We start from the raw sequence: 57671 nt of genomic DNA, 5'->3' as shown, positions 1-57671 counted from the left end.
GCTACTCCACAAATATACTGCATTTTTAGTAATATTGAAGACATTTTAAGTAAAATTAATTATGTTTTATTCAAACATCAAATTCTATTAAAGGAAATAAATTTAGTATTTTTCATCATGTGAAGTATGCCTCGTACAAGAGAATTTATGCAGCAAAAACAACCCCTCCAGCCAGAAGGCGAAGGGGTTCACTATGATTACATTTGGGTTCGTCGATATTCATTCGGGGCTACACCGACGATTGCTCGAAAATCTCGAATGAAGTGAGAGTGATCATAGTAACCAAGAGAGGTAGACAGGTCCAGCCAATCTTGGACCGTTCCCTGGTCAATCTGTTCTGCCGCCTCATGCAGTCTGTATCGTTGGATGACCGACTTCGGGCTGACACCTACATAACGGTCAAATAAGCGCTGCATTGTCCGTGTGTTCATTCCGGTCAATTGTACCGCATCCTCGACCTTGAGTACGGATCGATCGGCCTGGATCATCCTGACGATTTCACTGATGCGCGCTACATTCGGGTCTGGCTTGGGCAAATGTTCGAATAGAAAGGCTTCTACTCTTTTCACCATTTGCTCATCATCTGGCAGGCTTAACACTTCTTTCTCGAGCTGCTCAGTCTCAACACCAAATACAGCTTCCAGACTCGTAGAAGTGCCACTTAGCCTTGATACCGGGGCATTCAGATACGGATAAAAACCTCCCGGCACAAATTTCACTCCGAACACCTGACCTTGTCCCTCTAAAAGATGCGAGGAAGTCGTGCGGGCTACACCAAAAATGCCTGTTGCTCCTTTTTCAAACACCAGATTCACATTGGGATGAGCGAGTACGGTTTGTGAGTAAGGAAGTTCTGTACGCAAATCCCACCTGACGACCCAGTAGTGCTGCACAAAGTAGCTAATTTCAGCAGATGGCTCGTATCTGGCAAGCGAAAATTTCTTCCGTCCAATCATGGCATGCAGAACACCCTTTGGGAGCTTGGCAGTCTTATTTTCCAAGGTGCGCCTCCTGTCGTGTTTTTACAATACACCCTACCAAATTCTTCTTATAGTAAGAGTAGTAGTTGGGAGACCCGATTACAATTCCCAAATGAAAATATCAGGAGGTAAAACGATGGATCTTCGCTTTGATTTCTACATTGATGCTACGCCAGAGCACGTCTGGCATGTCCTTACTTCCGATAATGGCGTAAAGAGTACTTTCTTTGGCTGTACGATTCAGTCGACTTTTCAAGTAGGCGATGAGATGGCTTATGTTGGTCCGGGAAAAGACGGTGACGATACAGTGCATGTATACGGAAAGATTTTGCAGTTCGATCCTCATCACATTTTCAGTTTCACTGAACATCCTGGTCCTGCCTACTACGAGAATCATGCGGAATTACAGTCTCGCGTCACGATTACCTTAGAACCGATTGGCGGCTGCACCAAGCTGACGCTGATTCAGGATCAATGGACAGAAAACCACCCCTCCCACGCAAGCGCCAGCAACAATTGGCCGATGATGCTCTCGTCGATCAAGACGTATGCGGAGACAGGCAAGACACTTGATTTTGGATTCTAATAGAAAAGAATCCCGAGACCAGCAATTTCGTTGGCCTCGGGATTTTTGTTATTCTCATTACTCCGTCATTTCTGCCCACTTCAAGTCTATAAATCCGAGACCATCCACTTGTACGCCTTTTACCTTGTCGCTTTGCACCCATACATCCACATCCGTGAACATGGGGATCAAAGGCATGGCATCCATGAAGATTTGCTCAGCCTCTCCAAACAGCTGCTTGCGCTTCTCTTGGTCAGTTTCTACCGATGCCTGCTTGAGCAGCTCCTGATAGCGCGGATCTTCCCAGCCCGTGTCGTTGTTGCCTGTATTATCATCTCGGAACATTTCCAGGTAGTTCATTGGATCATTAAAGTCTGCATTCCAGCCGATACGGCCTATTTCGTAATTGAGTTGATGCATATCCTGTATGTGAACAGTGCCCTCCTTCACCATGAGCTTTACTTCAATGCCAAGTTTTTGTTTCCATTGGTCCTGAAGCGCCTCAGCAATTTTCTTATTTCTGTCGCTTGGATTGTAAGACAAAGTGATCGGAGGTAGCTTTGTTACGTTAAGCTCCTTCATGCCTTCTTCCAACAGCTTTTTGGCTGTTTCTACATCATTATCCTTGAAGTAGCCATCTTTATTGATAATCATGGATTGCGGCAACATCCCCATCGTCGGCACTTGGCCTACTTGTGTAATGTTATCCACGATGGTCTGACGGTCAACCGAGTATGCCAATGCTTTACGAATTTTTACATTGCTGAGCGGGCCTTTTGTCGTGTTCAACTTGTACCAGTACATCGTCGCTTTTGGATGCACCACGAGCTTGCCTGTTTCTTTCAATGTCGGAATCGCATCGGTGGGAAGCCCGCCGAGTGGCTGACCTGCCCAATCCAGCTCTCCGTTCTCGAACATGGACAGGGCTGTATTATCGTCCTCGATCATCGTAAACTCAATGCGATCGAGCTTCACTACGTCTTTTTCCCAGTAGTGCTCATTCTTTTCCAGTATGATCTTGCTCTTGTGCTCCCACGCTTTCATTTTAAATGGACCGTTGCTTACGTGCGTTGCCGCTTCGTTTGCCCATTTCGGATTGGCTTCCACTACTTTTTGGTTAACCGGGTAGTATGTGTAGAAAGACGTCAGCTCCAGGAAGTAAGGCGTAGGATTCTCCAGCGTGACTTCCAGTGTTTTGTCATCGATTGCCTTCGCACCGAGCTCGTCTGGCTTCGCCTTGCCTTCGTGAATCAGCTTCGCGTTTTTAACGTAGTACAGCTGATAGGCATACTCAGCACCGAGGGTCTTGCTAAGTGCACGCTTCCATGCATACACGAAGTCATGGGCAGTCACTGGATCACCATTGCTCCATTTAGAATCGCGGAGCGTGAACGTATACACCAGTTTGTCATCCGAGATTTTTATATCGGATGCTACTGAATTCACTGGCTTTGCGTTTGCATCGAAGCGAGTCAAGCCATCAAACGTAGCCCGAACAATTGCTCCAGCAGTGGCATCCTTTGCAAGACCGGGGTCCGCTGTCGCAGGCTCACTCATAATGTTCGCCCGAAATGCTTGCGGCTTTGCATTTGCAGGCTTTTCAGCGGGCGCTGCGGTTCCCTCGGCTGGTGGGGTTGTCGTTGATGGCTGCGTACTTGTGGAGCATCCAGCTAACACGCTTCCGGCGACCAGCATCGCGCCAAGAAACAACTTGAGATTTCGTTTCATCAGAAAATTCCCCCTTATCTATATTTTCTCACTTCAAACACAATATACTCGACCGGAATTGGGTTGAAAACAGGGTTGCTATAGATTTAATTTAATTTTACGAAAATTCACTACATTATAAATAAAAGTAAAACCCAACCAGCTTTGTAGGCCAGTTGGGTTTTGTTGATCGATCAATTATTTCTACTTTAGAACGCTGGAATAATCGCGCCTTTGTATTCATCTTCAAGGAACTTTTTCACTTCAGGTGAGTTCAGTTCTTTAACCAGCTTTTGAATTGCTTCAGAATCCTTGTTGTCAGGACGAGCTACCAAGAAGTTCGCATATGGAGAATCTTTGTCTTCAATAAACAGCGCATCTTTGGTTGGTACGAGCTTTGCTTCCAGTGCATAGTTGGTGTTGATCAGCGCCAAATCTACTTCTTCCAGAACGCGTGGCAACATTGCTGCTTCTACTTCTTTGAACTTCAGGTTTTTCTTGTTCTCTACTACGTCTTTCACTGTACCGCTGATGCCAGCGCCTTCTTTCAGCTTGATTACGCCGTTTTTCTCCAAGAGTGCGAGTGCACGACCACTGTTTGTCGGATCGTTTGGCAGCGCGATTGTTGCGCCATCAGCTAATTCGTCTACAGATTTCACTTTTTTGCTGTAAGCGCCGAATGGCTCAATGTGTACAGCCACTACTGGCTCCAGGTTCATGTTTTGTCCTTTATTGAACTCTTCCAGGTAAGGCTTGTGCTGGAAGAAGTTTGCGTCGAGTTGTTTCTCGTTCACTTGAACGTTAGGTTGTACGTAATCGGTGAACTCTTTAATTTCCAAGTTCACGCCTTGTTCTTTCAGTTTTGGTTGAACCAGCTTCAAGATTGCTGTGTGTGGAACGGGAGAAGCGCCTACCTTCAATGTTACTTCCTGTTGTCCGCCTTGTGCGCCGCCTTCAGCTGGAGCAGGTGCTGTTTCCGTTTTGCCTCCGCAAGCTGCCAAAGAAAATGCCAACACAGTAGAAAGTACAGATACGACTAGCTTTTTCATGAATGATTTCCCCCTTGCATGTATTTATCTTATTTTTTTGAAACCCTATATGGAATGATCCTACTTACGGCTGAACTTGAGAACCAGACGGTCCCCCAGCGATTGTAAGATCTGTACCATCACGAGCAAAATAACAACAGTCACAATCATGACATCGGTTTGGAAACGCTGATAACCGTATCGGATCGCTAAGTCACCCAAACCACCACCGCCAATTACCCCAGACATCGCAGTGTAGGAGACCAGCGTAACCGTCGTGATCGTAATACCCGCGATCAGGCCTGACCTAGACTCTGGCAAAAGGACGTTCCAGACGATCTGCCAGTTAGAAGCTCCCATGGATTGTGCAGCCTCAATCACGCCTTTATCAATCTCACGCAGAGAGGTTTCTACCAAACGTGCGAAAAACGGAGCGGCACCGAACACGAGCGGCGGAATGGCACCAAGTACGCCGAGTGAGGTTCCTACGATCATCTTCGTCACAGGAATCAGCAAAATCATCAAAATGATAAACGGTACCGAGCGCAATACATTGACCACGAATGATGCCATCGTATAAAAAGAGCGGTTTTGTAAAAGCTGTCCGCGTGAGGTCAAGAACAGAATGATTCCCAGCGGCAAACCAATCAAGACGGTAAACAGGGTGGAAAAGCCGAGCATCGTGAGCGTGTCCATCGTACCTACGCCGATTTCAGCCCAATCCACATTTTCGAATGTCCAGTCCATTTATATCACCTCTACTTCCAAGCCACGTTGGCGCAGCGTCTCGATGGTCTTTTGATTCTGTGCGACATCGCCTTCTAGCTCGATCACCAACTGACCATACGGCGTATCCTTCATGCGGGAGATCGTTCCCTGCAAAATGCTGAAGACCGTACCTGTCTCTTGCATCGTTTGGAATAGGATCGGCTGATACGTTTTTTCACCGAGGAAGGTGACACGAGCGATCGTGCGGTTCCCCGAGGCCTTTTCGTGCTCGACAGCTTCACGTAGTTCAGTAGAATCCGCTACTTGCTCCACGAATTCTTGTGTCGTTGGATGCTTCGGACGAAGGAATACATCCAGTACGTTACCCGACTCGACGATCTTTCCTCCATCAATCACGCCGACACGATCACAAATGGAGCGAATGACGTGCATCTCGTGGGTAATCAACACAATGGTCAAGCCCAGCTTGCGGTTGATGTCCAAGAGGAGTGCCAGAATGGAGTTCGTCGTCTGCGGATCGAGAGCCGATGTAGCTTCGTCACAGAGCAGCACTTTTGGATCATTCGCGAGCGCACGGGCAATCCCGACACGTTGCTTCTGTCCGCCAGACAGCTGGGACGGATATTTGTCCTTATGTGCCTCCAAGCCAACCAGCTTCAGCAGCTCGGTTACTTTCTTATCAATCTCTGCCTTTGGGCGCTTTGCCAGCTTGAGTGGAAACGCGACATTTTCGCCGACTGTCGAAGAAGACAGCAAGTTAAAGTGCTGAAAAATCATACCGATTGCCCGGCGCTTTTCTTGCAGCTTCCCTTCAGCCAGCTTTGTCAAATCGACGCCGTCTACAATAACTTCCCCCGAAGTTGGGCGCTCCAGCAAATTGATGCACCGGATCAACGTACTTTTTCCTGCACCAGAGTGTCCGATAATCCCGTATATTTCTCCTTGCTCTATGGAAAGGTCGATCCCCGTTAATGCTGGGATGGTTTTCCCTTGTACTTGATAGCTTTTATGCAAATGACGCAGTTGGATCAACGCATCCACCTCCCGACCACAATCTTGATAAAATAGAAAAACCCCTTTTTCATAAACGAAAAAGGGGCTGCAACGCAATGTATACGTTCGCATCCACCCTTCTCATCTATACAAGATCCAAACAACCTTGTAGGAATTGGCACCGCGACGTTCATTCGAAAATGAACCGGCTGCCGGGCTTCATAGGGCCTGTCCCTCCGCCTCTCTTGATAAGAAAGATATCTACGTATATTATGTTCGTTTTTTGGGTTTCATCATGATACAAAACGGATTATATCCTTTTCGGAAATATTACGTCAATAGTAATAGAAGGAAAAGTTTTACGAAGAGAAGAACAGCACGCTCAATTTGGCGTGCTGTCCGTACTTCCGTCCACAGATTGACCTGTCGTTTCGGTCGCCTTCGGAGGAGCTATTTTTTCTTGCATAAAAGACTGAACCTGATCGACATCTGGAATCAAAACAGAGCCTGCGCGGTTCGATTCACGGAACATCCCCATTGGCGGCAATTGATAATTACCGGGCTGTAGCGTGTCCAACTTTAATCCGAGTGCAGACAGCTTCAGCATGTCCACCGAACTAATATTGGTTTGAATATACGGGGTTACTTCCTTCAAAATCGTAGGAAGCTGAATCAACGTCGTGCCATTCTTCATCTGATTCACGACAGCCGACATCAATTTGCGTTGTCGCTCCGTCCGTGTATAATCTGAGGTCGCATCATGGCGGAAACGGACATATTGCAAGGCTTTGTCTCCATCCAGCTTTTGCAGACCCTTTTTCAGATTAATATCGTAGACACCTTTGTCTGTCGGGTCATGATAGTACATGTTTTTTTCTACATCGATCTCGACTCCGCCCACTGCATCAATCAAAGCCTTGAAGCCTTCAAAGTCAGTAATGACGTAACGATCTACCGGAAGTCCAGTGAACTGACTAACGGTTTCCATTGCCAGCTCAGGCCCACCATCTACAATCGCAGAGTTGATTCGCGAGCTGCCTTTACCGGGAATATCTACATACGTATCACGCAGAATTGAGAACATATCATAACGTTTCCCCGCAGGATCGATGCTGACCAGCATCATGGAGTCAGAACGAGGAAGCCCGTTATTTTTCATTCCTCTGCGGTCTACTCCCATCAGCAGGATGTTGACACGTTCCTTGCCATCCCACTCGGGTATTTCTGCTGCTTTGGTGGAATTCCCACCACTAGGCGGTGCAATGTTGGGCTCTTGAATATTTTGAGCAAATTGATAAAAAGAGTATCCGTAATATCCAGCTGTCGTAGCCATCACGACAAGCAGAAGGAGCAACACTCGTTTCCATATTCTCATAAAGTCCACCTTTATTCTCTTTATCCTCAGTTGATGTCATCTCTCCACTTTGTTTAGTATACTCGAATTCGACAAAAGTGGAGCAGCCTTTATTTGGGTACCTGTGACATTATATACATTTTAATTTACAAAGTTTAGAATGTTCGCTATACTATTCTTATCCTTAATGGTAAGGGGTGTATTCGCGTGATATCACCATCAGCTTTCCTCAATCGCTATCCACGTGAGGCCATTTTCTTCCTCATCGCCAGCTTTATTAACTCCTCCGGGAGCGCCTTTATGTGGCCACTTACTACCTTATACGTACATACCATTTTGCAACGCTCGATGACAGAAGCTGGATTCGTCTTGATGATCCAATCTCTCGCCGGAATCTTTGGCCAATTCATCGGCGGTTCGTTGTTTCATCGATTAGGTGCTAAGCGTCTCATTGTCGGCGCATTGATTATTCAAGGACTTATTCAATTTTCCATTCCTTTCGTTCAGAGCTGGCCTGTCTACCTGATTCTAATGATGGGGCTTGGCTTTACGTTCAACTTGTCGTTTCCTGCCATTCAGGCATTTATCGGCTTTCGCTGGAAAGAACAGCGCCGAGAATTGTTTAACATTGTCTATGTCGGAAACAACCTAGGGATGGCAATCGGAACCGCTTTGGCAGGTGTCATTGCCACTTTATCCTTCCAGCTAACATTTTGGTTCAACAGTACGAGCACCTTATTGTTTGCCCTGTTCTTCTTCCTTTTTATGAAGAATATTTCACATCAAGAGCTGGTCGGAGAGCAACAGGAGGAACAGCAAAAACAGCACGAGAAAAACAACTTTACCCTGTTATTGCGCTACCAATTGTACTTGTTTATGGCATTAGGCGCAGCATTCATTTTCTTTTCAAACACGGTATGGAACACAGGCGTAGCTCCTTATATTACCGAACAAGGTATGCCTCTTTCTTCATATAGCTGGCTGTGGACCATCAACGGTATCATCATTTTTGCTGGGCAACCCATCACGTCCTGGATCAAGCGGCTCGTGAATCAGAGCTTGTCTGCCCAACTCGTCGTCAGTACCATCGCGTATGCTGTCGGTTTTGGGTGTATGCTTGTCTACCACGGTAGTTATTACGCATTTGTTGTCGGAATGGTTATCACTACATTTGGAGAAATGCTTATCTCGCCGACTATTCCTACTTTTATATCGGAAAAAACTGGGGAGAATGCACCGTTTTATTTGGGGGTTGTTGGGGCGATTACTACGGGTGGAAGGCTACTGGGACCCTTGGCTATGGGATTCATGTATGACAATGGCGGCATTCATCCAACTCTACTCTTGGCAACATTTGTCTCTGCCGCCTCGGTCCTGCTCTGTCTGTTACATGCTTATTTTCATCGGGAACAACGAACTGAGGTTGCCAAATACTGATTTCAATTGCAAAGAAGCCGCCCGATCCTTTTACAGGAACGAGCGGCTCGTTCATTACCCTACTTCTTTTCTCCCTTAATTTGCACTTCCCAATCGACTTTGTTCTCTTTTATTACATGATCGAGGACAACTGTTATTTCCTTCACATCTTTTTTCTCAAAGAGCACTTCTAGCTTCCCTTCGAGTTTTATCGTACCATTTTGGTTTTCTTTTTTGTTGACCATTAACCTTACTACTCTGGCCTCATTCCCGTTTTCGTCCTTTACCGTCAATAGCTTTGGAAGTCCCACAATATCTTTGGCAAGAATGGCTTCCACTGGAATATCGATTAAGGTATCCCCCTCATCAACTTCCATTTCGATCGATTTAAACGTGATTTGGTTCCCAGCTACATCCACTTTTTTCGGATTTTTCTCCAGTTCAGCAAGAGATAGCTTGGTTTGAGAAGAGACTTTCTCTCCTGTATAGACAGTATCGAGCTTCATTGTCAAGTTTTTTGCTGGGTCCAGCGGCATGTACGTATGGACAAAACTCCTACTTGGCTGCCACTTCGTTGTGAAGTCAACCGACGAGCCATAGCTCATGCCTATGATATTGAGATTGTGATCCCTTTCATCGGAATTAATCATATCATCCCATTTGCCCACTACAGTCCCCTTTTCATCGACAAGCTCGTAACGAAAACCCGCCACTACTTTCTCATTCGGATTGCTGTTTGAGAACTCTAGCTGCGTAGCAGTGGGGGCAAAGCGCGCTTCTTTTAGCTCTACTGTTGCCCCTGTTGGAGTTTTTAATTCCTTGTTTAACGCTACTGTTTTCATGGCTGCTTTTGCTGGTCGCATATCAATCGGTATATCGAAATTCCACGTGCCTTTCGTATCTGTCAGGCGCTTCACGCGCATTTCCAAAATCAATTCGTCCGGCATCGGATTCGCTTCATTAAAGTATACACCCAGTTGTCCTCCGTAGGCGAAGTTTTCACCGTTCGGCAGCGGCAGCCATCTCAGCAATTCTGATTGATCATCTAAATACGTGATTACTTTGCCATTTTTGTCTTTCAGTCGAACTTCCCTGAATTCATGAACAGTGTCACCTGAAATAATTGAGAACTGATCCTTCCAGAACGAAGGAATCTTTTTGCCTGACGAGTCCTTCACCGAGCCCAGAACCATGATACGCAAGGGATCTGCTACAACCGCACTGATTTCCATGGTCAGACCTTGGTCTGTCACCTTCATGTCAAGCGGCTGTACAAAGCCGTTTTCTGCCGCTTTCTTCACGCCAATGTCTGTCTGCTTTTTATCAAACAGGTTGACTACTTGTTTCGCGTTGTAAGGCCCTTTTGTTACCGTTATTTCGCTCGGATTGATCGACGCATAAATCCCATTCATATAGCTCGCAAACGTAGGAGAAACTGCTGTTCCGAATGTGACAACCATAGCCAATCCGGCAACTGCAATCGTTGTTTTCTTCACAATATCCACACTCCGTTTTTTCCAATTCATTTGAACCGGTTGTTGTTGTATTGGTTTGAGTTTAAGTACGTTCATCGGGTAGGCGGGGAGCTTGTCCATGACATTTTGGATAGTGGCCTCCGTCTGCCATACATCGTCCGCAGCATCGTCGGATGTATCTTGCTCATCCAAAAATTGCTCAAACTTACTCTGGCACCAGCTGCATGTATCCAGATGCCGTTGTACTTCTTGTTTCATTCGCAAAGGAAGCGCGTCTTCCAAATACGCTTTCAGCATAAATGTATCCAAGCATGTCATAGGTGGAGGTCCCCTCCTTTACCCGAATTCGTAATGGCATTTTTGAGCTTGGCCCTACCTCTGGAGAGACGTGTTCGCACCGTACTGATGGGCACATCCAGCTCCTCGCTAATTTCCTCATAACTCAAAAATTGGAGGTAACGTAGTTCCAGGACGACACGGTATTTGGACTCCAGGGTCATCATTCGATTTTGTAAAAAGACTTTCTGCTCTTTCGCAAGGTACTCGAGTTCAGGTGTATGATTGGTAGCCAGTTCAATCTCTGCTTCTGCAACCGGAATCGATCGTTTCCGGTTACGCAGCTCATCAAAGCAATAATTGGTGGCAATCCTGTAGAGCCAGGCACCGAATTCGTAGCTTTTGCTGTAGTCACCCAAATGGTAATACACCTTGATAAAGATCTCCTGAGCCATGTCCTGCTCAAGATGCGGCTGTCCGATCATCTTGCGAATGAGCAACCTGACCCTTTTGTTGTATTTTTGTATGATCTGAGAATACGCCTCTTTGTTTCCTTGGAGGACCTCCTCAATGATCAGCCTGTCGTCCTGCATCTGTCTTCCTCCCCATATCCAAAACCTGTATCGAGGGCTACAGGTCCAAAAAGGTACGCTGCGCAGCTATCGCCTTTTTGCTTGTACACTTTAATACGACGGAAAATGGTGGAAAAAGATCGCAACTTTTTTTAATAAATTTTATGTAAGTTAAAAAGTCGAACGAGAAAGTGGAGGTTTGTATTACCTGAGAGTTATTTGCGGCAGTCGGGTAGCCTAAATAGCAATCCAGAAGAAATCACTACAAACAGTCATATGCTAATATAGGAATGTCTTTCGAGAACGAGAGAAAGAGAGGGCAAACATAAGTGATGGAAGCAAACGATCAAGTAGCGCCAAAACCACATTGGAAAAAGAACATTATTCTCTTTCTAAGCAGTCAGGCGATTTCACTTTTTGGATCATCTTTCGTTCAATATGCGATGATGTGGTATATAACGCTGAATACGCAATCGGGTATCATGATGACGTTATATATCATTTGCGGCTTCATCCCTACTTTTCTGTTATCCCCTGTTGCGGGAGTTTGGGCAGACCGCTACAATCGAAAATTGCTGATCATTTATGCGGATGCAATGATTGCCTTTGCCACGCTTATACTCGCGGTCGTCTTTTTAATGGGATACAATGCGACTTGGTTGCTCTTTCTCATGGCTGCTATTCGTGCAGTCGGAGCAGGCATTCAAACCCCTGCTGTCGGAGCTATTTTGCCGCAAATTGTACCAAGCGACCAACTGACGAGAGTGAATGGAATAAACGGAAGCTTGCATGCTGTGATTATGTTCGTATCTCCAATGGTGAGCGCTGCATTACTTACCATGTCTACCATTGAAATGATTTTCTTTATCGATGTCATAACTGCAATGCTTGCCATTGCTACATTGCTCATCTTCCTTAAGATTCCTCTACACGAGAAGGCTTCGGAAATACAAAAAACAAGCTATTTCAGCGATTTTAAAGAAGGATTAACTTACATTAACAACAATGATTTTCTGAAGAAATTCTTTTTATTCTTCGCCTTCTTCTTTATCTTGATGGCACCTGCTGCATTTTTGACGCCACTGCAGGTTACACGCAGCTTCGGTGACGAGGTTTGGCGATTAACAGCAATCGAAATTGCTTTTTCAGTCGGGATGATGGCTGGCGGAGGAATTATTGCCTCGTGGGGAGGCTTTACAAACAGAGTGCATACCATGACATTCGCGAGTTTTATCATGGGTGCCTGCACATTCGCCCTTGGTATCATTCCGAACTTTTGGATTTATCTGGTTTTCATGGCTCTATTTGGAGTCGCTATGCCCATTTTCAATACCCCCACAATGGTCTTGGTTCAAGAGAAAGTGGATGAAAACTATTTGGGAAGAATATTTGGTGTGTTTGGCATGATTTCCACTTCGATGATGCCAATGGGTATGCTTATTTTTGGACCGATCGCAGATGTTGTTAAAATTGAGTGGCTTCTTGTTGCAACGGGGCTATTCATTTTAATACTGGCTATGTTATTAGGGAAAAATAAGGTATTAATACAAGCTGGAAAGCCTACATTAAATGAGTCTCCATGAACAAGGTCTCCCTTATACGGGAGATTTTTTTCATACAAAAAAGCTGCCGGGATATCCCCGACAGCCTGTGAAAAGTGATTCAGTTGATCCTAACAGGTGGGCAGGTGAGCGACTTTCCGTTGTCTTGCCGACCAAGTCCGATAATGTACGGTACCGCCACATGGCTCCATTCTACCGGATTCGGTGCAGTGTCCACATCTTCTGGCGAGCATGATTGGAGCATGGAAGTATCGATACTGCCTCCTGGATCAAGCGCCACTGCTGCCATTCCCTCCGGTAATTCTGCTGCCAATGATTGCGTCAATCCTTCGATGGCGAACTTCGATGCGCAGTACGGCGATAAAAACGCTTCCCCATGTCTTCCCCAGTACGAGCTAATATTTACAACGACTCCGCCATTTGCGCGCTGAACCATAGACGGTAAAAAGGCACGAATCACATAGAAAACACCATTCACATTGATGTCCATTACTCTCGAAAACTCACTTGCATCAAGATTCATGACAGGACTGTTCCGGTTGATAATGGAGGCATTGTTAATTAGCAGATCGGGAACTCCTACCTCGGCTCTGACTTCCTCGGCCCACTTTTCCACCTGCTCCATCACCGAAACGTCGACGACAGAGAAATAATGCTGTTCCCCGAATTGCTGACGCAGCCCTTGCACCTCTTTCTCCGAACGACCGCATCCTGCAACCGTCCAGCCTGCTTCGTGAAAGCGCTCGACCATCGCCCTACCCAAACCACGTGTCACGCCTGTAATCACTACCAGCTTGCTCATTCTCTCTTCCTCCTCCGTTATTATACTTATTAAACATTTTAGTATAATAATAAAAGGAAATCAATCCCAATAAATCAGAAAAGGTAACCCTTTTTCACTACAGAGAAGAATATTTTCCGCGAATCACTTCGGAGCCACATAACTAGAAACCTTAAGTCGCTGCTGTAGTGCTGGGGAGGAAACAGGAGAAAACGCTCAGCTTCTAGGGCCACCCCCTAGAGGATTGACTGCACGACTCCATGCAAAAAGCGAAACCGCGTCCAAAGTGGTCGTTTCAGGATGCATTTCAGAGGTGGCCGCTTAAAGGCGTGTTTCGCTTTTTGCATTGCGTCTCTGTAGGTGTCCCTAAGATCTTCGCTGTTTTCTCCTGTTTCCTCTGCGAGCTTTTCGTGTTATCCGATTTTTTAATGCCTTAAAAGATGGAAGAATTTATTCAGTTACGACAAAGAAGAATATTTCCAGGCGTAGCGACTTGTGGAGTCCCACCTAGCGGAGAAGGGATTAGCGGGCAACAGAAACGCAACGTGCCCGTGCTACGAAGCGGCTACCCCTTTTGCGTTTCCCCGCGAATCCCTTCGGAGCGGGCAGTTTTAACCCCCAGTAGGACGGAGCCTGGAGCCTAGACTGGAAATATTCTTCTCCCCACCGTAGTCACATAACTAGAAAACTCAAGTCGTTGCTTTAGTGCTGGGGAGGAAACAGGAGAAAACGCTCAGCTTCTAGGGCCACCCCCTGAGGGATTGACTGCACGACTCCATGCAAAAAGCGAAACCGCGTCCAAAGTGGTCGTTTCAGGATGCATTTCAGAGGTGGCCGCTTAAAGGCGTGTTTCGCTTTTTGCATTGCGTCTCGGTCGGTGGCCCTAAGATCTTCGCTTATTTCTCCTGTTTCCTCTACGAGCTTTTAGTGTTAATCGTTTTTTTAAAGCCTTAAAAGAATGTAAGGATGTCATCAGTAACGCAAGAGAAGAATATTTCCAGACGTAGCGACTTGTGGAGTCCCACCTAGCGGAGAAGTGATTAGCGGGAAATAGAAACGCAACGTGCCCATACAACGAAGCGGCTACCACTTTTGCGTTTCCCCGCAAATCACTTCGGAGCGGACAGTCCGGGCTTCCTGAAGGACGGAGCCTGGAGCCTAGTCTGGAAATATTCTTCTCTCCCCTACAGCCACATTTCAAACGATTAGTAACACCAAGTCTGTAAAAAAAGACGCCCGTTACCGAGCGCCTTGTGAGGTTCGTGCTTTCTTATTTGTAAGTGTCGTAAGCGTTGGTCAACAGGCCTGCGATTGTTGCCAGTTCATTGTTCTCGATCTGATGACGCTCGACCATCGTCATGATTTTGCCGTCCTTCATGATCGCGAAGGATGGGGAAGACGGTGCATAGCCTTCGAAATACTCACGTGCTTTTGCAGTTGCTTCCTTGTCTTGACCTGCGAATACAGTGAAGATGTTATCAGGCTTTGTAGCGTGATTCAAGGAATGTACAACTGCTGGACGAGCGAGTCCTGCCGCGCAGCCACAAACGGAGTTTACTACGACAAGTGACAAGCCTTTTGCGTTTGGCAGTGCTTGTTCTACTTCTTCAGCAGTGCGGAGCTCTTGAAAACCGTTGCGAGTCAACTCATCGCGCATCGGTTGAATTACTTGGCTCATATATGCTTCATAAGACATCATTGGGCAACCTCTCCTTTATATCACGTGTTCATCTTACTTATTATTATAACCCGATTGCGCCTATCCGAGAAAGCAGAAGTGGTGACCAGCTACACTTCCATCAAAATGGTAAGGATCATTGGATTTCGGCCTGTTTTTTCGTAAATGAACGGCTTGATCACTTCATTGATCTGTGACTTCAGCTCAGACCATTCCTTGATTTTCTTATCCAATGCTTCCTGAAGACGCCCACGAACCAGCTGTGTCGCTTCCTGAATCAAGGATTCCGAACCGCGTACGTAAACGAAGCCCCGGCTCACAATATCTGGGCCCGTCAAAATTTTGAAGTTCTTCATATCGAGGCTGACAACCACGACCATCAAGCCATCCTCAGCTAAATGCTTACGATCGCGCAGGACGATATTGCCCACATCACCGATACCACTGCCATCAATGAGGACAATCCCTGCTTGTACTTTGCTGAGCCACGCTTTTTCGCGGTTGCAGTTCAGTACTTCGCCGTTGTCCATAATAAAGATATTGCTCTCCTCGATCCCAACCTGTTGCGCCAGCTTGGAGTGAGTCTTGAGCATCCGGTATTCCCCGTGAATCGGGATGAAATATTTCGGACGAATGAAGTTGAGCATGAGCTTCAATTCTTCACTGCTGCCATGTCCAGATGCGTGGATGTCAAACGCATGACTCAATACCACGTTGGCACCTGCACGGTACAGCTTGTCTATCGTGCGACTGACGTTGATCGTGTTCCCAGGAATCGGGGATGCGGAAATGATAACCGTATCTTCTGGATAAATGGAAACAGTACGGTGCGATCCGGAAGCAATCCGGGTCAACGCTGCCATCGGCTCACCTTGACTACCCGTGCAAATAATTAGCACTTGGTTGTCCGCGTAATTGTCAATGTGCTTAATATCAATCAACATGCCCTCTGGCATTTGGATGTAGCCCAGCTCTTGTCCAATCAAGAAAACCTTTTCCATACTGCGACCAATAACCGCCACTTTGCGATTGCATTGCTCGGCAGCGTCTACCACTTGTTGCAGGCGATGCACGTTGGAAGCAAAGGTAGCCAGGATGATACGTCCACGCGCTTTGCGTACCACATCGAGAATCCCTTCCCCTACCGTTCTCTCCGACATCGTAAATCCAGGACGCTCACTGTTCGTACTGTCGGACAAAAGCGCCAAGACGTCCCCGCTCGCACCAATGCGTGCAATTTTTCCGTACTCCGTTGTTTGTCCGACTGGTGTCATGTCAAACTTGAAGTCACCCGTGTGAATGACCATTCCCTCTGGTGTATAGAGCACAATTCCCAGGGAATCCGGAATACTGTGGTTCGTACGGAAGAATGTCGCCTTCAGCTTGGCAAAAGGAATTTCCGTATCTTCCGAAATTGGAATCAGCTTCACTTCATTTTGCAAACGGTGCTCTTCCAGCTTCGCCTTAACCAAGCCCAGGGTCAGACGACCACCGTAAATCGGCACCTTGATTTGCCGTAAAATATAAGGAATCGCTCCGATGTGATCCTCATGTCCGTGCGTCAACAAAAGTGCTTTTATCTTATGCTGGTTGTCCTTCAGATAAGAAATATCCGGGATAACCAGATCAATACCAAACATTTCATTCTCGGGGAACTTTACCCCACAGTCAATAATGATGATTTCGTCCTCATACTCGACGCAGTACATATTTTTTCCGATCTCGCCGAGGCCGCCCATCGCGAAAATCTTAACGTCGCTCAATCTCTTTCCTCCTAACATCGTCGTGCATGATTATGGGAACCCGAACCAAGCATGCCATTCTTATTATATCACAACGTATGACGTTCGTTTCACCCAGTCTTGTCTATTCCACACATTCATCTTCGGTCAATAATCGAATACTGATACTCCAAATCGGTAACTCGATCATTAGTAACGACACTTGCCCTTGCCCAAAAGTCGTGCTTCGCATAGGAGTCGTCCGTCCATACCTCCGTAATTTCTCCTGAAGAGAGCTTTAGTGGTACTGCCTCGATTTCCTTTAATACGGAGCCGCTTTTGTTTTGCAATCGCAGTTTCAAATCGATCTCCAACGGTTTATCTGATTGATTCCCTACCAGAATCAGACTTGTATACGGATACCCGGCACAATTTTTGGTACAGTCTTGCCTGCTGTATACAATGGCGATATCAATGGGCTTCTCATTGTCCATCTTCGCCAATTTCCACTGGTCTTTTGCTTTTTGTACGACTGTAATGTACTCCGCTTTCTTCAAAAAGGGCCCCATGCCTAAAAAGGCAGCAGCAAAAAAGCTAAACAACCCAACGGCTGTGCATAGAAAAACGAGGTTCATCTTCCAGAACTGTTTTCTCATCGTGATCAAAAAGCCAATATACATGAGGATACAAACAAACACCAGGAAGATACAAAAGTATAAAAATACCTCCAAGTCAGCCTCTGTGGGTAACACCGGAATGCCATACTTCATTTGCCAATGTACATTCGCGGCGAAGCAGCCTCCGTAAATCAATACAGCTGAAGCAATTGTTAGTCCCCATTTTTTCCAAAACGGAGGCTTTTGAAAAATCACCGCCAGAACGCCCAACAGAACGGGAACGCCAAATAAGGGGATAAGCAAGTAATGCATCGAATACCTCCCGGCACTTCATTGTCATTATTTTCTACGAATGATATTCCGAAAAGTCTTCAAAATACATGGCAAACCATTTCGAAAAGGAGAGGATAAGCAGGTGCAAACCGCTCACCGCCTATTTCGCTTTCGGAACATGATGCCCCTTCTCTCCACCGTACTTTTACTGCTCCTGTTTCAGCCGCTCTCTACCTATGCCCAGCCTCCCTATGCAAAATGGGGCAGGCTCGCGATGCAAGAAACGATGAAGCGATATCCAAACGCTCAAATTGTGGACTACCTGCACGTCGGACGAAAACAAAAAACGCCCACCACGTCGGAAGAGACGTTTAAGCTCTTGCTTCAAGAGGGCAATCGCAGGTGGGCGTTACTCGTTCATATTGAATTCGTAAATCAGACAGAAGAAGTCGTAAATATCTCCTATGAGGATACCCGTTAGTCAGCGAGCTGTTCCATCTCTTTCATCATGACTTCCATGTCCATGTCAGCTGCCATCCCGTACGCGCGGCGCATGTTTCCATCTCCATCAACAAGGAACATGCGAGCCGTATGGGCATAAGAACCATCTGGCTGCTTAATGACCATCATACCAAAATCCTTCGTCACTTTCTCTACAGCCTGAGCGTCCCCGCGCAGGAACTTCCAGCCACTCTGATCTGCCTTGAATTTGGCTGCGTACTCCTGCAAGACTTCCGGCGTATCGTTATCAGGGTCAAAGGTAATGGAAACAAACTCGACTTTATCTCCGAACAATCCCTTTTCCTTCAACTGATCCTGCAGCTTGGCCATGTTGTACGTGGTCGCCGGACAAATATCCGGACAGTTGGTAAACATAAACTCCACCAGTCGTACCTTGCCAGCACTTGCATTAAACGTATAGGTTGTTCCGTCACTGTTGTCTAAGGTGAAGTCCGCGATGGGCTTCAACACCTCGATTTTCTCTTCTGTCATGTACTTATAACCAAATACTCCGACGATAGCCAAAAGGATAATACCAGCTAACACTGGAAACCAATGTTTCTTCATCGCAGATTCCTGCTGCAATTGTGTTCCTTCACTCATAGGTTGCTTCCTCCCTACTTGTCCCATGCGAGATGCCTCCTGATTACACGCTGGAGGCATTCACACTGTTTCTATAAACTTCTTACTGTTCTACTTCACCTGGCCATGCGAGCATGCCGCCAACCATATTCGCCACGTCATACCCTTGTTCACTCAAATACGCTGTAGCATTATGGCTTCTGGCACCACTACGGCAAACCATCACAATCGGAATGTTCTTATCCAGCTCATCGATACGATGCGGCAAAAAGCCGAGTGGGATCAGCTTTGCCTCTTTGATATGACCTGCATTCCACTCATCGACCTCACGTACATCAATGACTTGCAGTTCCTCTTTGGCTTCCAGCTTTTCCAACAGCTCTTGTGGTGTCATTTCCTTTACTCCATGGCTCATCGCTATTTATCCTCCTATATGTACGATCAGATCAGTTGTAACCACCTCCATGATATCACACGCTTTTTTACTTTTCTAACGCGAAGAGCATCTGGCTTCATCCATGAGACCTTGCTCCCTATTTTCTACCATTATCGCCTATTTCGCTGTGGTAGTAGCCACACGGGATGTGAACAGCTTGAGACAAAACCGTTACAAATTAATGGCGTGAGTGAAGAGCTTTCATACATATATACACAAAAACCTCCCTGATAACTGTCTATTATACATTGACAGCGAGGGTATATTTTCATACAATTACGACAACAACTTTTTCTCATCGAGAGCGGTGGAGGGACAGGCCCTACGAAACCCGGCAACCAGCAGATTAGCTGCATGGTGCTAATTCCTGCAGAATCCAGTGATTCTGAGAGATGAACACAAGCCCGTGCATGATCGGAGCCTTCTTCTTCTCAGGAGAATGCTCCGTTTTTTATTTTCCGATTTCCCATAGAAAAAGGAGAGATGAACATGTCCGATCAACAACAATGGAAGCCAGAAACACTTGCTGTACACGGTGGACAGGAGGTTGACCCTGTAACAGGCTCACGTGCTGTTCCGATCTATCAGACGACCTCCTACGTTTTCCGAGATACAGAGCATGCAGCGAATCTGTTTGGTTTAAAAGAGTTTGGGAACATCTATACACGCATCATGAATCCGACGCAGGATGTGTTTGAAAAGCGTGTTGCTCTGCTCGAAGGTGGCGTTGGTGCACTCGCGACTGCATCCGGGCAAGCTGCCATTACGTTCGCCATCTTAAATATTGCGCATGCAGGAGACGAGATTGTCGCTTCCAGCAGCCTCTACGGCGGTACCTACAACCTGTTCGCCCACACTCTTCCCCGCCTCGGTATTAAAGTTCATTTTGCTGATCAATCCAATCCGGAAAATTTCCGCGCCTATATCAATGAAAAGACAAAAGCCGTGTTTTGCGAGACGATCGGCAATCCGCGTATTGATGTCGCGGATATCGAGGCCATCGCCAATATTGCCCACGAAAATGGCGTGCCTCTAATCGTGGACAACACCTTCGCAACTCCGATTTTGTGCCGTCCTTTTGAGCACGGGGCCGATATTATCGTGCACTCCACCACCAAATTCATCGGCGGTCACGGAACGGCAATTGGCGGTATCATCGTAGACTCTGGAAAATTCGACTGGAACAACGGAAAATTCCCAGGCCTGACTACACCAGACCCAAGCTACCATGGCGTCGTCTATACTGAAGCAGTCGGTCCGCTTGCCTATATTATCAAGGCGCGCGTCCAGCTCCAGCGCGATATCGGAGCGGCTGTCGCCCCGATCAACTCCTTCTTGTTCCTCCAAGGCCTGGAAACCTTGCATCTGCGTATCGAGCGGCATAGCCAGAACGCCTTGGCAGTAGCCCAGTTCCTCGCCAATCACTCTGCCGTAGAGTGGGTGAGTTATCCGGGACTAGAGTCAGACTCCCAGCAAGAATTGGCACAAAAATATTTGCCAAAAGGTGCTGGCGCAATCCTGACGTTTGGAATTCGCGGTGGCATTGAGGCAGGAAAAACATTGATCGAGTCAGTGAAGCTGTTCTCCCACCTCGCAAATGTCGGAGACTCTAAGTCACTCATCATTCATCCAGCTAGCACAACACATCAGCAGATGACGGAAGAAGAGCAGGCAGCAGCCGGAGTGACCCCGGGACTTATTCGCCTCTCAGTCGGCACAGAATCGATCGACGATATCATCTCTGATCTGGAGCAAGCACTGCAGCGTGCGTTGCAATTATCTACGGTCGGGTAATGGGGTATCTATGATAAAAACAGAAGCACGTAGCTCTCTTACAGAGTTACGTGCTTCTTTCTTTCTATTATAGTTACAGTTCGGTTCCCTTGCCTTGGAACGCTTCCAGATTCCAAGTCAGACTGAGGGTGTCCCCTTGGAATTTATTTTGATCTTGGCCATTCTCTTTAAAGATGACTTTCATTGCGATCGTATCTTCATCACCCACTGGGAGCTTTTTCAAGCTCGTGTACAGGGTCGAGATGTCAGGTGACTGGCCGTTGCTTGTTTTCCGTTGCAGCTCCCCCAAAGATTCGTTCAACAAAATCACTTGTCCATCGCTCGTTAAAAACTCCACGTACAGATGGTCGCCGAAGTCTTCTGTACCGTTGTCACCCTTTGCATCACTCACGGTGTATTTGGAATGCATCAGCACTTTTTCGATATCCAATGTTCCAGAGTTCTTTATGGTAAAGTATCGAACCATGTAATCTCCCGGCTTGATGTTTTTCACATCATACACCACTTGCTTGTTCACGGATAAATCGAGGGTTCCAGCAGCAAATGTATTGTTGACCACTTCTTGGTCGCTAAAGTAAGCAAAAGTCGCTCCTCCTACCAAGGCGCTACCTACGCCCACTGCTGCGAGGGCTAGCATGAACTGACTTTTCCACTTTTTCATAGGTCATCTCCTCATTTGTAAAACGAAGGTGGGTAGCTCCCACCTTCGTTTTGAATCGTTATTTCAGCTTGATTAGAGTTCTTTTCCTTTGGTTTGTGTAGCATCAAAGGTCCATTTCAATTTAACCCCATCGCCTTGGAACTGGTTTTGGTCTTTGTTGTTTTCTACAAACTCGATCTCCACACGGATATCATTGATATCTTTTGCATTCAGTGTGTGGCCAGCTAACAGGTCTGGACGAGCTACACCTTGTTTTGCTTTCATTTCAGACAATGTGTCCGAATAAACAATAACGTCCTTGTTATCTACGTTATAGATAAAATTCACACGCAAATGCTTGCCCAGATCTTCAGCGTTGTTTCCTTTTGCATCTGTAATGGTGTAATCACTGGTCAAGAACACGTTTTGGATCGCCAGAGTTCCGTTGTTCGTGAGCTTGTAAGATCTCTTTGCTTTGTCACCTGGCTTCATGTTTTTAAGGTCAAATACTACTTCTGGGTTCACTGCGAGATCCAGAGTGCCTGCTGCAAATGTGTTTTCTACTTTCTCTTGATCGCTGAAGTAAGCAAACGTTCCGCCTCCAATCAGTGCTGCACCCAAACCTACGGAAGCCAATGTTAATGCGAATTGCTTTTTCAAGTTCATGTATAATTCCTCCTATGAAATGATTGCTTTTCGTTTGTGGCACCCCGTATGTGGTGTGCCTTACACTTCCAATCTTACTGATTTCGCCGCGTTCCAACTTCCTGCATCAGGGTGAAAAAAGGAGGAGGAGACGGATGAACTCGCTCTACAACTGCTCCGCTACTTGCCCTCATACTTGAGTATGAGAGAGAAACATCCAGACAGAAAAAAACCGCCAAGGCAAAAACCATGGCGGTCGTTGAAACTAAAATCAGCTCGTCTGCGCTCCTGCTTCTTTCATCATCTTAAATAGCTTCATGACTTGACTCACAATTAAATAGATTCCCGGAACCCCTAAAAATACGAGCATCCCTACTTTGGAACGGATGAATTCTATCAAATAACCGAGAAGCGGCACATAAAACTCTACTTGCCCAATCAGTCGATCTTGTGTGACTGGCATGGTGTCATTCCCGTTGTTGGCATCCCCTCTCGTAATCAACCCTTGGCCGGTGACCTCGACGACTCGGTGAGTAATCGTTAAGTCGTCCTCATTTTTAAACGTGACGATGTCGCCTTGTTTGATGTCTCCAAAGTTGACTGGCTTCACTGCGACGATGCTTCCCGTATCAAAAGTAGGTGCCATCGATCCACTCAGTACGACCATGATCTCGCTGCCAAACAAGGTCGTCTTTCCACCGTTCATTTTGCTCGCAAACAAAAAACCAGAGAGAGCGATGATAAGCACAAGAAAAAGAGTCGTTGCATAGGACAAGCATTTTTTGAGAATGACCACGCATCCATTCCTCACTTTCCGTTTCCGTTCATTGATCTAATTGTACGGAATTTCCTTCCTGTGAACTTCCATCATCAGGTTGGAACCAGCTCATCCTGAAGTATGAGTTGACGCCTCCTACTAAAAAGACCCAGCGACTTAAAATCGCTGGGCAAGTATGGGGTATTTTGGCGGGTACCGTCACTTAGCCAAATCCACAAGCTGCGAATCGCCACCCGCTTCTTCCTCGTCATTGTCTGGCAAGGAAGGGTTGTCAGCAGACGGTTGATCCGGTGGAGGTGCGTCATCCCCCGGTTCCTCTGGAGTAGGCGGTGCCGGACCGCTTGGCTCCGTCGGTGGAGCGGTAGGGGTGCCGTTATCTGTTGGCGGTGGAGGAGACGGTTCCGATGAGCCTCCTCCAGGAGCAGGCGTATCAGGAGTTCCCGGCTGACTCGGTTGACCCGGCTCGGTCACTTCGCTCACATCCGATTTGCTCTTATACGCTGTGCGCAGCGTCAACGGGATTTTGTGCGTGTAGAAACCACCGAGGTCCGTTATTTGCAGCTCTCCTTTTTCCGTTTTCGATTCTCGTCCGACCATATGGCGGTTATGACCGATGCGAAACACGATTCCTTTTTCATCATCCATTGCCTCGACCACTTCTACTGTAACTTCTCCTTCTAAAAAACCGGTTACGGTTATATTTTCCACGCCCAATGTCAGATGCTCTCGCTTAGGTATAAACGAAATCCGTTGGACGCCTTCATGAATAATCAATCTGCTCTGCGAAGACTCCGAAGTAGTGCCATCCGCATTTTTCTTCCTGGTAACCTTCGTTTGCTTGATGACCTCTGTTTTCAGAACAATCTGCTCCGTGTCGGTCACGAAAACATCTTCATTGGTTCCAGTCGTGATCGGCGACTGCTGCTTTTTTTCGCTGGTCAAAAATGAGAAGGTTGTATCCAGGTGAGCGATGTTCAGCACAAAAGTGACTGTCACCAGCCCGATCGCCAGTTTTTTCAAGATCCCATCCCCTTATTCCGCAAAAATCGAATCAGCCGTCGCCTGCTTCGCTAAAAAACGTAGCTCCAGTTGCGCGCTCAAAGACTGAAAACTGTGGTCGACACCTTCTTCTGGCAGATAAATCGTAAGAAAGAAGGACTTATCCGCTTCATCTGCATGCATGAATTCTTCTGTGCTGTCGGAACGAATCATGCCGGGCGCGCCCTGATGCAAATCGCGCACCAAGCCTTCGTAAATGACATCCTTGTCTTGTTCGATCTTGATCCGCAATACCTCTTCCAGCTTTTGAGCAGAGCCTGGCACTCCGGCATCCTTTACTTTCGCAACGATCTTGTAAATGAAATCAAGATCACTGGCTCCATTGGAAAGGGTCGCCTTTATTTTCCGAGCGTCACCAGGAATCATCCGGGACAAATCAACTACCTGATTGCCACCACTCACTACCTGCCACTCATCGGCAAAGCGACTATCCGAGATATCGAGCAATCCGACGGCAAACTCATGTCCAGCGTCCTTGGCTTCTTCCCACATCCAGCTATAGGTCGTAGCAGGCGGGCCCCACAACGAAAAGGTCACTCCCATCAAAAAAACACAGCCGATCACCTGATCACGCAGAGCTTTCCTGTTCGTCCGCGTTTTCGTCCTACTCATACTTGTTGTTTTCGAGGTACATGTCCGCTTTCTGCAGATGGAGAGCCAGCTTCGGTGTTGTGTTGCCTTCTTGCGCGATCTCCTTAAATCCGTCAATGCCATCACCTACCCGGACTCCGTTGCTTTCAACCGCGTACTTGTTCACTTTCGTAAAATCGTTATTCACGATTTGGACTTGTGTTGCTTCTGTGTTTTCGATCACCACTGCATGGTCCCCGCCATTGAAGGTGTTGTTAGCCAAAAGTACCGCCCGGATTGCCTGATCGAGGACAATCGCCTGCGCTGGACCCTCAAAGACGCTGTCTTTTACCGTCAAGCCTTCCAAGTAGTTGCCTGTTTCTGTTTGAGAGTCGGTCTCTGTTTGAGCTTCCGCCTTCTCGCCACCTGATTGGGTCCGGATCGCTACATCCAATCCGCCGTCAAATGTACAATTGCGGAAGCTGACATTGGAACCGACCAGGATGCCTGTACCACTGCCATCAAAGCGGATTCCCTCAAAAGACGCATGGCTTACTTCCAGCTCGTTTGCGTTGATGACGACTTTCCCTTCTTGCCCAGGGGCTGCTTTCCACGTAATATTTTTCGGCAAATCCAAGCCGCTCAAATCATAAGAACCTTCCGCCAAAATAAAGGTCATTCGTTTTTGTCCCACACTGTCTGCGTCCTTCGCACTTTCTTCCTTTTCCACTCGTTTGGCTAGCTGCATCGTCGAAAGTAGTGCCGAGCCGCTCAAATCAGCAGGCGTAAATGTCATGACGGGCCCGCCTTGCGCGAAGTAATCCCCATTTTCTTGCTGGGTTGCGAGGAATCCGAAATTGACTTCTGCTGATTTTTCCTGAACTTCATTTCCTGTGCTCTCTGGGAGATACACCGTATAATTCAATTCATCCCGTCCGCCCTTTTCCAACTCAGGAATGACGACATTCGCTTGTGTCAGCGTGCTGATTCGGCCATGGTACAGCAATTCACCATCACTGCCTCTGCGAATCTCCGCCACGAGCTGATTGTAGACAACATCATCACCGGTTGCTTTTTCTGCCAACAGGGCGTACTTCACTGGCACATCGCTTTCATTCTCGACACGCAATGTCTTTTCCATTCGGACACCTGGTAAAAACGGTTGGTCATCCGCCGCTTGGAACTTCGCCATACTCTCTCCCAAGCTGATTTGCAGTTTGCCAGCAGCAAAAGTCGCATTGCTCTGTTCCTGACTCGTAAAGTAAGCATATGTACCAAAACTGGTGCTGGCAGCAATGGAGCTAATGAATGCTGTCCCCACCAAAATTCGTTTCCACGGCCAATTTTTCACTTGTTCCCACTTCATGCTTTTCATGCTTGTCTCCCCCTCCACGTTCGTTCAGGTTTGAATCGGTTCTTGGCTGTTGCCAGGCTGGTTCATCGCTCGTCTTTTGGAGGAAACGAGGTAAATGACAAAACCTGCGAGAATCAGTAGCATGACCAAAGGCTGTTTGATAACCTGCTGCAACGTAGCAGCAAACGGAATCGTGAAGATGACCTTGCCAATCAGTCTGTTCGGATCCGTCCAGCCGCCATCTGCCTCTTGATTGGCATCCCCTTTCGTTTGGAGATAGCCGTTTTCCAGTCGCTGTATCACACGGTGGGTAATTAAAGAACGAGATTGATCGTCCTTCCAGTACGTAACAATATCACCCGTTTGCGGGACGGTACTCTCATAGCGCTTCACGATGACCATGTCCCCGGTGTTAATCGCTGGCTCCATACTCCCTGTCAAAACAGAGAGCACCTTCCAATTGCCGATTCCCGGAATCCCATCAGCGTTCAGGCGGCTGCTCGTGAATAAAAAGAGATTGATGATCATAAAAAAGGCCAGTAACACGATGCCTGTACGCTTCACCCAGATTCTTCCCACACCGCTCACCTCTTTGTCTCATTGTACGTGGATTGTGCTGGCTTCATCTTCCACCACCGGAAGGACTGTGCACACTCAAAAGGTGGAACATTTTTAGCGTTCGGAATGACCGGATCTCATACTGAAGGAGGAGGGAAAACAAAAAAACTGCCGCGTGGGCAGTTTGCGCTAACAGTTGGTATCTAGTTTTCCATCACGCAAGAGGAAGTGATACGTGCCTTGTGAAGGAATGAAATCAACATCGTGCTGGGCAGGGATCGCCTTTTGCCTCGTAAGATCGGTTCCACAATACGGGCAAAACCATGAATACGAGTCCCCACTACTGTACGAGATTTTTTTACAGACCAGACATTCTTTCTGCACCATGGTCACGTTCCTCCCCTCTCTCCTATTTTCCCAAGAGGAGAGGCACATGCCCATCGGAAATCAGATTGGTTGTGAGTAGCCGTCAGTCTGAAAGATTACCCGACCATCGGCGGTACATTTGATACCCGGGTAGGGGAATGAATCTGTACAGCACGGGTAAACGCACGTACTACTTTTTCGTCATAGGCCGTACCTGCCATCCCGCAAATCTCTTCAAACGCCTCTTCCAGGCTCGCCGTTTCTCGATAGGCTCGCGGCGCTGTCATAGCCAGGAAGCTTTCCACAATTCCCAGTATTTGCGCCAGCAAGCGGATATCTTCGCCTTTTAGCTTGTTCGGATATCCTGACCCGTCGTATTTCTCATGATGATCCTGCAAGGCAAGCACCACGCGGGTAAAGGCCGGGTCATTCCGAAACATCTCAATCCCGAACATGCAATGCTCCTGAATGATTTGGAATTCAAACGTCGTCAGCTTCTCCCCTGTCTCGAATACATAGTCGGGAAACTTGATCCGACTGACGTAATGCAGAAGGGAGAGGAGCTTGATTTCCCAGTCTTGTACTTGTTCTTGCGGGAATTCGAGCAGCATCCGTTTCATCAAACGGCTCATTTGTTCAATTTCTTTGCTGCTCGTCTGTGTCTTCCTCTCAACGATCGGCACGAGCGTATTCAGCAGCGTAATAGCCGCCTCCCGATTGTACGCCTCTGCCGATAGCCTGGACTCCCCCGCCACCTTTTTCATGGTAAGGTGTCCCGCCCAGGCACATAGCGCACTTCCTCCTGCCAAGATGAGCGAAAAGAAAATGTTCAAGGTGATGGTCTCTTCGTTTTCATAGCCAAGGGAAAACGTAAAAATGAAGTAGCTGATCGCTCCCCAAACGACCAGAAGCAATCGATCAAGAAAGAAGCTAAGGAAAATCGGATAGAGCAAAAAAACAAACCATATGCCCATGAACTGATGCGGATTATACAAGCATAAGAATAGCAGCAAGGCCATTCCCAAAAAGGCGGAAATATGATTCGAGTAAAGATCCGCAATCACGTAACGTTTGTGCAGCACATATACGGTCCAACTTACCGCAGCGCAGGCCGCCAGTCCAACTTGTGCGTTCCACTCCGATGCCATCATTCCTAATACATGTAACAAGAATGCCATGAAAGAAGTCAGGCTGACGAGGATCGAGATCCAGTAGAACATCCCATTTGCCAAAGTTGTGGAGTAGTTTCGGTTCTTCATTCGGAGCCTCATAGACAACCCCCTCTTCACTGTTTTCTAGGAATGCGGGTAAGTCATCTGTTAACGCGGAACTTTGACAAGTCCCTTTTTCAACGCATACAACACGGCTTGGGAGCGGTTCGGCTGTCCCGTTTTTCGTAAAATGCTGCTGACATGCGTCTTCACTGTCGCTTCCGAAATGTAGAGCTGCCCGGCGATTTCTTGATTGCTCAGATTCTCTACGATCAATTGGAAGATTTCCTGCTCCCGCTCTGTGAAGGCGATCTCGTTTTCGTCCTTCTTTTTTCGCTGGAGCTTGGACTGAAAGCAAGAGTAGCCCATCATGACCATGTCCATGGTATGCAAGATTTGTTCAGGCACCGTATCCTTCATGATGTAGCCGTCTATATTCGATTCCAATGCACGGAAAACGTCCTCACTCTCGTCATATGCCGTCAAAATTAGCAGCTTGATATCGGGGAGCTGCTCCTTTAGCATTTTGCAGCTGTCAATAACGGACGCCCCAGGCATTTTCAGATCGGAAACGATCAAATCAGGCTTAAGCGCGAGTGCCTTCGTGACCAGCTCATCGCCATCGCTCGCCTCATCGATCACTGTATACCGGGGAGAGCTGTCCAAAATCATCTTGAGACCCTCGCGTACAATCCGATGATCATCCACCAATAACAATCTCGCTTTATCCAAACATCTCCACTCCTCTTCTCGGTATGATCGCCGTGACCTCGGTTCCTTCTTGGGGCTTGGAGCGAATGTGCAGCGTTCCCCCTACTTCATTGATTCGCTCCTTCATCCCGATGACTCCGTACGTATTCGTTCCTTCTTTCTCTTCCGGTAAAAATCCGATCCCGTCGTCTTTCACACGTACTTTTACTTGCACAGAGGAAGCCTCCACACTGACCGACAAATTCTGGGCGCGAGCATGCTTGATCGCATTTGCCGTAGCTTCTTCCACCATCCGATAGATCGCATCGAGAACTATTAGCTCCTCCTCGATCACATGCCCTTTGGCGGAAAAGCGAATTTGCAGATCTGTACCAGCCGTCATTCGTTTGAGTAGTTGCTCGATCGCTTCTGCAATTTGCTCCGACTCCCGGAATTGACGCAAATGGGTAATCGTATGTCTGACTTCTTGATGACACCACTTGATCCGTTCTTCGATCTGTCCCAATCGTTCTGCTAACGTTTCTCTGATTTCCTCCGGGATAGCACGCTTTAGCTGGAACAGCTGGGCAGATAGAAAAAACAACTGCTGCGCAAGGCCGTCATGCATGTCCTGCGCTAGCTTTCGGCGCATGTCGTTATGCAGAGATTGCGCCAGTTCATAGCGGGCCCGATTTTGTTTCCCATGCTGACAAATGACAGCAGATATAAAAAGCAACAAAATCCGATCTAACCGGTAAAAACCTCGCTTAGGGTTAATCGAGTAAATCAAGCAACCCCACGCTTCTCCATCCAGTTGAAGTGGAATACATGCATACGTGTCCTCTTTGCCCGTATAGTCATTGAGTGTCTGTACAGAAAAGCGTCTCCACTTGTCTGCTCCGGCATCGAGCAAGGTATGGAGAAAAAACTCGCGCTTCCAATTCCCCTCAGCATCATGCTCATGGTACAAGCATAGGTATGCTTGCTGTGCATGGAACACCTTGCGTATCATGTGCTCCGTCACGGAACATAGATGGCTGGCAGGTACAGATCCGACTTTTACGAGGAACAGATAGACTTGATAGGACTTGGCGTAGAGATATCTCATCAGCCGTAAAACGGCCCGAGCCCAAAATAAAACACTGATCCAAATGGTGATGTCTAGCAGCAAACGAAGTTGGTTGAGTCTGGTTTGAGAGAGGATCATGGTGAAGTCGATGAATTCTGGGAGAAGGGAGATGACGATAACGAACAATCCAACAATGAGAAGAAGCTGCTCTAACCGCAGGATAAGCATGAGCCAAAGCAGCGTCGTGTAGGCGAAGAGCATAAAAGGACTGTCCCATTTACCCGTCTGGACGATAAAAAATATGGCAATAGCCATGTCGATGAGTCCAAGCAAAAACCATAGCTTCTTCGGAATGGCATAGGCGAGAATGACCGCATAGACGGAAGTAACCATGAGAAACAAGGTAAACACACGGTAATCCCAATTCGGTGCCTTCATGTAAAAAAAGAAAAAAGCCAATAGCAAGACCCATTGGAAGAGGTAAATGACAAGGCGGAACTCATATAGTAGTCGATTCATTCGAGTTAGGCTCCAATCCTATTGTCCTAACAAATCTAAAAAAATACATATCTATCGTACCGTAAGTGAGCGAAATAATACAATATATGAAAAATGTCGAATAGAAAATTAACTTTTTAGCCAGATAGACCTACACCCTCGTAACACATCGAAACAATGGTAGGAAGATAGTCTTGAAGGTCCTTATCTGAAATTATATTCGAAAATAATTGAACTTTACATTCGAAATTTTTATAATACTATCATTCAAGAAAATTTTGGGAGAGTGCATAGACGTGAAAGTTTTGAACATTGGAAGTGAACGGACAACGTATCGGGTGGAGATCTCGTATTCTCCTTTATTCGAAGCGGCCTTGGGAATCGCCGCCGCTACCTACGATCAATTGCACCACACGATGGAACACCCCCCTGCCTATTGGCGTCAGCTGTTGGACGAGCTAGTGCCTTCTGTACGGCAAGAGGTCGACTATGCGAAGGAGCACAATACGTGGAAGACGCTTTTGCAACTTCTCGATCTTTGCCCTTTTACTGATCTAGATTCATTTCTCTCGTATGTCAGCGAGCTCTCAACAGAACAGCTGCGATACGAGGCTCTCCCTTATCTGGGTGAAAATATGCAAGAAGCACGGCGGAATGCTGCACGAGGAAGCAAGGATGATTGTGCCGTTTTGCAGGAAGCGTGCCGCGCGCACCTCTTTTTTGAATCGTACATCGGACATATTACTTCCGTTGATGCAGAAGAGCTGCGGAGTCATATTCTCAGATTGATGGAAGGCTGGTATACCTCTCACATCAAGCCGCAAGAGGACGTGATCGCTCGCATGCTAGAACGGGATTGGTCGCAAAAGCAAGCCAAGCTAGGAAAACTCAGCCCGGAAGCCTTGGTGGAGTATGCGACGGGATCGAGCTATCTCCCAGAGCCTGCCGTGACACGCGTACTGCTGATCCCACAAGCGATCTATCGCCCGTGGACCGTACAGGCTGATGCCGATGGGACGAAAATTTTTTATTACCCTGTTGCTGACGAAAATTTGCACGATGCTGTAGATCCTTATCAGCCACCCCCTTCACTGGTACAAGCCTTAAAAGCACTCGGAGATGAGCATAGGCTGCGCATGGTCAAAATGTTGGCGGAAAAGGATCTGAGCCTGCAAGAACTAACAGATCAACTCTCCATGGCGAAATCGACAGTACACCATCATCTGTCCATGCTGCGTTCTGCCCATCTCGTGGAAACAACAGGCTCCCGTTACAGACTCCGCCGTCATACGCTGGACAAGCTCCCCCTGGTGTGGGATGAATTTCTGGACAGGAGCACCTCATGAACCAGACGGTGGTACAAGCCTCTGTCTGGCAGCAGCGTTCCTATCGTTGGATTCTTTTCGGTCAGCTCATTTCAGAACTCGGCGCCTCACTCGGTACCCTCGCCAATAGCTGGTTAATCTATCAGGCAACAGGCTCACAAGCTGCCGTCGGACAAATGTGGCTGCTGTACTTCTTGCCGTCGCTCGCCATTCAGTTGGTAGCCGGACCGTACATCGACCGATTTGACAAGAAGCGTGTCATGATTTTTTCTCAATGGATGAGGGCTGCTGCGTTTTGTTTGTCCTTTGCAGTCATTACTTCCGGGACCGAATCACTCTGGCCACTGTATTTCACGGCCTTGATCAACGGTCTCGTTCAACCTCTGTATGTGCCAGCCAGTCAGTCGCTCCTCCCTGCTCTTGTCAAAAGAGAGCAGCTCCTCCAAGCCAACGCCTATTTGGATAGTGTCCTGCGAATTGCCTTGATTACAGGTCCTCCTTTGGGCGGGATTCTCGTGGCTGGTATCGGCGGTGAATCGGTACTCGCATTGGTCGCGATCAGCTATACGCTCAGCGGTTTCTTTCTGGTTCTTTGTCCATTCACCCCAGAGGATCCTGCCCACAAGAAGCAATCGTGGTTCGTCATGTTTAAGGCTGGCCTCTTGATTTTTTGGCAGAAGCCTCTTCTGCTCTGGCTTGGCTTGTACTCCGCTCTCGTCCAATTTGCTGTCGGAGTCACGCTCGTACTAAACCTGCCTTTTGTAGTCGGCGAGCTGCAAGGAACCTCGTTTCATGTAGGCTTGTTTTTAGCTGGCTATCCGCTGGGATATTTCTTCGGCTCCTTGCTCGTGCCACGCTTCGGAAAAAGCTTCGAGCAGCCCCTGATCATGTTGGGATCACTTGTACTAGGCGGCTTAAGCTTTGTTGCGATAGGCTTTACCCATGACTTATGGCTCGCGATTACCATCGAACTACTGGCTGGTCTGTTTGCTCCCTTTTTCCAGGTACACAGCACAAGTCTATATCAGCTTCACGTTCCTTCCGAGCTAATGGGGCGTGTACTTTCTGTCCGACTGCTCATCGTGCGTGCGACAATGCCCGTCGGTATTTGGCTCGGTGGACAACTGAGCGATCAGGTAGGAATTCGCCCTCTTTACATTTCCGTAGGTGCCTTCATCGTCGTCGCCGCGCTGCTGGGAATATTATTTCGAAAATTTGTAAATAACAGGATATTCCATATATAATGAGAACCGTATGACTCCTAAATTTTGAATGGGAAAAGGAGAATTTTCATGACTCATCCGACATTGGATAACCTTCAGCATGCTGTCAGCAGCGTCATTGTGGGAAAAGAAGGCCAGATTCGTCTATTGGTAACGGCCTTGCTCGCCCGTGGTCACGTATTGCTGGAGGACTTGCCCGGAATGGGAAAAACCGTGCTTGCCAAAACATTGGCGCAAGCGATTGGCGGCTCTTACAACCGCCTGCAATTTACCGCGGATTTACTGCCATCTGATGTCGTCGGTCTACACGTGTTCAATCAAAAAACAAATGAATTCGAACTGCGCAAGGGACCTGTTTTTGCGGATGTCTTACTCGCAGATGAAATAAACCGGGCCACTCCCCGAACGCAATCCGGCTTGCTGGAATGCATGGAGGAACGCCAGGTTACGATCGAAGGCGTCACCTTGCCGCTTCCTTCCACTATGCTGGTCATTGCTACCCAAAATCCGATTGAATCAGAAGGCACCTATCCGCTGCCGGAAGCTCAATTGGATCGCTTCCTTTTCAAATTATCTCTTGGCTACGGTACGAGAGAGGATGCCAAAGAAATTTTGCGGAGATTCCGCAGCGGCTCCCCATTAGAGGCCGTCGAGCCGGTCATCACTTTCGAGCAAATTGTGGCTCTGCAACGCGAGGTCACGACCGTTCATGTCAGCCAACCGGTAGAAGACTATGTCATCGACCTGACGGAAGCGACTCGCCAGCATCGCTCGATTGAGGTGGGTATTAGTCCGCGCGCGATGCTCGCCCTGTTGCGATCCGCTCAGGCTTATGCATTCGTTTCTGGTCGTACATATGTCTTGCCAGATGATGTAAAAGTGGTGTTCCCGAGTCTCGCCGCTCACCGCATTCGCCTCTCCATGGAAGCAGAGCTGCATGTGACAGAGCAGGAAGTCGTGGAGCAAATCTTGACTAGCGTCCCCGCTCCCGTCGAAGAAAGCGTGTAGCGCTATGATCACCAAGCAAACTTTTCATGTAATCGGTTTTGTATTGTTGCTCTTCGCCATTTTTTCCGGCCACTGGTTTTTCTTTCTGTTTGGGGGCTTTTTCTTTTTTCTCCCTGCTGCACAAGACTGGTGGGGCAAGTCCATGTCCAAATGGGTGTCACTCGAATGGTCCAGCGATCATACGCGCGTCCTATCAGGGACACCCGTGCACGTTACGGTTCGCTTGCACAATCGTTCGTGGCTGCCATTACCTGCTACCTGGCTCCGCTTCACACTGCCGGAACATGTCGTAGTGGAAGGAGCAGACGAGGTGCGAACCCTCAATCACCGGACCAGCGTTCGCCTTCGGTTTGATCTGCCGATGCGGCAAAGTGCTGTTCGCACATTGATTCTCATCCCGAACAAGCGAGGCACAGTCTGGCTGACGGATATTCAATCCGAGACATTGCCATTACTGGGCGAGGAGCCTACCGCCATGACATTGTCGATTTCCTTTTCCTTGCTGGTCTATCCGCTGCCTCTTGCTCTTTCTCCCGTCTTGCTCGCTAAAACGGAACCGGACGGGAATCGGCTTTCTCGTCAGCGCCAACAGGACGATGTCACTTTTCAGCGTGGCGTTCGGTCATACATGCCAGGCGACCGTTTCAAGCACATCCATTGGAAGGCAACCGCCAAAACAGGGTCACTGGAGACGCGCCTTTTCGAGTATACAGCCCATCCAAACTGGCGAATCGTCGGGCATATCCTGCCCTCCTATGAACCGATGATGCAAAAGTATAACGATACCACCAATGAACGGACAATCTCGTGTCTTGCGGCTTTGTCTGGCCTGTGCAGGAGAAAATCGGTCGGATACGAGCTGTACCTTACCGTAAAGCAACGAGGACGTGATCATTTCCATTTACCTACAGGAAATGGCAAGGCACACCACCTGCACGTTATGACTCAGCTGGCGCAAATGCATCATTTTGTGACGACGTCTCTGGCACCTGTTCTCCGCCGTCTAGAAGGGGTCCCTGGGAAGGAAGCCATTCTCATTGTGACACCACGAATGGACCAATCTGTACAAGCCTCGGCGGAGCGTCTTGTTCAATGCGGTCATCAGGTTGCTGTGCTGGATGTCTCATCTGATCCTGTCACTATCCAGCGTTTTGAGCATGCTCGCTTGAAAAAAAGGAGCGTGATGATGCGATGACACTCTCGTTGATGGGCCGGTGGACGCTCGCCTTTTGGATGGAGGCACTGCTTACTGGTGTTTTCCTGATATTGTTTGGGTATATGACGGCAGGCTTTGGTCAACTGCTCTCGTTTTGCCTGGTGGCTGCGATTCTGCTCATGGTTGGGAGCTGGTTGTATTATGGCGGTGGCGGACGATTTCTGCTCCATCTGTTGCTCTATCCCATTGTGTTTGTCATAGGAATAGGCAGCTTCTACTTTTACGATTCCTGGCTCGTCGCTCTGATTCTAGCTGCTGTTTATTTTTGGAGAGTACAAAGCGCTGCCCAGGAAGGTTATCGACATGACAGTCTGCAACGCAGATTTGTTCTCGCGCTAATGGCGGGCCTGATACAGCTCGTGATAACAGGACTTTACACCTCAATTGTCGACCCGGGTTCCTATTCGCCCGCAGCCTCTTTTTCCATGCTTGTCCTCATTACTCTCAGCTATATTTTGGTGGCGATCGGGGCGTTCGTGTTGCGGGAAGGATCACTTTCTACGAGTCTGCCTGCTCGCGTCAGTTTGATTCTCGGCAGTCAAGTACTCGGCACTCGTATTCTTTTGATCGCAGGTTATTTGGCTGTCGGGTCTATCGTACTTGGTCTCTTTTATTGGATATGGACTTGGATAAAAGGACCACTCACCGCTGGACTGTACACGCTATTTGAGCCTGTGCTTATTGCTATTGTGGAATTGTTCGAGCGTTTGTACGAGAGAGCGAACCAAAACCAGGCAGGCATGCAGTTACTCATGGAAAGTACGGGGCAAAAAGCTAATAATCCCATGGTACAAATGCAGCTCGAAGAACCGCTCTTTTCTGTTCTTCAGCCATACTTAATCGTTGCCTTCATCCTCGTCTGTGTGATCCTGCTCGGCCGATATATATGGAAAAAACGCTTCAAAGGAACAACTACTCCGAATCCAAAAGCGATGGCTGCACAAAATACGGTGTTGACCACTATTCCCCCCTCTGCCAGCGAAGAAAGTACAGGGGACGATACTGCTAAATGGTTCAAACAGTCCATTGGCTCAGAGGATGATCCCACCCGATACGCCTACTATCAATTTCTCGTCCTCATGGAGCAGCAAGGAATGCCAATCGAGCTGCATGAGACACCCCAAGAATTTCTCCATCGCCTGTGCGAGCAGTCCTCGCTAGATGCAGGTCAAATCGATGCAGCCGGCCGTATTACACGCTACTATCAGCAATATCGCTATCAGGAGCAGTCACTTCCCGAAGCGGATTTGACAGCGATGCAGCAAGCCGTGCAAACACTCGGCTCTCGTTTTTCCGAGACGTAATACCGTTCTCCAACCACGTGCTACCTTTTAGCCGTGGTTGTTTTCTTTTTCTCTTGACATCGAGGTGCCCCTCCGGCATAATTTCTTCAATTTTGCCCACCCCCAAATTGAATTTACCAAATGGTTAATTGAACAAGAAAGGAGAATGCTCGGTGCAAGATTTGCCTAACTGGCTGCGTAAGCATCTGCACGTCGCATACATACCCGGCTATGAGTTTTTCTTAAGTCTTCACGTACTTGCAAAGCCGGAGCATCACAGCGCCCGCTTGCATTGGGCGGAGGAGCTGCTCACTGCGCTACCTGCCCCACTCTTGGAAAAGCTTCACTATTTTAGTTCCATGTCCAATCAGTTTCTCGATGCCATGGATTTCCTGACGCCTTGGGAGGAGTGCTTTGAGCATTCTGTTGAGGCCGCACTGGAACGTGTACAGGCGATGGATGCTGGCGAATTTGCCCAACTCATGATCGGTCCTGTCTATCATCCCAGACAACTTCACGCTTGGATGCAAGGACGTACGGACGAGATTTTTGATGAACTGAAACCGGAGCATCGGGAGCTTTTGCGCCATCCACTCTCAACCAAGCGCAGTTTTCTAGAGTTTTGCTACGACTACCTGCCTTTTTTCCAGACAGAAGAGCGGCGGATTGAACCGTGGCTCGTCCGCGCTGTACATGAGGCACAAGAGCAGATCAGGCTTGATCCGATTCCGTTTTTGTCGCAGGTGCACCCTCGCTTGAAGGTGCACGAAGACTTCTTGCAATTTCACAAGGCAAAAACGTACACATTTGGCTATTCAAAGCTCGCTCGTATCCATTTGCGTGTCTCTACTTTTGTCTCGCCGCATTTGTTGCTTGGCATTTACGACGATCATATCTCTGTGTGCTTATCCATTGACGTTCCCGGCACCTCGGCTACCTCGGTTATTCCCGCTGACTTCATCAACAAGATGAAGGTGTTCAGTGATCCGACGCGGACGGCGATTCTCAAATCGTTATTGGCTCATCCTTACTGCACGCAGCAGTTGGCTGACCTGCACAACATCAGTGAGCCTGCCGTCAACAAGCACTTGAATCTTCTGGTAGACACAGGTTTTATCTGGAGTGAACGGCGAGGACGGTATGTGTTTTACCGCGCGATTGCATCACGTCTGGAACAACTCGCCGTCGATCTGCATGAGTTCATCGATATGCCTGTTCCCAGCCTTGCCTCTCCACCTGCTTCATCACATCCCCCAGAACGGAGGAAATAACGTGTTTCATGTCGCCAAAGCTACCTTTATCCGCAATACCCGCGTAATGATTCGTGCCTATCCGTGGTCGTTTGTCATCGGCCACATTTTTTCCGGGGTGTATACGGTGCTGTTCGCCTTCTTCGCCTATCACTATGTATTTGCCGGACAGCTGGACGGGAATTTCGTGCATCTCACTGGCTCGTCCGATTACTTGTCGTACGCCATCCTCGGCGGAGCTTTTTATGCATTTGCCGTCTCAACCTTGATGAATGTCAGCCGCTCACTCATTACGGAGCTACGGGAAGGGACCTTGGAGGCTGTTTTGCTCACCCCTTCCATGCGCAGGGGGTACTTTTTAGGGAATGTCGCCCAACAGCTCATGCGTACTTTGTTCGAATTTTCGGTGATTGTACTTGTAGGGGCGTTGTTCGGACTCACCCTTTCTCATACGAACGTATGGAGCGCCGTCCTTGTCTGGATATTGTCTACAGGGGCTTTCTTTTGCCAGGCACTCGTTTTGGGCAGTCTCATGCTTTACTTCCGCGATACGTACATCACACAAAACACACTGTTTGCCGTGATGGCCTTTGTCAGTGGGGTGACGTTTCCGATTCCGTATTTGCCTGAATGGCTGCAACCGCTCGGACTCATCATGCCGCTCGCGCCTGCACTGGATGCTTTCCGGCAATGTGTGATTCAAGGAGCGCCGCTGCATGCCGTTTTACCACAGCTATTTCATATGGCGGCCCTCTCCCTCATCTATCTCGTCATCGGGGTGTGGGGCATTCGTAGGATGGAAAAACGCGTCATGGAATCGATTTTTGGATAACGAGGAGGACAACAATCATGCTAATTGCAGAAAATGTACGGAAGGTATACCGGGTAAAGGAGAGAAAAGGCTGGTTTCGCCAGCAATGGACAGAGGTCGAGGCAGTTGCTGATCTGTCCTTTCGCATGGTACCCGGCAAAATCATTGGATTGTTAGGTATTAATGGGGCAGGAAAAACAACAACGATCAAGATGTGCTCCACACTGCTCACCCCGACCAGCGGCACCATCACGGTAGACGGATATGACGCGGTAAAGGACGACCGGTTCGTCAAGGCGAAGGTCAACATGATCGCAGGGGGCGAGCGCATGCTGTACTGGCGGCTGACAGGGCGGGAAAACCTGCAATACTTCGGCAGTCTGTACGGTTTGCAAGGGCAAGCCTTGCACAATCGGATCGATTCGTTGCTCTTGCAGGTTGGCCTGTATGAGGCCGCCAACACCCCTGTCGAGCGTTATTCCAAAGGCATGAAGCAACGACTGCAAATCGCCCGCGGACTGATCAATGATCCGCGCTACCTGTTTCTTGACGAACCGACTCTCGGCTTGGACGCCCCCATCGCCCGACAGCTTCGCAAGCATGTGAGTGAGCTCGCTGCTCAGCATGGAAAAGCCATTCTGTTGACCAGCCACTACATTCATGAGGTAGAAGAGCTTTGCGACGAGGTATACATCATCGACAAAGGAAGGCTCGTGGCGCATGATACACCGGAGCACCTGACCAAATCGCTTCATTTGGATACAGCCTTACAGGTAGTGATCCCTTCTCTTTCCGACTCGCTCGATTACGATTTGCGCCAGCTAGTTCTGGATTACGGCGGCTCGCGTGAAATCGCAGAAACAGACGAGCAGACCTGGGAAGTGACGTTACGGGGAAAAACGGATATGACGACTCCGCTGCTTTCCCTCTTGGCTGCTCACCAATCCCCTGTCTTGCGCCTCTCTACCCAACAGCCATCACTGGAGGACGTCATCCTGCACATGGCAGATCGGAGGGGGGCATGAAACAGCTAGGCAGTCTGCTTTTGGCCGAAATCATCAAGGAGCATCGCCATTCGTTTCATAGCAAAATGATCTACTTCTCGCTCTTGGTCTGGCCCGTCATCAATTTCGTAACTGCGTATTATTCGTTTGCCCCGTTCCGGATGGGAGCTGATTCCCCTCTAGCCCGGTTCATCAGTTACGAGCAGTTGCCGTTGTTCCTGTTGACTGGCTATTTAGGCTACATCTTTTATTGGTGCCTGGTGCAGTCGTCGTGGCAAATGAGCTTTGAGAGGCAAGCGGGAACCATGGAAATGATCTTCATCAGCCCGGTCAACCGACTCGCTTTTCTGTATGGACGTTCGCTTTCTTCGCTGATCGAGGGGGTCTGGCTGTTCTTTTGCTTTGTCCTGTTAGCCTTGTTTTTTGTCGATGGCATTCAGCTGAGCGGCTGGTGGGCACCTCCGCTCGCCTTCCTCATTTTGCTGGTATCGGCTATCGTCTGGGGTGGCTTTCTCTGTGTGCTCTTCCTGTTTTCACGCGATTCGAGCTTTCTGTACACCGTACTGGATGAGCCGATGCTGATCTTTTCCGGTGTCCGTCTACCCCCGATGGCCTTTCCGGTTTGGGCCAAGGTCATTTCCTTCTGCTTTCCCCTGACCTACGCGCTTCAATTGATTCGCGCTCTACTGATGGAGGGAGCGTCGTTGCAAACTATGCTGCCGAGCATGGGACTTCTAGCGGCTGTCTTGCTGGTGCTGGTGACGGCGACCGTCGTGTTGTTGAAGCTAGCGGAGAAGCATATGAAAAAGACAGGGAACATGGTGATGTATTAGTTGGGCAAAAAGGAGCTAAATATAGAACGCCCTTTCCTAATTGGAAAAGGCGTTTTCTTATTTCCCTCTTACTCCACCGTCAACAGCTTCTCCACAAATCCCCCAATTTCTCGTTTCCGATCAATAAAATGAACCTCCAAGATCCAGTCACGCGGCTGACCTTGCTGATCCGGTTCCCTCATCGGCTTGTGGTTGTCTGGGTGAATGTAGTTATCGATGTCATCCCCCTGAATTTTTTCATGCGGGAATTCACCGATGAGATGCCCTGCGTGCGGTCCACCGTACTCCCAGCCATATTGTTTTGCAAGCTCGCACATGTAGAAAAACAGCTCGCTGCTCGTAATATCCGGCTTGGACAAAAAGTAAGCCTTACCCTCGTCCCACGCTTTTTCAATATCGTCGCGCAGCTTGTGTTTTACCGGATCATTGCCGAGAACGTACGTCCGGCCGAGATCAGCCTCCCAGTCCTCAAAAATAGGCCCGAAATCAAGAAAGACAATATCTTCGGGGGAGACAGTCAAATTCGGTGGGTTTTCTCTGTACGGATACAGCGTGTTTCTTCCCGCTCGCACAATCCGCTTATGCCAATATTTTTTGATCCCGAACAATTGAAAGGCCAGCTCGTAAATCTCCTTGTTGATATCTTTTTCCGTCACACCGCTGCGAATGATGCCCTTCCCTTCGATTGTGGCAAATAAAAACTCAGCTTTGGTCTCTGCTTCGCGCAGGGCCTGATGTCTCTTCTCCAATAATGGATTCATCATTTGATGGCCGTTGCCAAAAGATTGTAAAAGTCTACACATCTTTTGTTTGCTTCCTGCTTCTCTGTGTCTGCTTTGGCCGAAGCTACTCGCATCTGATAGGACACTCCACAGGCGTAAATTCGGATACAACGAATCCTACAGATTAGCGGTAACTTATTGGGGTTAGCTCGCTAATTTTGCTAGGTTGATAGAAGCATTTACATCTCTATCTATCTCTAGCCCACAAACACATTTGAATATTCGATCTGAGAGCTTTAAGTCTTTCTTGACCTCACCGCAATCAGAGCAGGTTTTTGATGAAGGATACCACTTGTCGGCTTCCATGAAGCGAATACCATATTTCTCGCACTTGTACTGTAACTGTCGCTTGAACTCGTAAAGTTTTTGCTGTGCGATAGCTTTTGATAGGTGGCGGTTCCTCATCATGCCTTTGATATTCAATGTCTCCATCACTACTGTGCTAGGCTTGGTTTTCACGATAGCGCTAGTAGCTTGGTGACTGTGATTGGTACGGATATTCGTTAATCTCCGATGAAGCAAACGAATGTGTTTCTCGACCTTTACAATGTTGCAAGTTTTGACGAAACGGCTTCCCTCCTTATTCATTTCGTATTTTCGAGAAACCTTACGTTGCAACCTACGCAAGCGTTTCTCTGCTTTCTTCATTACCTTTGTCTTGTTAATGTTCTTGAAAGTCATTCCGTTAGAGCATACCGCAAGGTCTTTTACGCCTACGTCAATTCCAAGGCTCTCGCCTGACAGCTCCGGCTGAATGAATTCTTGTTCAACACCTATAGATAAGTACCAATACTTCCCGTCAAAAGAGATTCGAGGCATCGTATAATTCACATCTGTTGGCAATTGTTCAGATGTCGTTACCCATCCGACCTTTTCAATGAGAACGTGATTCTGCTTAACTTTCAGCTTCACGTTGTCGTTGTAGAAAGACGGCTTAGAGCGTCTTCTGCTCTTGAAGTTTGGCTTATCCGCTAACTTCTTGAAGAATTTCTTGTAAGCATCGCAGGCGTCTTTGACCGCCTGCTTTGTGATGTTATTGGATACGTCATACAGCCAATATTCTTCTGTTTGCTTTAGCTGCGTCAGCTCCTTACGTAGATCACCGTCTAGCAAGAACTTTCCACCGTTACGATAATTTTCTTCTTGCTTTGCAAGCGTCCAGTTATAAGCCCAACGAGCAGTACCAGCAGATTTCCAAAGTTGTCGTTCTTGTACAGGAGTTGGCTTGAGCCTAACTTTCTTCGCTAGAATCATTTTCTGCCAACTCCTTTATCATTTTCTTTGCTTTGTTTGCTCGCTTTCCTGGCAGTCTACAACTAAACACCGTTACGATCTGGATAAGGTCTTCAACTAATTCCTGTTCTTCTGTTTTCTCGGAGTTGTCTATTATTTCAACAACAACGCTGAATCTATTGCATAGATTCTCAAAGAGTTCGAAGCCAAAGCTTAGTAACCTATCCTTGTAAAGAACAACAACGCGATCAGCCTTACCTTGAATGATGAAATCCATGAGTTGAAGCAACCCACGTTTTTCATAGTTAATACCACTGCCGATGTCTGTAATCACATCAAAAGAGTACCCTCTCGCAATCATGTAGGATTTTACATTCTCCACTTGACGTTCTAAGTCATCTTTCTGCTTGTTACTTGATACTCGGCAGTAGCCAATTGTTATTCTTTCCTGCTGGACAGCAGGTCTTCGCAGATACTCATGCAACTGTTCATCCGAGTAATAACGATATCCATTTTCTTTTACTAAAATTGGGGTTAGCTTTCCTAACTTATCCCATTCCCTTAACGTTTTAGGCGTTACACCGATCAGCTTTGCAAACTTCCCTATGGAGTACATTTTTCATCACCTGATTACATTGTACTACAGGTTTATTTTTGTATAAAGTTGTTTAATGTTATATTTTCCGTTAATTACCTCCCACACAATGCAACCACTCGCTAATGAATGAATATGAACAAGTGATTTATCCATTTTTTGTAATTGGAGATGCATGTCTATTCAATCAAAATTTTTTGAGCATACCCTATCGTATATCATCTAAAGAAGTGATCATCCTTGAGAAGGAATAAATCCCGCAACAAAGGATACAAGAAAGTAAATGGTCGTTTGGTGCAATTTTCTACTCCTCCTAATCCTGATCGTGATCCTTATTCTAGACACAATCCTCCCAGAGAAAGAAGCATGAGATGCAGAGCCTGTTGCTGGGAAGATCCTGATCGGCTGCAAAGTGTATGCGGTTGGTGTTGTGCTGAGATGATCCAATAATAGTTGATAGAAACAAGCGTCCGGACCTCCACATTCGGACGTTTGTTCATCATTCAGTTGTCCGCGCCCAGTTCTCGCAATTTTGCGATAATGAATTGCTCCACCTGATCATTCATGGCGATTTTTTCCTTCGCTAATGCTAACAACGGTTCATACTCGCCAATCAATACGGAATGCTGCGCTTTTTCAAACAGCGGCAAATCATTCATGTCATTGCCAAAGCAGATGAACGGCTCCCCTGCAACATCGAACTGATTCAGGGCAGCCCATTTGTTCACTCCCCGATAAGTGAGGTCGAGAATGCCTTCCGCCGAATGATAATGCAGCGTAACATCGAGTTCCTTGATTCTCGCCACCAATTCTTCATAACGGTCACACGATAAAATCAAGATTTTCAGGACGGCATTCAATTGATCCACATCCACACGACTGGCTGACCGATTGGGATCGACTTGGCACAAAAAAGGGTGGGTCGACACACAATTATGTGCGTAATTCCACGAGTCATCGATGAAATACTGCGCGCGATAATCATCGAGAATGCTGATGATTTCATGTGCCAAACGATCCGGGATCGGCACGCAGGCCTGCAAGCTCCCCAGGTGATGTGTCATCGCCCCATTCGCGCCAATGAGGAGATGGTTGGCAAACCGCTCATCGAGAACAGGCAGCATATCACGATATGGTCTTGCGGAGGCGAAACCTACAGTATGTCCCGCTTGCTCGAGCGCAAGCAGGCTATCCAAAATATTTGTGGAGATCGGCTGACCCTTGAAACAGATCGTCCCGTCCAGATCAAATATGAACTTCATTTTGTCCCACCCTTTCTAATCGCTGTCCTGTCCATCGTAATGGATAGCCGTCCGAGACCAAAGGGACAGATCGTTCAAGATGAGTGGGACAGAAAGCTGATCTGTTAATCGAACCAGGCGCTAGCCAACAAGCGAATGCCCTCCCGAATATCATCGGGGGTCAATGCTCCGTACCCTAGCAATACCGTCGGATGCTCTCTTGTATCATGCAGCCAGTATCGGGCAGTTCCGTAGACCTTTACGCCTTTCTGATAGGCACGCTCCATGAGTTCCGCTTCTGTCCGTTGACTTTTTACGGTCAAAAATACATGTAGCCCCGTATCCTTCCCTTCTATTTCCACACGTCCTTCCATGTAACGAGCTACTGCCTGAAGAAACACCTCTCGCTTTTCCACGTAGTTTTTTCGCATGTGCTGCAAGTGTCTGTGCCAATAGCCATCGGACAAATACGCCGCTAGAGTCAGCTGGTCCAATCGGGAAACGGGCTGATCGTATTCAGGCATGCGCTGGTGAAAACGCGATAGCAACTCGTAAGGAAGGACGACATAGCTGACGTTTACGAGCGGCAGCAATGCTTTGGAGAGCCTCCCAATGTAGACAACCTTTTGAGGAGACAGACTCTGGATCGAAGGGATGTAGCTCTCCTGATATTTGAACTCCCATTCGTAGTCATCCTCCACCAGATAAGAATGCGATAAGGATTGCGCCCACAGGGTCAATTGGTTTCTTTTCTCCAAAGACATCGTCATTTTGTTGATGAATTGCTGGGAAGGGCTCACGTACATGACGCTTGCCCCGCTTTGCACAAGCTCTTCTATGGATACCCCGTCTGCCTCCAAGGGAATGCCGTGTACACGGTAGCCACCGTTTTGAAACGTATTTCTCGCACCATCATAGCCCGGATTTTCCACGCCAATCACATGCTTCTCTCTGTCCAGCAGCTGGACGACAATCGACACCAACTGTTGCGGTGTGGCACCAATAACGATCTGCTCCGGCGTGGCGAGGACTCTTCTCGTTTCATGCAGCAATTTCGAGAGTTCCTTTCGCAAGACGTACTCGCCTTGATCCAGCCCCTCCACCATATACGTGAGCTGATGGTAGGAAATAAGCTTGTTACGCAGCTTATTCCACGGATGAAAAGGGAATGCCCCCAGTTCGATGTTGCCGTAGCGAAAGTCATAGCGAATCGGCGGTATACGAGAGTCTTCCGGTTCCGCTGTTTGCTGCCCGGAAGGAGGTCCTGCTTTATACGTCACCTGATACCCTTTTTTCGGAATACTGCTGACGTACCCTTCCGATACCAGTAGCTGATAGGCAACTTCTACCGTGTTTTTGCTGACCGCAAGCGATTGGGCACCGCTTCTGATCGAGGGGAGAAATTCTTCATATGTGATTTGGTTACGCAATATTTCGTCTTTGATAAAGTGATAGATTTGGATAAACAGTGGCTCTCCCTCTGTGAAATGAATGGCAGAAAGCTCTCGCAACGTACAGGAACCCCCTTCCTTTTTTTGTTTTAGTCTACCACATATTAGATTAAGCCTGAATGAACAAAAGGTCAGCTATCCGCTAGAAGACTCTGTCTCTTCGTCTTACCGAACTGAAAGTAGTAGAAGACCATAAGACACACATGCATAAGGGCCATCATCAAATAAATATTGCTGTAAATGAAGCCGCTGGTATATGGATTCATCGGGTTCCAATTGGTTGTCGCCCCAAGATCGATAACCTTGCTGTATACCGCAGACGCGATCCCCATGGAAATGAAGCTCAGCATCGAAAAGATTCCCATGCCTACTCCCGCCTGCTCCTTCGTCAACGTCCTCGAGATCGAGTTCGCCATCGAAATTTGCATAAAAGACTGCCCCACATTGCCCAGGATCAAAAAGAGCGCAATGCCTACAACTGAGGTGCTCGTGAAAGTAGAAAGCAAGCCAAAGCAGCTAATCAGTAAGCTAGAGGCAACGAAATACAGTAAAGCATTCCCCCGCCTGTCTGCGAGCTTCCCCCCCACGCGTCCAAGCAATGCCGAAGCAATGGCTGCGGGAACCATCACGAAGCCGATCCAGCTCGTCGATAGCTGCTGCACCTGAGCCAAGAGCAACGGACTGAGATAATAAAGCGATATCCCCATTCCATTCAAGAGAAATGCCATAAGAATCCCGACTGTATACTGCTTGTTGGCAAAAACCTTCGGCTGTACAAATGGATCAGCTACCGAACGAATGCGTACGACAAACAGGAGCAAAGCAACCAAACTGCCCAATGCAGACCACCACGATCCATTCGTTACCCCCAAGAGCATTGACGTCACGCTGATCGCAAGCAAAGAGCCGCCCACCCAATCAAACTTCCCACCAGACGCTTTCTCCTCATCCTCCAAATATTTGCGGTAGAACGGCAGCGTAAGCAAGATCAGAAGCGGTATGGAAAACAGCCAGCGCCAATGGGCAAAGCTGACGATTAACGCCGCGACCACAGGACCGAGTGCACCGCCAAGAGCCAATCCTACTGCCGTTCTTCCTAAAACAGAACCCCTGCGCTCAGGCGGGAAGTATCGCAAAGGAATGAGCATCGCGGTAGCCGGAATGACAGCCGCCCCTGCTGCCTGCAAGCATCTTCCGAAGAGGGCCATCGCAAAGGAATCGGAGACCAAACCGAAAAACGAACCAGCCGTAAACACTACGAGCCCAAACGTCAACAAATTCTTGAGCTTGTATCGATCCGCCAGCTTGCCATACGTCACGGTTCCGATCGCGTATAACAATCCATATGCGGTCGATAGCCAGCTCACCTGCGCTATGCTCAAACCAAACTCCTTGCTAATTTCGGGGAGTGCAATGTTAAACACCAAAGCACTCATGGATGAAATGACCAATGTAAACATCAAGATCCGGATTAATATTTCCCTGTTTTGCTGCGTTTTCGCTTCCATGTCGCATCTTCCCCTTTACTTTTGTTAGTTATTCGCTGACTGTCAGTACTGACTGACATTCGAGTGGTAAAAAAACTAGGGAGTCAAGCCCCTAGCAAAAACCTCTACACTCTCTTCGATAAATACATCCAGAGATACCCCTGAAAAATTGCTAGTGCCATCCAGATCGTTCAAAAACGCCCCGAAATTCATTACCATGAATGCAGTCGCCTGAGCCTCAGGGTTCGTCTGGATCATCTTGCCTTTATTGCCCATCTCTTTGAAGTAATCCGTAAACAGTGCCATCAACTGACGCGGGTGCTTTTGGGTCCGCTCGCGAAATCCGGGCAAATGAGCCTCGTCTTTAATGCTAATCAAAATCATTTTCCGATTGCGGTTCATCATTTCGTGATACGTTCGGCTGATCAGTAGCAAATCCTCGCGCAAATCCCATGTGAGCTTCTCCGCGAAAAGCTTTGTCAATCCTTCCGTGTAATGAAAACGGTCAAAGGCGCACTCAAGCAAATTCCGCTTGCTGCCGAAGTGACGAAACAACGTCTTCTCGCTCAATCCTGCCGCAGTGGCAATTTCTTGCGTAGTTACGCCGTTGTAGCCTCTTTCCGCGATGAGATCGATTGCGGCTATCATCAGTTTTTCGCTGCTTGTAAGACTTTTGCTACTGTTCATTACTACCCTCATTCCCGAAAATGATTGTCAGTACTGACTGACATTTATCATAAATCGATTGCTAAAAAGTGTCAAGGGCTCACATTACAAAAGGGCTTTCCTCCGACCGATACAGTCGAAAGGAAAGCCCCCTCGCTCTCTTCCTTGATTAAAACGCTCTTGAATATTGCTTCGGTGGCTGGAGCTCATCCGCCGACAGCTCATGAATCGCATGCAGTGCCCAATAAGGATCACGCAGCATGCCTCGACCGACTGCTACCAGATCCGTATCGCCATTTCCAATCGCTGCTTCCGCTACCTTCGGATCATCGAGGTTGCCGACTGCAATGACTGGTACTTCCAGTGCCTGCTTAATCGCGCGTGCCAATGGAACCTGATAGCCAGGATGAATACCCGGACGGCCTCCTGAACCAATCGGTCCTTCCCCGCCGCTGGACAGATGGAAAATGTCTACGCCTGCTTCCTTGTAACGGCGGCACAGCTCCGTGCTGTAATCCAGCCCATATCCGCCATCCACGTACTCCACGGCAGATACGCGCATAATCAGTGGCATGTCGGCTGGAATCACCTGTTTAATCGCCTGAATAATTTCCACGCCAAACAGCGCTTTATCCCGCCCGTACTCATCGTCTCGCTGATTCGTCAAAGGGGAGTGGAACTGATGAATCAAGTATCCGTGCGCACCGTGAATTTCAATAGTATCCACGCCAGCTTCCACCGCACGTCTTGCTGCGTCCTGGAACTTGACGACCATTTGTTTAACCTCTTCCGTCGTCAACGCCCGTGGCGTTTTGTAGCGTGCCCCTGGGAAAGCAATCGCGGACGCAGATACAGGCACTTCGGCGTCTTCCGCTTTGCGGCCCGCATGAGCAATCTGTATGCCAATCTTGGCCCCGTACTTATGAACCTCGGAGACAATCCGTGCATACGCCGGAATTTGTTCGTCAGACCACAAGCCCAAATCGCCGTTGGAAATTCTACCATCAGGCTCGACATCGGTCATTTCTACGATGATCAGACCTGTTCCGCCTACTGCGCGAGAAACATAATGAACAAAATGCCAGTCCGTTGGTGTTCCATCGTGTGCATCTACAGAGTATTGGCACATCGGTGGCATGACAATCCGATTTTTCAAGGTAAGTCCTTTGAACTGAAACGGGGTAGACAACAACGCCATTTGCTCCACTCCTTACTTTTTTTTATTATCATGCCAAAAGTAAGCATCTTCTGCAATCCCAAGTTGCACTTTGTGAAAACGATAAAGGGCTTTGTCCGGCTGTTGTGGTGGGGAGGAAACAGGAGAAAACGCTCAGCTTCTTGTCCCACCCGCTGAGGGATTGACTGCCCGACTCCATGAAAAAAAGCGAAACCCGCGTCCAAAGTGGTCCATTCAGGAGGCGTCTCAGAGGTGGCCGCTAAAAGCTTGTTTCTCTTTTTTTCATTGCGTCTCGGTCGGTGTACCAAAGATCTTCGCTTATTTCTCCTGTTTCCTCTGCGAGCTGTCAGTGTTCATCGTGTTAAAAATCCTTAAAAGATTGAAGAAAGTAATCAGTTACGCCAGAGAAGAATATTTCCAGACGTAGCGACTTGTGGAGTCCTACCAAGCGGAGAAGGGATTTGCGGGTAAAAGAAACGCAACGTGCCCTTACTACGAAGCGGCTACCACTTTTGCGTTTCCCCGCTAATCCCTTCGGAGCGGACAGTGCAGCTTCCCCGCGGGACGGAGCCTGGAGCCTAGACTGGAAATATTCTTCTCCCCACCACAGCCACACAAAAAAGACCTCTGCTTTTAAACAAAGGTCTTCTCCATTGAAAACATTATTCACCTAAATCAACGTTATGGTACACCTGCTGCACATCATCCAAGTCTTCCAAAGCATCGATCAGCTTTTCGAATTGAGCCTGTACATCTTCTGTCAGCGTTACTTCGTTTTGTGCCAGCATGGTCAGTTCAGCTACTGTAAACTCTGTGACGCCACCCGTTTTAAGTGCTTCCTGTACAGCATGGAACTGTTCTGCATCCGCGTAGACGATGACAGCGCCGTCTTCATCCAAAATGTCACGTACATCTACGTCCGCTTCCATCAAGATTTCCAGCACTTCATCGGAGGTTTTACCTTCCAAGCCGAAAACAGCTGTTGGATCGAACATATACGCTACAGAACCGGATACTCCCATGTTACCGCCGTTTTTATTGAATGCAGCACGCACTTCAGGAGCTGTACGGTTTACGTTATTGGTCAATGCATCCACAATGATCATCGATCCGTTTGGTCCGAAGCCTTCATAGCGCAGCTCGCTAAAGGTTTCATCAGAGCCGCCCTTTGCTTTATCAATCGCGCGGTCGATAATCGCTTTCGGTACGCTGTAGGTTTTGGCACGCTCCAGGACGACCTTCAGAGCACGGTTGGACTCTGGATCCGGCTCGCCTTGCTTTGCCGCTACGTAAATTTCCTTCCCGAACTTCGCGTAAATACGACTGGTGCTTGCGTCTTTAGAAGCTTTCTTCTCTTTAATATTGTTCCACTTACGACCCATAATCCCACTCTCTTTCAATATGACAGATTAAATATGAATACTCCGGATTCCTTTTACACACTAGCCTATTATACCTCAATCTTATGAAATATGTTAAGCAGTGGAAGAATTTAAAAGCACAGCCTCTAGATGAGAGAGCTGTGCTTTGCTTTTACGAATCTTACTTTTTGGTCAAACCCTCGTAAATCGTCTTAATATTCCATTCCATCATTTTGATATACGTATCGCCATCTTCTCCCGGCTTTCCGAGAGAGTCTGTAAATACTTTCCCGACAATCGGTACACCGGTTTCATTCGATACCATCTCCATGCTGCGTGGATCGATACTCGTCTCTACGAACAGAGCCGAGATTTTTTTCGCACGGATCGTATCGACCACCTGCGTGACTTGCTCTGGTGTTCCTTGGTTCTCCGAGTTGATTTCCCAGATGTACGCCGCGTCAAAATCGTACGCTTCGCTGAAATATTTGAACGCACCCTCGCTCGTTACAAGCACACGCTGCTCTTTCGGAATCTGGTTGTATTGCTTAACCGCTTCCTCGTGCAGAGCATTCAGCTGTTCGATGTATTTCTTGGCGTTTTGCTCATACGTTTCCTTGTGGGCTGGGTCCACCTTGATCAGGGCATTTTTTGCATTCTCCGCATACTTGATTCCATTGCGTACATCCAACCAAGCGTGGGGATCTTCTTCGCTCTCTTTGCCTTTGGTCGTCAAGTGTTTGGCCGCTACACCCTCACTGAGTCGGAACACGGGTGCATCCGGACCTGATTTGCCCGCTGTGTTCATGAGATTATTGAACCAGGAGTTACCCGCCTCTAGATTCAAGCCGTTGTAGAAAACAGCGTCTGCATCCGTCGTTTTTTGCACGTCAGCAGGCAGTGGATCATATTCATGAGGATTGGAGCCAACCGGAGCGAGACTATGTATCTCTACCCGATCTCCCCCAATGTTTTTCACGATGTCATACAGGATGGAATACGTGGTCACGACCTGCAGCTTGTCACTGTCTGATTTCGTAGGCTCGTTCCCACTTTGCGGAGCACCACACGCTGCCATCAATACGGTTGATACAAGAAAAACGAAAAACAGATTCCACTTCTTCATAACGATAATCTCCTTTACTTTGAGAGCTCGACTCTTTTTTGCCGGGCTCGGATTGATTTCCATACCACCCCGTGTTTGCGGGAGAAGAGAAAGGCCAGGAAGAATAGCACAGTTGCAACCACGACAATCGTGGCACCAGAGGCCAAATTATAAGTAAAGCTGAAATAAAGGCCGATAACCGAAGACAGCATACCCAATCCGCCAGCCAAAAAGATCATGATCGACAAGCGGTCCGTCAAAAGATAAGCGGTAGCAGCCGGTGTAATCAGCATGGCGACAACTAGCACGATTCCTACAGTCTGCAAGGAAGCGACAGTTACCATCGTCAACAAGGTCATCAGCAAGTAATGAATGAGGTTGTTACGCAAGCCGTAAGCAGCAGCAATGGTCGGATCGAATGAAGTCAGTAACAGTTCTTTGAAAAAAGCGTAGACTGTCACGATGACGACGACCCCGATGCCAACCGTCACCCACATGTCTGACGAACGAACAGCCAGTACATTCCCGAACAAAATGTGATACAGATCCGTACTGCTTTTCAGCATCGTAACCATAATGATTCCAATCGCAAAGGCGGACGTGAACAAAATCCCAATCGCCGTGTCGTTCTTGATGCGGCTATTTTGACTCACGTAGCCAATTCCAACAGCGGTGAGCACACCCGTTAAAACAGCGCCCACAAAGAAATTGATTCCAAATGCATAGGAGAGGGCCACTCCAGGCAAAACAGCATGTGAGATGGCATCCCCCATCAAGGACATTCCTCGCAAGATGATAAAGCTACCAATGACGCCGCAGATTAATCCAACCACTACAGACGTAAACAATGCTTTTTGCAAAAACTCATACTGTCCAATTGCCATCAAGAAATCCATTATGCAAGCACCTCGGTCTTTTCGAGAAATTGCAGCTGATAGGCGTATGCTCTCGACATTACTTCTCGATTCAGCACTTCATCGACCGTACCGAACTTGATCAATTCTTTGTTCATCAGTAGAAGCTGATCAAAATACGCATTCGCTTTTGACAAATCATGATGGACGACGACGATCGTTTTGTCCTGAAATTGCAGCTCTTTCAAAATCCGAATGATGGTGTCCTCGCTCGCCACATCAATCCCCACAAACGGCTCGTCCAGAAGCAGCAGTTCCGGTTTTTGCGCAAGTGCCCTTGCCAGGAAGACACGCTGTTGCTGCCCGCCGGAGAGCTCCCCAATCTGCCTGTCGCGGAAATCCTCCAGCCCTACTCTTCTCAGGCATTCCAGCGCCCACTCTTTTTCCTTTTTCTTCGGAAATTTGAACAGTCCAACACTTGGATATGTCCCGATCAACACGGTATCCATCACGGTGATCGGAAACGTCCAATCAATCATGCTCCGCTGTGGTACATAGGCAATTTTCTTCCGGAATTCATTTGTCTCTTTACCAAAAATCCGTACATACCCCTTATCTCTCGGAATGAGTTCTAAGAGGGCTTTGATGAGAGTTGACTTCCCTGCCCCGTTTGGACCGATGATTCCAACCATGCTCCCTAGCTCAACGTCAAACGAAACATCCCGAACAACTTCGTTCCCAAAGTAAGAGACATGCAAATCCCTTACTGCGATAGCAGATTCCATGATTTTTCCCTCCATAATAGCCCGTTATATGATCCCGCCCAAAAACCGATGATGAAACGGGTAATTCCTATATGCACTCATGCCTACACACAAAAATGTAGTCTTGTACCAATAATATTCGCCCAAGCAAACTAATATGCTTTCGTATAAAAAAGTTGCCCTAATGCAAAATTAAATGATTTCCATTCCCGTGTCAATATATTCTTTTATCTGAGATGCAAAAAAGAAGCCCAACCCTTGTTCAAAAGAGCCAAACTTCCAAAATATTACTATTTCGTTCATATTTAAAAGCTTTTTTTCTATAAAAATAAATAAACATATGTTAAGGAACTATAGTTATGTTAATATGAACATTATCTGTTTGATAAAAATCTAAAAATTGAAAACTAACTAAAAATAGAGAGAGGTGGATCGTATGCAGGATCAAAAATTGGAGAGAGGTCTAAAAAACAGACACGTACAACTCATCGCGATCGGCGGTGCAATCGGAACAGGATTATTTTTGGGCGCAGGAAAATCGATTCATTTGGCCGGCCCATCCATCTTATTTGCTTACTTGATTACGGGCATCATCTGCTTTTTAATCATGCGCTCACTCGGGGAGCTCCTCTTGAGCAATCTGAACTACCATTCTTTTGTGGATTTCGTCAAAGAATATTTGGGGAACATGGCCGCATTTGTCACAGGCTGGACTTACTGGTTTTGCTGGATTTCCATCGCCATGGCCGACCTGACAGCTGTTGGTCTGTATACGCAATACTGGTTTCCAGATATACCGCAGTGGATGCCAGGCTTAATCGCCCTCGTGGTTTTGTTAATTATGAATCTGGCTACGGTAAAGCTTTTTGGAGAAATGGAATTTTGGTTCGCGCTCGTTAAGGTCATCGCAATTCTCGCCCTGATTTTTGTCGGCATATTCATGATCATCAAGGGCTTTTCTACGAATGCAGGTGCGTCCAGCTTCACGAATCTCTGGAGTCATGGCGGTATGTTCCCGAACGGCTTCAATGGGTTCCTGCTCTCCTTCCAGATGGTCGTGTTCGCTTTTGTTGGGATCGAGCTGGTCGGGCTGACAGCAGGTGAAACAGAGGACCCAAAACGAGTCATTCCAAAAGCGATTAACCAAATCCCGATTCGGATATTGATTTTCTACGTGGGTGCACTCATCGTCATCATGAGCATTTATCCTTGGAACGCGATCAACCCGTTGGAGAGTCCATTCGTGCAGGTCTTCGCCGCGATTGGAATTGCAGCCGCTGCCGGTATCGTCAACTTCGTCGTACTGACATCCGCAGCTTCCGCATGTAATAGTGCCATTTTTAGTACAAGCCGGATGGTTTACTCCCTTGCCAAAGAAAAGAATGCACCTGTGCCACTTACCAAACTGACTACCAACAAGGTCCCGGCAAATGCACTACTCTTTTCGACGGTTGTTATCCTTATCGCAGTTGTATTGAATTACGTTATGCCAGAAGGCGTATTTACACTGATCACAAGCGTTTCAACCGTTTGTTTTATCTTTATTTGGGGAATCACCGTCATCTGTCATTTGAAATATCGCAAAACGAGACCAGAATTAGCAAAAGCGAATCCATTTAAAATGCCGCTCTATCCTTTTGCCAATTACCTGATCCTGGCATTCCTTGCCTTCATCCTGGTCGTCCTTGCACTCGCCGAAGATACACGAGTCGCCTTGTTCATCACACCTGTGTGGTTTATTTTACTCGTCGCGATTTACAAACTGCGGAAAACGAAGACAAATGAAATAGAGGTAGCAGAACACTAAGCAGCACCTCCTGTTTTCACTTTTAACATCGGTGAAAATGGGAGGTGTTTTTCAAAATTTTTTCTAAAAGAAAACTAGCTTCCTTACGCTGCGATGTGTACTATATGTAAAAAACCAAATCCAGCATGAGGTGATAGTAAAAATGACACAGCAGCATTCGTCCTATGCAAGACCTCCACTCGCAGATTGCATTCCTGATCTCGTTGCCTTTTCCAGAGGGGAGAAAAAAGCGACCCTCTTCATCCATAACGGCACCCTCGTCAATGTTCTCTCCGGTGAAATCTTGCCGAATATGTCCGTCGCTGTCGTTGGCACCCGTATCGCCTATGTCGGTCCTTTTGTGGAAGGGATGACAGATGAATCCACCAAAGTAATCGATGCAAAAGGAAAGTATATGGCACCAGGACTGTTGGACGGGCACTGTCATATCGAAAGCAGCATGCTGTCCGTGACGCAGTTCGCCAATGCGGTACTGCCGCTCGGAACGACAGGCGGCTTTTTCGATGCCCATGAGATCTCGAATGTTCTCGGTCTACCTGGTTTGCGCATCATGCTGGATGAGGCGAGACAAACTCCGATGGCTGCTTACATGCAGGTCGCTTCCTGCGTACCTTCAACGGATGCTTCTTTTGAAACGGCTGGGGCAGAATTCGGACCAGCAGAGGTCGCGGAAGCATTGAGCTGGGGACCGGATATGATCGCACTCGGGGAAGTCATGAATTTCCCTGGCGTCGTGTACGGAGACCCGAAAATGATAGGAGAGATTCAAGCGACATTGCGGGCAGGGAAAGTGGTGGATGGTCACTATACATGGCCTTCAAGTGATCCCCGTCTGGCTGCTTATGCCGCTGCGGGTGTGTCTGGTTGCCATGAGTGTGTGACCAGCGAAGATGTCGCACAGCGCGTACGCCTCGGAATGTACGCCAAAATGCGCCGCGGTTCTGCCTGGCACGATGTTGCAGCAACGATCAAAGCACACACCGAACAGGGCATTGACTCCCGCCGGATGATGCTCGTGTCCGATGACCGTATCTGTGATTCGTTAAAAGTAGAAGGACATATGAACTTCATTGTCAGACACGCGATCTCGCAAGGGGTAAAGCCAGTTACTGCCTTCCAGATGGCGACCATCAATACAGCAGAACGATTCGGTGTCGCAAGAGATGTAGGCTCGATCGCACCCGGTATCATCTCCGATATCATTTTGCTCGACGGGAATCTGGCTGATGTGAATGTTGTGATGACGATCGCGCGTGGTGAAGTAGTGGCGGAAAATGGTGAAATGACGCTCGAACTTCCTCCGTTCCCTTACCCTGAGTTTGCTGTGAACTCTGTGAAAATCAAGGCCGAGCTCACTCCATCTGACTTCATCATCAAGACCCCTGTTCCTTCTGGGACGATCAAGACGCGCGTGGCAGTTGTCCGCGAAAATCACGTAGAGACGGACGAAGTGTTTGTGGATGTGGCTGTCTCAAATGGTGAGCTTCAGATTACGCCAGAGAGCACCTTGTGCAAAATGGCTATTTTCGAGCGCCATGGGAAAACAGGCGGCTCTGGCATCGGGCTTGTCGGCAATGTCGGATTTAACCAGCCAGCAGCGATTGCCATGACTGTCGCCCATGATTGCCATAACGTGCTTGTCATCGGAAACGACGATGAACGGATGGCACAAGCAGCCAATGCTGTGATCGGCATGCAAGGCGGTATCGCTGTCGTGACTGGAGACGGTAAAATCGTGGAGCTTCCGCTGCGTTTAGCTGGGCTGATGTCGACCGAGCCTTATGAAACCGTTGTGAAGCAATCGATGGAGATTAGCCAAGCATTGGTGAAGGCGGGCTGCACGATGAACTACGCCTTTATGACATTGTCTTTGCTTGCTCTGGTCGTCATTCCAACCTTGCACATTTCGGATACAGGCTTGATTCGCATTTCAGATGCGGGATTTGAGCGTGTATCGCTGTTTGTAGAATAACTACCACATCCCCTCTTTTGCGAATGGGCAGGAGGGGGTTTTCTCTTTTCGCTACCTTACTCTTCGACCAACTGAACCACTTTGCATAATTGATAGAAATAAAAAACGCCACGCATTTGCTCGAGATTCATCTGATCTAGATAGCGCAACGTTTCCAAAGCGATGTTTCTCGCCCCCCTCACATCCTCTTCATTCATGCTCGCGATGGCTTCCTTTAGCTCCACAACCGATGAAGAATAGACAGCAGGTCGCAACGTACGAAGCAGCATGATCTTGCGGATTTGCGAGCGATTGAAGAGACGGTAGCCATTTTTCTCGTCACGGGAAGTCGTAATGAGTCCAACCTTTTCCCAGTGGCGGATGGTTGAGCTTGGCAGCGAAGTCATCGCTGCGACCTCCCCAATCTTCATCCATTCACTGTTTTCGGCTTCCTCATCCTTTCCTGCTCGGCCGTCTTCGAGCATCGCCAAGTTTCGTTCCGCTAATTGCTTGTCCCTCTGCAGATTAGCCTGTACCTCATTTATACGCCACAGAGCAGCCTGCAACTGTCTATCCTGGATCAGTCGTATGACCTGCGCTGTCACTTCCATCCCAAAGCCGGGAGACATGCCTTGAATACATGTAAAATAAGCGACGTGCTCCGCCGTATACTTCCGGTAGCCACTCGCCGACCGCCCTACAGGCGGCACTAGCCCGTGCGCTTCATAATTGCGCAAGGCACTTGTGCTCAGCTTCAACTCGCGTG

The 57671-nt window shown here is 47.9% G+C and carries 54 protein-coding genes and 2 riboswitches (1 of these 56 only partly in view); of the genes, 16 read left to right on the top strand and 38 right to left on the bottom strand.

Annotated features, from left to right (window positions below; all coding sequences use genetic code 11):
• Positions 1–197 precede the first annotated feature (197 nt).
• The gene (locus C7R93_RS16610; protein WP_208637830.1) at positions 198–1001 is read right to left on the bottom strand and encodes a helix-turn-helix domain-containing protein; all 804 of its coding nucleotides are present in this window, start codon (positions 999–1001) and stop codon (positions 198–200) included.
• Positions 1002–1116: 115 nt separating this feature from the next.
• On the opposite strand from C7R93_RS16610, the gene C7R93_RS16605 reads away from it, so the two are divergent.
• Entirely contained in the window at positions 1117–1566 is a 450-nt protein-coding gene (locus C7R93_RS16605) for an SRPBCC family protein (RefSeq protein WP_106839852.1), read from the top strand.
• 57 nt (positions 1567–1623) lie between these two features.
• Here the strand turns inward: C7R93_RS16605 and C7R93_RS16600 are convergent, their stop codons facing one another.
• From C7R93_RS16600 to C7R93_RS16580, 5 genes are all read right to left on the bottom strand, one after another.
• Entirely contained in the window at positions 1624–3273 is a 1650-nt protein-coding gene (locus C7R93_RS16600; RefSeq protein ID WP_106839851.1) for a peptide ABC transporter substrate-binding protein, read from the bottom strand.
• A 188-nt stretch (positions 3274–3461) separates the two neighbouring features.
• Complete coding sequence (locus tag C7R93_RS16595) at positions 3462–4301, bottom strand: MetQ/NlpA family ABC transporter substrate-binding protein (protein WP_106839850.1); 840 nt, start codon at positions 4299–4301, stop codon at positions 3462–3464.
• 60 nt (positions 4302–4361) lie between these two features.
• The gene (locus C7R93_RS16590) at positions 4362–5027 is read right to left on the bottom strand and encodes a methionine ABC transporter permease (RefSeq protein ID WP_106839849.1); all 666 of its coding nucleotides are present in this window, start codon (positions 5025–5027) and stop codon (positions 4362–4364) included.
• The gene (locus C7R93_RS16585; RefSeq protein WP_106839864.1) at positions 5028–6041 is read right to left on the bottom strand and encodes a methionine ABC transporter ATP-binding protein; all 1014 of its coding nucleotides are present in this window, start codon (positions 6039–6041) and stop codon (positions 5028–5030) included. It lies immediately after the preceding gene.
• Positions 6042–6140: 99 nt separating this feature from the next.
• Positions 6141–6257, bottom strand: a riboswitch (SAM riboswitch).
• Positions 6258–6384: 127 nt separating this feature from the next.
• Entirely contained in the window at positions 6385–7377 is a 993-nt protein-coding gene (locus C7R93_RS16580; RefSeq protein WP_106839848.1) for an LCP family protein, read from the bottom strand.
• A 186-nt stretch (positions 7378–7563) separates the two neighbouring features.
• Between C7R93_RS16580 and C7R93_RS16575 the strand changes: the two genes are divergently transcribed.
• Entirely contained in the window at positions 7564–8793 is a 1230-nt protein-coding gene (locus tag C7R93_RS16575; RefSeq protein ID WP_106839847.1) for an MFS transporter, read from the top strand.
• 59 nt (positions 8794–8852) lie between these two features.
• Here C7R93_RS16575 and C7R93_RS16570 read toward each other — a convergent pair whose 3' ends face one another.
• The gene (locus C7R93_RS16570) at positions 8853–10565 is read right to left on the bottom strand and encodes a DUF4179 domain-containing protein (RefSeq protein ID WP_106839846.1); all 1713 of its coding nucleotides are present in this window, start codon (positions 10563–10565) and stop codon (positions 8853–8855) included.
• A complete protein-coding gene (locus tag C7R93_RS16565; protein ID WP_106839845.1) occupies positions 10562–11116 on the bottom strand; it encodes an RNA polymerase sigma factor in 555 nt (184 codons plus the stop codon). Before C7R93_RS16565 ends, C7R93_RS16570 begins: the two co-directional genes overlap by 4 nt.
• A 311-nt stretch (positions 11117–11427) precedes the next feature.
• Here C7R93_RS16565 and C7R93_RS16560 point away from each other — a divergent pair, with 311 nt between their 5' ends.
• Positions 11428–12678, top strand: a complete 1251-nt coding sequence (locus tag C7R93_RS16560) for an MFS transporter (RefSeq protein WP_167402476.1) — start codon at positions 11428–11430, stop codon at positions 12676–12678.
• 79 nt (positions 12679–12757) lie between these two features.
• Here the strand turns inward: C7R93_RS16560 and C7R93_RS16555 are convergent, their stop codons facing one another.
• The 4 genes from C7R93_RS16555 to C7R93_RS16540 all read right to left on the bottom strand — a co-directional run bounded on the left by C7R93_RS16555 (position 12758) and on the right by C7R93_RS16540 (position 17766).
• The gene (locus tag C7R93_RS16555) at positions 12758–13459 is read right to left on the bottom strand and encodes an SDR family oxidoreductase (RefSeq protein ID WP_106839843.1); all 702 of its coding nucleotides are present in this window, start codon (positions 13457–13459) and stop codon (positions 12758–12760) included.
• A 1249-nt stretch (positions 13460–14708) separates the two neighbouring features.
• Positions 14709–15137 carry a BrxA/BrxB family bacilliredoxin gene (locus C7R93_RS16550; RefSeq protein ID WP_106839842.1) on the bottom strand — a complete coding sequence of 143 codons (429 nt, stop codon included), beginning with the start codon at positions 15135–15137 and terminating at the stop codon, positions 14709–14711.
• An 89-nt stretch (positions 15138–15226) separates the two neighbouring features.
• Entirely contained in the window at positions 15227–16897 is a 1671-nt protein-coding gene (gene rnjA, locus C7R93_RS16545) for a ribonuclease J1 (RefSeq protein WP_106839841.1), read from the bottom strand.
• Positions 16898–16995: 98 nt separating this feature from the next.
• Entirely contained in the window at positions 16996–17766 is a 771-nt protein-coding gene (locus tag C7R93_RS16540; protein ID WP_106839840.1) for a hypothetical protein, read from the bottom strand.
• A 103-nt stretch (positions 17767–17869) separates the two neighbouring features.
• Here C7R93_RS16540 and C7R93_RS16535 point away from each other — a divergent pair, with 103 nt between their 5' ends.
• Complete coding sequence (locus C7R93_RS16535) at positions 17870–18208, top strand: YqzG/YhdC family protein (RefSeq protein ID WP_106839839.1); 339 nt, start codon at positions 17870–17872, stop codon at positions 18206–18208.
• Here C7R93_RS16535 and C7R93_RS16530 read toward each other — a convergent pair.
• Positions 18205–18831: an SCO family protein gene (locus C7R93_RS16530; protein WP_244191567.1), complete on the bottom strand. Its 627-nt coding sequence runs from the start codon at positions 18829–18831 to the stop codon at positions 18205–18207. The two genes, C7R93_RS16535 and C7R93_RS16530, sit on opposite strands and share 4 nt — an antisense overlap.
• Before the next feature lie 82 nt (positions 18832–18913).
• Positions 18914–19225: a rhodanese-like domain-containing protein gene (locus C7R93_RS16525; protein WP_017247247.1), complete on the bottom strand. Its 312-nt coding sequence runs from the start codon at positions 19223–19225 to the stop codon at positions 18914–18916.
• 313 nt (positions 19226–19538) lie between these two features.
• A riboswitch (SAM riboswitch) is annotated at positions 19539–19645 on the top strand.
• Positions 19646–19735: 90 nt separating this feature from the next.
• On the opposite strand from C7R93_RS16525, the gene C7R93_RS16520 reads away from it, so the two are divergent.
• A complete protein-coding gene (locus tag C7R93_RS16520; RefSeq protein WP_106839837.1) occupies positions 19736–21040 on the top strand; it encodes a homocysteine synthase in 1305 nt (434 codons plus the stop codon).
• Positions 21041–21113: 73 nt separating this feature from the next.
• Here the strand turns inward: C7R93_RS16520 and C7R93_RS16515 are convergent, their stop codons facing one another.
• From C7R93_RS16515 to C7R93_RS16465, 11 genes are all read right to left on the bottom strand, one after another.
• Positions 21114–21701, bottom strand: a complete 588-nt coding sequence (locus C7R93_RS16515) for a TasA family protein (protein WP_244191566.1) — start codon at positions 21699–21701, stop codon at positions 21114–21116.
• 72 nt (positions 21702–21773) lie between these two features.
• Complete coding sequence (locus tag C7R93_RS16510; protein ID WP_106839836.1) at positions 21774–22346, bottom strand: TasA family protein; 573 nt, start codon at positions 22344–22346, stop codon at positions 21774–21776.
• 250 nt (positions 22347–22596) lie between these two features.
• Positions 22597–23121 carry a signal peptidase I gene (locus C7R93_RS16505; RefSeq protein WP_158264029.1) on the bottom strand — a complete coding sequence of 175 codons (525 nt, stop codon included), beginning with the start codon at positions 23119–23121 and terminating at the stop codon, positions 22597–22599.
• Positions 23122–23301: 180 nt separating this feature from the next.
• Positions 23302–24123 (bottom strand): hypothetical protein, encoded by an 822-nt coding sequence (locus C7R93_RS16500; protein ID WP_106839834.1) that lies wholly within the window; start codon positions 24121–24123, stop codon positions 23302–23304.
• A 12-nt stretch (positions 24124–24135) separates the two neighbouring features.
• A complete protein-coding gene (locus C7R93_RS16495; RefSeq protein WP_146142430.1) occupies positions 24136–24774 on the bottom strand; it encodes a hypothetical protein in 639 nt (212 codons plus the stop codon).
• A complete protein-coding gene (locus C7R93_RS16490) occupies positions 24767–26107 on the bottom strand; it encodes a TasA family protein (RefSeq protein WP_106839832.1) in 1341 nt (446 codons plus the stop codon). Before C7R93_RS16490 ends, C7R93_RS16495 begins: the two co-directional genes overlap by 8 nt.
• A 24-nt stretch (positions 26108–26131) precedes the next feature.
• Positions 26132–26665 carry a signal peptidase I gene (locus C7R93_RS16485; protein ID WP_106839831.1) on the bottom strand — a complete coding sequence of 178 codons (534 nt, stop codon included), beginning with the start codon at positions 26663–26665 and terminating at the stop codon, positions 26132–26134.
• Positions 26666–26833: 168 nt separating this feature from the next.
• Positions 26834–27031, bottom strand: a complete 198-nt coding sequence (locus tag C7R93_RS16480) for a hypothetical protein (RefSeq protein WP_106839830.1) — start codon at positions 27029–27031, stop codon at positions 26834–26836.
• 95 nt (positions 27032–27126) lie between these two features.
• Positions 27127–28269 carry an HD-GYP domain-containing protein gene (locus tag C7R93_RS16475; RefSeq protein WP_158264028.1) on the bottom strand — a complete coding sequence of 381 codons (1143 nt, stop codon included), beginning with the start codon at positions 28267–28269 and terminating at the stop codon, positions 27127–27129.
• 60 nt (positions 28270–28329) lie between these two features.
• Positions 28330–28953 carry a response regulator gene (locus tag C7R93_RS16470; RefSeq protein ID WP_106839828.1) on the bottom strand — a complete coding sequence of 208 codons (624 nt, stop codon included), beginning with the start codon at positions 28951–28953 and terminating at the stop codon, positions 28330–28332.
• Positions 28946–30499, bottom strand: coding sequence for a sensor histidine kinase (locus C7R93_RS16465; protein WP_106839827.1), 1554 nt, complete (start codon positions 30497–30499; stop codon positions 28946–28948). Before C7R93_RS16465 ends, C7R93_RS16470 begins: the two co-directional genes overlap by 8 nt.
• 275 nt (positions 30500–30774) lie before the next feature.
• Here C7R93_RS16465 and C7R93_RS16460 point away from each other — a divergent pair, with 275 nt between their 5' ends.
• From C7R93_RS16460 to C7R93_RS16420, 9 genes are all read left to right on the top strand, one after another.
• Positions 30775–31824: an ArsR/SmtB family transcription factor gene (locus C7R93_RS16460; RefSeq protein WP_106839826.1), complete on the top strand. Its 1050-nt coding sequence runs from the start codon at positions 30775–30777 to the stop codon at positions 31822–31824.
• Positions 31821–33047, top strand: coding sequence for an MFS transporter (locus C7R93_RS16455; protein ID WP_106839825.1), 1227 nt, complete (start codon positions 31821–31823; stop codon positions 33045–33047). The genes C7R93_RS16460 and C7R93_RS16455 overlap by 4 nt, the downstream gene beginning before the upstream one ends.
• 48 nt (positions 33048–33095) lie before the next feature.
• The gene (locus C7R93_RS16450) at positions 33096–34034 is read left to right on the top strand and encodes an AAA family ATPase (protein ID WP_106839824.1); all 939 of its coding nucleotides are present in this window, start codon (positions 33096–33098) and stop codon (positions 34032–34034) included.
• Positions 34035–34038: 4 nt separating this feature from the next.
• The gene (locus C7R93_RS16445) at positions 34039–35229 is read left to right on the top strand and encodes a DUF58 domain-containing protein (protein ID WP_106839823.1); all 1191 of its coding nucleotides are present in this window, start codon (positions 34039–34041) and stop codon (positions 35227–35229) included.
• The gene (locus C7R93_RS16440) at positions 35226–36554 is read left to right on the top strand and encodes a DUF4129 domain-containing protein (RefSeq protein WP_106839822.1); all 1329 of its coding nucleotides are present in this window, start codon (positions 35226–35228) and stop codon (positions 36552–36554) included. The genes C7R93_RS16445 and C7R93_RS16440 overlap by 4 nt, the downstream gene beginning before the upstream one ends.
• Positions 36555–36706: 152 nt before the next feature.
• Positions 36707–37804, top strand: a complete 1098-nt coding sequence (locus C7R93_RS16435; protein WP_106839821.1) for an ArsR/SmtB family transcription factor — start codon at positions 36707–36709, stop codon at positions 37802–37804.
• A gap of 1 nt (position 37805) precedes the next feature.
• Positions 37806–38615, top strand: coding sequence for an ABC transporter permease (locus tag C7R93_RS16430; protein WP_106839820.1), 810 nt, complete (start codon positions 37806–37808; stop codon positions 38613–38615).
• A 17-nt stretch (positions 38616–38632) separates the two neighbouring features.
• Entirely contained in the window at positions 38633–39619 is a 987-nt protein-coding gene (locus C7R93_RS16425) for an ABC transporter ATP-binding protein (protein ID WP_106839819.1), read from the top strand.
• On the top strand, positions 39616–40431 hold the full coding sequence (locus C7R93_RS16420) for an ABC transporter permease (protein WP_106839818.1): 816 nt from the start codon (positions 39616–39618) through the stop codon (positions 40429–40431). The genes C7R93_RS16425 and C7R93_RS16420 overlap by 4 nt, the downstream gene beginning before the upstream one ends.
• Before the next feature lie 68 nt (positions 40432–40499).
• Here the strand turns inward: C7R93_RS16420 and C7R93_RS16415 are convergent, their stop codons facing one another.
• The 12 genes from C7R93_RS16415 to C7R93_RS16355 all read right to left on the bottom strand — a co-directional run bounded on the left by C7R93_RS16415 (position 40500) and on the right by C7R93_RS16355 (position 53168).
• Positions 40500–41195 carry a M24 family metallopeptidase gene (locus C7R93_RS16415; protein WP_106839862.1) on the bottom strand — a complete coding sequence of 232 codons (696 nt, stop codon included), beginning with the start codon at positions 41193–41195 and terminating at the stop codon, positions 40500–40502.
• 162 nt (positions 41196–41357) lie between these two features.
• Positions 41358–42467 carry an RNA-guided endonuclease InsQ/TnpB family protein gene (locus tag C7R93_RS16410; RefSeq protein ID WP_106839817.1) on the bottom strand — a complete coding sequence of 370 codons (1110 nt, stop codon included), beginning with the start codon at positions 42465–42467 and terminating at the stop codon, positions 41358–41360.
• Positions 42445–43062: an IS607 family transposase gene (locus C7R93_RS16405; RefSeq protein WP_106839816.1), complete on the bottom strand. Its 618-nt coding sequence runs from the start codon at positions 43060–43062 to the stop codon at positions 42445–42447. The genes C7R93_RS16410 and C7R93_RS16405 overlap by 23 nt, the downstream gene beginning before the upstream one ends.
• A 482-nt stretch (positions 43063–43544) precedes the next feature.
• The gene (locus C7R93_RS16400) at positions 43545–44303 is read right to left on the bottom strand and encodes an HAD-IIB family hydrolase (protein ID WP_106839815.1); all 759 of its coding nucleotides are present in this window, start codon (positions 44301–44303) and stop codon (positions 43545–43547) included.
• Positions 44304–44407: 104 nt separating this feature from the next.
• Complete coding sequence (pdxR, locus tag C7R93_RS16395; RefSeq protein ID WP_106839814.1) at positions 44408–45793, bottom strand: MocR-like pyridoxine biosynthesis transcription factor PdxR; 1386 nt, start codon at positions 45791–45793, stop codon at positions 44408–44410.
• Between the two features lie 71 nt (positions 45794–45864).
• Complete coding sequence (locus C7R93_RS16390) at positions 45865–47241, bottom strand: MFS transporter (protein ID WP_106839813.1); 1377 nt, start codon at positions 47239–47241, stop codon at positions 45865–45867.
• A 75-nt stretch (positions 47242–47316) separates the two neighbouring features.
• Positions 47317–47907 carry a TetR/AcrR family transcriptional regulator gene (locus tag C7R93_RS16385; RefSeq protein WP_244191565.1) on the bottom strand — a complete coding sequence of 197 codons (591 nt, stop codon included), beginning with the start codon at positions 47905–47907 and terminating at the stop codon, positions 47317–47319.
• A gap of 148 nt (positions 47908–48055) precedes the next feature.
• Positions 48056–49084, bottom strand: coding sequence for an NADH:flavin oxidoreductase/NADH oxidase (locus C7R93_RS16380; RefSeq protein ID WP_106839811.1), 1029 nt, complete (start codon positions 49082–49084; stop codon positions 48056–48058).
• Positions 49085–49725: 641 nt separating this feature from the next.
• Entirely contained in the window at positions 49726–50445 is a 720-nt protein-coding gene (locus C7R93_RS16370; RefSeq protein ID WP_106839809.1) for a YebC/PmpR family DNA-binding transcriptional regulator, read from the bottom strand.
• A 160-nt stretch (positions 50446–50605) separates the two neighbouring features.
• Entirely contained in the window at positions 50606–51550 is a 945-nt protein-coding gene (locus C7R93_RS16365; RefSeq protein WP_106839808.1) for a metal ABC transporter substrate-binding protein, read from the bottom strand.
• A 14-nt stretch (positions 51551–51564) separates the two neighbouring features.
• On the bottom strand, positions 51565–52425 hold the full coding sequence (locus tag C7R93_RS16360) for a metal ABC transporter permease (RefSeq protein ID WP_106839807.1): 861 nt from the start codon (positions 52423–52425) through the stop codon (positions 51565–51567).
• Complete coding sequence (locus C7R93_RS16355) at positions 52425–53168, bottom strand: metal ABC transporter ATP-binding protein (RefSeq protein ID WP_106839806.1); 744 nt, start codon at positions 53166–53168, stop codon at positions 52425–52427. Before C7R93_RS16355 ends, C7R93_RS16360 begins: the two co-directional genes overlap by 1 nt.
• Before the next feature lie 415 nt (positions 53169–53583).
• Between C7R93_RS16355 and C7R93_RS16350 the strand changes: the two genes are divergently transcribed.
• On the top strand, positions 53584–54954 hold the full coding sequence (locus C7R93_RS16350) for an amino acid permease (RefSeq protein ID WP_106839805.1): 1371 nt from the start codon (positions 53584–53586) through the stop codon (positions 54952–54954).
• A 142-nt stretch (positions 54955–55096) separates the two neighbouring features.
• Complete coding sequence (locus C7R93_RS16345; RefSeq protein ID WP_106839804.1) at positions 55097–56926, top strand: adenine deaminase; 1830 nt, start codon at positions 55097–55099, stop codon at positions 56924–56926.
• A 56-nt stretch (positions 56927–56982) separates the two neighbouring features.
• Here the strand turns inward: C7R93_RS16345 and C7R93_RS16340 are convergent, their stop codons facing one another.
• Positions 56983–57671 carry the 3' portion of a MerR family DNA-binding transcriptional regulator gene (locus C7R93_RS16340; protein WP_106839803.1) on the bottom strand. Its footprint extends 19 nt past the window's final position, so only the last 689 of its 708 coding nucleotides appear in the window; its start codon lies off the right edge, out of view; it ends in the stop codon at positions 56983–56985.

This window comes from Brevibacillus fortis, from assembly GCF_003013395.1.
In the GTDB taxonomy this organism is placed as follows: Bacteria; Bacillota; Bacilli; order Brevibacillales; family Brevibacillaceae; genus Brevibacillus; species Brevibacillus fortis.
Note: the sequence above shows the minus strand (reverse complement) of the source record. Positions and strands in the feature narration are given on the sequence as shown.

Bases quoted from the DNA above. Each gene is read 5' to 3' on its own strand.
- C7R93_RS16605 (WP_106839852.1), top strand. From the start codon at position 1,117: ATGGATCTTCGCTTTGATTTCTACATTGATGCTACGCCAGAGCACGTC.
- C7R93_RS16600 (WP_106839851.1), bottom strand. From the start codon at position 3,273: ATGAAACGAAATCTCAAGTTGTTTCTTGGCGCGATGCTGGTCGCCGGA.
- C7R93_RS16595 (WP_106839850.1), bottom strand. From the start codon at position 4,301: ATGAAAAAGCTAGTCGTATCTGTACTTTCTACTGTGTTGGCATTTTCT.
- C7R93_RS16590 (WP_106839849.1), bottom strand. From the start codon at position 5,027: ATGGACTGGACATTCGAAAATGTGGATTGGGCTGAAATCGGCGTAGGT.
- C7R93_RS16580 (WP_106839848.1), bottom strand. From the start codon at position 7,377: ATGAGAATATGGAAACGAGTGTTGCTCCTTCTGCTTGTCGTGATGGCT.
- C7R93_RS16570 (WP_106839846.1), bottom strand. From the start codon at position 10,565: ATGACATGCTTGGATACATTTATGCTGAAAGCGTATTTGGAAGACGCG.
- C7R93_RS16565 (WP_106839845.1), bottom strand. From the start codon at position 11,116: ATGCAGGACGACAGGCTGATCATTGAGGAGGTCCTCCAAGGAAACAAA.
- C7R93_RS16560 (WP_167402476.1), top strand. From the start codon at position 11,428: ATGGAAGCAAACGATCAAGTAGCGCCAAAACCACATTGGAAAAAGAAC.
- C7R93_RS16555 (WP_106839843.1), bottom strand. From the start codon at position 13,459: ATGAGCAAGCTGGTAGTGATTACAGGCGTGACACGTGGTTTGGGTAGG.
- C7R93_RS16550 (WP_106839842.1), bottom strand. From the start codon at position 15,137: ATGATGTCTTATGAAGCATATATGAGCCAAGTAATTCAACCGATGCGC.
- rnjA (WP_106839841.1), bottom strand. From the start codon at position 16,897: ATGTTAGGAGGAAAGAGATTGAGCGACGTTAAGATTTTCGCGATGGGC.
- C7R93_RS16540 (WP_106839840.1), bottom strand. From the start codon at position 17,766: ATGCATTACTTGCTTATCCCCTTATTTGGCGTTCCCGTTCTGTTGGGC.
- C7R93_RS16530 (WP_244191567.1), bottom strand. From the start codon at position 18,831: ATGAGTGAAGGAACACAATTGCAGCAGGAATCTGCGATGAAGAAACAT.
- C7R93_RS16525 (WP_017247247.1), bottom strand. From the start codon at position 19,225: ATGAGCCATGGAGTAAAGGAAATGACACCACAAGAGCTGTTGGAAAAG.
- C7R93_RS16520 (WP_106839837.1), top strand. From the start codon at position 19,736: ATGTCCGATCAACAACAATGGAAGCCAGAAACACTTGCTGTACACGGT.
- C7R93_RS16515 (WP_244191566.1), bottom strand. From the start codon at position 21,701: ATGAAAAAGTGGAAAAGTCAGTTCATGCTAGCCCTCGCAGCAGTGGGC.
- C7R93_RS16510 (WP_106839836.1), bottom strand. From the start codon at position 22,346: ATGAACTTGAAAAAGCAATTCGCATTAACATTGGCTTCCGTAGGTTTG.
- C7R93_RS16495 (WP_146142430.1), bottom strand. From the start codon at position 24,774: ATGAGTAGGACGAAAACGCGGACGAACAGGAAAGCTCTGCGTGATCAG.
- C7R93_RS16490 (WP_106839832.1), bottom strand. From the start codon at position 26,107: ATGAAAAGCATGAAGTGGGAACAAGTGAAAAATTGGCCGTGGAAACGA.
- C7R93_RS16480 (WP_106839830.1), bottom strand. From the start codon at position 27,031: ATGGTGCAGAAAGAATGTCTGGTCTGTAAAAAAATCTCGTACAGTAGT.
- C7R93_RS16475 (WP_158264028.1), bottom strand. From the start codon at position 28,269: ATGAAGAACCGAAACTACTCCACAACTTTGGCAAATGGGATGTTCTAC.
- C7R93_RS16465 (WP_106839827.1), bottom strand. From the start codon at position 30,499: ATGAATCGACTACTATATGAGTTCCGCCTTGTCATTTACCTCTTCCAA.
- C7R93_RS16455 (WP_106839825.1), top strand. From the start codon at position 31,821: ATGAACCAGACGGTGGTACAAGCCTCTGTCTGGCAGCAGCGTTCCTAT.
- C7R93_RS16450 (WP_106839824.1), top strand. From the start codon at position 33,096: ATGACTCATCCGACATTGGATAACCTTCAGCATGCTGTCAGCAGCGTC.
- C7R93_RS16445 (WP_106839823.1), top strand. From the start codon at position 34,039: ATGATCACCAAGCAAACTTTTCATGTAATCGGTTTTGTATTGTTGCTC.
- C7R93_RS16440 (WP_106839822.1), top strand. From the start codon at position 35,226: ATGACACTCTCGTTGATGGGCCGGTGGACGCTCGCCTTTTGGATGGAG.
- C7R93_RS16425 (WP_106839819.1), top strand. From the start codon at position 38,633: ATGCTAATTGCAGAAAATGTACGGAAGGTATACCGGGTAAAGGAGAGA.
- C7R93_RS16420 (WP_106839818.1), top strand. From the start codon at position 39,616: ATGAAACAGCTAGGCAGTCTGCTTTTGGCCGAAATCATCAAGGAGCAT.
- C7R93_RS16415 (WP_106839862.1), bottom strand. From the start codon at position 41,195: ATGATGAATCCATTATTGGAGAAGAGACATCAGGCCCTGCGCGAAGCA.
- C7R93_RS16410 (WP_106839817.1), bottom strand. From the start codon at position 42,467: ATGATTCTAGCGAAGAAAGTTAGGCTCAAGCCAACTCCTGTACAAGAA.
- C7R93_RS16405 (WP_106839816.1), bottom strand. From the start codon at position 43,062: ATGTACTCCATAGGGAAGTTTGCAAAGCTGATCGGTGTAACGCCTAAA.
- C7R93_RS16400 (WP_106839815.1), bottom strand. From the start codon at position 44,303: ATGAAGTTCATATTTGATCTGGACGGGACGATCTGTTTCAAGGGTCAG.
- C7R93_RS16390 (WP_106839813.1), bottom strand. From the start codon at position 47,241: ATGGAAGCGAAAACGCAGCAAAACAGGGAAATATTAATCCGGATCTTG.
- C7R93_RS16385 (WP_244191565.1), bottom strand. From the start codon at position 47,907: ATGAACAGTAGCAAAAGTCTTACAAGCAGCGAAAAACTGATGATAGCC.
- C7R93_RS16380 (WP_106839811.1), bottom strand. From the start codon at position 49,084: ATGGCGTTGTTGTCTACCCCGTTTCAGTTCAAAGGACTTACCTTGAAA.
- C7R93_RS16370 (WP_106839809.1), bottom strand. From the start codon at position 50,445: ATGGGTCGTAAGTGGAACAATATTAAAGAGAAGAAAGCTTCTAAAGAC.
- C7R93_RS16365 (WP_106839808.1), bottom strand. From the start codon at position 51,550: ATGAAGAAGTGGAATCTGTTTTTCGTTTTTCTTGTATCAACCGTATTG.
- C7R93_RS16360 (WP_106839807.1), bottom strand. From the start codon at position 52,425: ATGGATTTCTTGATGGCAATTGGACAGTATGAGTTTTTGCAAAAAGCA.
- C7R93_RS16355 (WP_106839806.1), bottom strand. From the start codon at position 53,168: ATGGAATCTGCTATCGCAGTAAGGGATTTGCATGTCTCTTACTTTGGG.
- C7R93_RS16350 (WP_106839805.1), top strand. From the start codon at position 53,584: ATGCAGGATCAAAAATTGGAGAGAGGTCTAAAAAACAGACACGTACAA.
- C7R93_RS16345 (WP_106839804.1), top strand. From the start codon at position 55,097: ATGACACAGCAGCATTCGTCCTATGCAAGACCTCCACTCGCAGATTGC.